51 protein-coding genes and 1 pseudogene (1 of these 52 running past the window's edge) are annotated in these 57671 nt (G+C 65.1%); 20 read left to right on the top strand and 32 right to left on the bottom strand.

The features are described 5' to 3' along the window. From IF803_RS08150 to IF803_RS08100, 11 genes are all read right to left on the bottom strand, one after another. Positions 1-2041, bottom strand: partial view of a 3-hydroxyacyl-CoA dehydrogenase NAD-binding domain-containing protein gene (locus IF803_RS08150; RefSeq protein ID WP_461191834.1) — the 5' portion only. Its footprint begins 56 nt before the window's first position; only the first 2041 of its 2097 coding nucleotides appear in the window; the start codon lies at positions 2039-2041; the stop codon falls past the left edge of the window. A gap of 2 nt (positions 2042-2043) precedes the next feature. Beyond that, positions 2044-3327, bottom strand: a complete 1284-nt coding sequence (locus IF803_RS08145) for an acetyl-CoA C-acetyltransferase (protein ID WP_461191833.1) — start codon at positions 3325-3327, stop codon at positions 2044-2046. Continuing rightward, positions 3327-5594, bottom strand: coding sequence for an acyl-CoA dehydrogenase (locus IF803_RS08140; RefSeq protein WP_461191832.1), 2268 nt, complete (start codon positions 5592-5594; stop codon positions 3327-3329). The genes IF803_RS08145 and IF803_RS08140 overlap by 1 nt, the downstream gene beginning before the upstream one ends. A 209-nt stretch (positions 5595-5803) precedes the next feature. Next, positions 5804-7045 (bottom strand): SMP-30/gluconolactonase/LRE family protein, encoded by a 1242-nt coding sequence (locus tag IF803_RS08135; protein ID WP_461191831.1) that lies wholly within the window; start codon positions 7043-7045, stop codon positions 5804-5806. Between the two features lie 324 nt (positions 7046-7369). After that, positions 7370-7993, bottom strand: a complete 624-nt coding sequence (locus tag IF803_RS08130) for a flavin reductase family protein (RefSeq protein ID WP_461191830.1) — start codon at positions 7991-7993, stop codon at positions 7370-7372. 145 nt (positions 7994-8138) lie between these two features. Next, entirely contained in the window at positions 8139-8747 is a 609-nt protein-coding gene (locus tag IF803_RS08125) for a TetR/AcrR family transcriptional regulator (RefSeq protein ID WP_028338595.1), read from the bottom strand. A gap of 21 nt (positions 8748-8768) precedes the next feature. Continuing rightward, the gene (locus tag IF803_RS08120) at positions 8769-11906 is read right to left on the bottom strand and encodes an efflux RND transporter permease subunit (RefSeq protein ID WP_461191829.1); all 3138 of its coding nucleotides are present in this window, start codon (positions 11904-11906) and stop codon (positions 8769-8771) included. A gap of 56 nt (positions 11907-11962) precedes the next feature. Beyond that, positions 11963-13069, bottom strand: a complete 1107-nt coding sequence (locus tag IF803_RS08115) for an efflux RND transporter periplasmic adaptor subunit (protein ID WP_411780543.1) — start codon at positions 13067-13069, stop codon at positions 11963-11965. Between the two features lie 363 nt (positions 13070-13432). After that, positions 13433-14758 carry an MFS transporter gene (locus IF803_RS08110; protein WP_304496931.1) on the bottom strand — a complete coding sequence of 442 codons (1326 nt, stop codon included), beginning with the start codon at positions 14756-14758 and terminating at the stop codon, positions 13433-13435. A gap of 238 nt (positions 14759-14996) precedes the next feature. Beyond that, positions 14997-16160, bottom strand: a complete 1164-nt coding sequence (locus tag IF803_RS08105) for a winged helix-turn-helix domain-containing protein (RefSeq protein ID WP_411780544.1) — start codon at positions 16158-16160, stop codon at positions 14997-14999. 78 nt (positions 16161-16238) lie between these two features. Next, on the bottom strand, positions 16239-16481 hold the full coding sequence (locus tag IF803_RS08100; protein WP_461191828.1) for a hypothetical protein: 243 nt from the start codon (positions 16479-16481) through the stop codon (positions 16239-16241). A 158-nt stretch (positions 16482-16639) separates the two neighbouring features. On the opposite strand from IF803_RS08100, the gene IF803_RS08095 reads away from it, so the two are divergent. Beyond that, positions 16640-17272 carry an OmpA family protein gene (locus tag IF803_RS08095; RefSeq protein WP_028338589.1) on the top strand — a complete coding sequence of 211 codons (633 nt, stop codon included), beginning with the start codon at positions 16640-16642 and terminating at the stop codon, positions 17270-17272. Positions 17273-17318: 46 nt separating this feature from the next. Here the strand turns inward: IF803_RS08095 and IF803_RS08090 are convergent, their stop codons facing one another. From IF803_RS08090 to IF803_RS08075, 4 genes are all read right to left on the bottom strand, one after another. Further along, entirely contained in the window at positions 17319-18623 is a 1305-nt protein-coding gene (locus IF803_RS08090) for a phospholipid carrier-dependent glycosyltransferase (RefSeq protein ID WP_461191827.1), read from the bottom strand. A 225-nt stretch (positions 18624-18848) separates the two neighbouring features. Then, positions 18849-19337 carry a VOC family protein gene (locus IF803_RS08085; RefSeq protein ID WP_461191826.1) on the bottom strand — a complete coding sequence of 163 codons (489 nt, stop codon included), beginning with the start codon at positions 19335-19337 and terminating at the stop codon, positions 18849-18851. A gap of 30 nt (positions 19338-19367) precedes the next feature. Next, on the bottom strand, positions 19368-19790 hold the full coding sequence (locus tag IF803_RS08080) for a VOC family protein (RefSeq protein ID WP_035630843.1): 423 nt from the start codon (positions 19788-19790) through the stop codon (positions 19368-19370). 121 nt (positions 19791-19911) lie between these two features. Continuing rightward, positions 19912-20928 (bottom strand): alpha/beta hydrolase, encoded by a 1017-nt coding sequence (locus tag IF803_RS08075; protein WP_461191825.1) that lies wholly within the window; start codon positions 20926-20928, stop codon positions 19912-19914. A gap of 216 nt (positions 20929-21144) precedes the next feature. On the opposite strand from IF803_RS08075, the gene IF803_RS08070 reads away from it, so the two are divergent. Continuing rightward, entirely contained in the window at positions 21145-22671 is a 1527-nt protein-coding gene (locus IF803_RS08070; RefSeq protein ID WP_461191824.1) for an amidohydrolase family protein, read from the top strand. 138 nt (positions 22672-22809) lie between these two features. Here the strand turns inward: IF803_RS08070 and IF803_RS08065 are convergent, their stop codons facing one another. Further along, positions 22810-23547, bottom strand: coding sequence for an enoyl-CoA hydratase/isomerase family protein (locus IF803_RS08065; RefSeq protein ID WP_461191823.1), 738 nt, complete (start codon positions 23545-23547; stop codon positions 22810-22812). A 149-nt stretch (positions 23548-23696) separates the two neighbouring features. Then, positions 23697-24215 (bottom strand): cupin domain-containing protein, encoded by a 519-nt coding sequence (locus IF803_RS08060; protein WP_028338582.1) that lies wholly within the window; start codon positions 24213-24215, stop codon positions 23697-23699. A 146-nt stretch (positions 24216-24361) separates the two neighbouring features. Between IF803_RS08060 and IF803_RS08055 the strand changes: the two genes are divergently transcribed. After that, positions 24362-24565 carry a CsbD family protein gene (locus IF803_RS08055; RefSeq protein ID WP_028338581.1) on the top strand — a complete coding sequence of 68 codons (204 nt, stop codon included), beginning with the start codon at positions 24362-24364 and terminating at the stop codon, positions 24563-24565. A 57-nt stretch (positions 24566-24622) separates the two neighbouring features. Here the strand turns inward: IF803_RS08055 and IF803_RS08050 are convergent, their stop codons facing one another. From IF803_RS08050 to IF803_RS08040, 3 genes and pseudogenes are all read right to left on the bottom strand, one after another. Continuing rightward, entirely contained in the window at positions 24623-25630 is a 1008-nt protein-coding gene (locus IF803_RS08050) for a D-2-hydroxyacid dehydrogenase family protein (RefSeq protein ID WP_461191822.1), read from the bottom strand. A gap of 46 nt (positions 25631-25676) precedes the next feature. Next, a complete protein-coding gene (locus IF803_RS08045) occupies positions 25677-26135 on the bottom strand; it encodes an FKBP-type peptidyl-prolyl cis-trans isomerase (RefSeq protein WP_461191821.1) in 459 nt (152 codons plus the stop codon). A 63-nt stretch (positions 26136-26198) separates the two neighbouring features. Beyond that, a pseudogene (locus IF803_RS08040) lies at positions 26199-27292 on the bottom strand (NAD(P)/FAD-dependent oxidoreductase). Here IF803_RS08040 and IF803_RS08035 point away from each other — a divergent pair. Continuing rightward, positions 27233-27424: a hypothetical protein gene (locus tag IF803_RS08035; RefSeq protein ID WP_028338577.1), complete on the top strand. Its 192-nt coding sequence runs from the start codon at positions 27233-27235 to the stop codon at positions 27422-27424. The pseudogene IF803_RS08040 and the gene IF803_RS08035 sit on opposite strands and share 60 nt — an antisense overlap. A gap of 99 nt (positions 27425-27523) precedes the next feature. Here IF803_RS08035 and ggt read toward each other — a convergent pair whose 3' ends face one another. Beyond that, positions 27524-29110, bottom strand: coding sequence for a gamma-glutamyltransferase (gene ggt, locus IF803_RS08030; RefSeq protein WP_461191820.1), 1587 nt, complete (start codon positions 29108-29110; stop codon positions 27524-27526). Positions 29111-29280: 170 nt separating this feature from the next. On the opposite strand from ggt, the gene trhO reads away from it, so the two are divergent. Both trhO and IF803_RS08020 read left to right on the top strand, forming a co-directional pair. Next, positions 29281-30072: an oxygen-dependent tRNA uridine(34) hydroxylase TrhO gene (gene trhO, locus IF803_RS08025; protein WP_461191819.1), complete on the top strand. Its 792-nt coding sequence runs from the start codon at positions 29281-29283 to the stop codon at positions 30070-30072. After that, positions 30065-30280 (top strand): SlyX family protein, encoded by a 216-nt coding sequence (locus tag IF803_RS08020; RefSeq protein ID WP_038382484.1) that lies wholly within the window; start codon positions 30065-30067, stop codon positions 30278-30280. Before trhO ends, IF803_RS08020 begins: the two co-directional genes overlap by 8 nt. 29 nt (positions 30281-30309) lie before the next feature. Here the strand turns inward: IF803_RS08020 and IF803_RS08015 are convergent, their stop codons facing one another. Then, positions 30310-31197: a LysR family transcriptional regulator gene (locus tag IF803_RS08015; RefSeq protein WP_461191818.1), complete on the bottom strand. Its 888-nt coding sequence runs from the start codon at positions 31195-31197 to the stop codon at positions 30310-30312. Between the two features lie 379 nt (positions 31198-31576). Here IF803_RS08015 and IF803_RS08010 point away from each other — a divergent pair, with 379 nt between their 5' ends. The 3 genes from IF803_RS08010 to IF803_RS08000 all read left to right on the top strand — a co-directional run bounded on the left by IF803_RS08010 (position 31577) and on the right by IF803_RS08000 (position 34103). After that, positions 31577-31990 (top strand): TadE/TadG family type IV pilus assembly protein, encoded by a 414-nt coding sequence (locus IF803_RS08010; RefSeq protein WP_028338572.1) that lies wholly within the window; start codon positions 31577-31579, stop codon positions 31988-31990. A 1-nt stretch (position 31991) separates the two neighbouring features. Beyond that, positions 31992-33662, top strand: coding sequence for a pilus assembly protein TadG-related protein (locus IF803_RS08005; protein ID WP_461191817.1), 1671 nt, complete (start codon positions 31992-31994; stop codon positions 33660-33662). A gap of 153 nt (positions 33663-33815) precedes the next feature. After that, on the top strand, positions 33816-34103 hold the full coding sequence (locus tag IF803_RS08000) for a PilZ domain-containing protein (RefSeq protein WP_245288617.1): 288 nt from the start codon (positions 33816-33818) through the stop codon (positions 34101-34103). A 123-nt stretch (positions 34104-34226) separates the two neighbouring features. Here the strand turns inward: IF803_RS08000 and IF803_RS07995 are convergent, their stop codons facing one another. Further along, a complete protein-coding gene (locus IF803_RS07995) occupies positions 34227-34412 on the bottom strand; it encodes a hypothetical protein (protein ID WP_028338569.1) in 186 nt (61 codons plus the stop codon). Positions 34413-34535: 123 nt separating this feature from the next. On the opposite strand from IF803_RS07995, the gene hemE reads away from it, so the two are divergent. Then, entirely contained in the window at positions 34536-35582 is a 1047-nt protein-coding gene (hemE, locus tag IF803_RS07990) for a uroporphyrinogen decarboxylase (protein ID WP_304496947.1), read from the top strand. Positions 35583-35763: 181 nt separating this feature from the next. Here hemE and IF803_RS07985 read toward each other — a convergent pair whose 3' ends face one another. The 3 genes from IF803_RS07985 to IF803_RS07975 are packed head-to-tail and all read right to left on the bottom strand — an operon-like array spanning position 35764 to position 40065. Further along, on the bottom strand, positions 35764-37377 hold the full coding sequence (locus IF803_RS07985; RefSeq protein ID WP_461191816.1) for a GMC family oxidoreductase: 1614 nt from the start codon (positions 37375-37377) through the stop codon (positions 35764-35766). Positions 37378-37436: 59 nt separating this feature from the next. After that, a complete protein-coding gene (mhpA, locus tag IF803_RS07980; RefSeq protein WP_461191815.1) occupies positions 37437-39026 on the bottom strand; it encodes a bifunctional 3-(3-hydroxy-phenyl)propionate/3-hydroxycinnamic acid hydroxylase MhpA in 1590 nt (529 codons plus the stop codon). A 1-nt stretch (position 39027) separates the two neighbouring features. Further along, the gene (locus IF803_RS07975) at positions 39028-40065 is read right to left on the bottom strand and encodes a VOC family protein (RefSeq protein ID WP_461191814.1); all 1038 of its coding nucleotides are present in this window, start codon (positions 40063-40065) and stop codon (positions 39028-39030) included. Between the two features lie 224 nt (positions 40066-40289). On the opposite strand from IF803_RS07975, the gene IF803_RS07970 reads away from it, so the two are divergent. Next, complete coding sequence (locus tag IF803_RS07970; RefSeq protein WP_461191813.1) at positions 40290-42251, top strand: putative bifunctional diguanylate cyclase/phosphodiesterase; 1962 nt, start codon at positions 40290-40292, stop codon at positions 42249-42251. Between the two features lie 189 nt (positions 42252-42440). Here the strand turns inward: IF803_RS07970 and IF803_RS07965 are convergent, their stop codons facing one another. From IF803_RS07965 to IF803_RS07955, 3 genes are read right to left on the bottom strand one after another with little or no spacing between them, the layout of a single operon-like run. After that, positions 42441-43433 (bottom strand): PDR/VanB family oxidoreductase, encoded by a 993-nt coding sequence (locus tag IF803_RS07965; RefSeq protein ID WP_461191812.1) that lies wholly within the window; start codon positions 43431-43433, stop codon positions 42441-42443. 12 nt (positions 43434-43445) lie between these two features. Beyond that, positions 43446-44198, bottom strand: a complete 753-nt coding sequence (locus IF803_RS07960; RefSeq protein WP_038382468.1) for a GntR family transcriptional regulator — start codon at positions 44196-44198, stop codon at positions 43446-43448. A 14-nt stretch (positions 44199-44212) separates the two neighbouring features. Further along, positions 44213-45262, bottom strand: a complete 1050-nt coding sequence (locus IF803_RS07955) for an aromatic ring-hydroxylating dioxygenase subunit alpha (protein ID WP_461191811.1) — start codon at positions 45260-45262, stop codon at positions 44213-44215. A gap of 126 nt (positions 45263-45388) precedes the next feature. On the opposite strand from IF803_RS07955, the gene IF803_RS07950 reads away from it, so the two are divergent. Genes IF803_RS07950 through IF803_RS07915 form a run of 8 tightly spaced genes read left to right on the top strand, consistent with a single transcriptional unit; the run spans position 45389 to position 52146 of the window. Beyond that, a complete protein-coding gene (locus IF803_RS07950; protein ID WP_461191810.1) occupies positions 45389-46150 on the top strand; it encodes a GntR family transcriptional regulator in 762 nt (253 codons plus the stop codon). A gap of 60 nt (positions 46151-46210) precedes the next feature. Continuing rightward, positions 46211-47176, top strand: a complete 966-nt coding sequence (locus IF803_RS07945) for an ABC transporter substrate-binding protein (protein ID WP_461191809.1) — start codon at positions 46211-46213, stop codon at positions 47174-47176. Between the two features lies 1 nt (position 47177). Beyond that, entirely contained in the window at positions 47178-47933 is a 756-nt protein-coding gene (locus IF803_RS07940) for an ABC transporter permease (protein WP_461191808.1), read from the top strand. Next, positions 47912-48718 carry an ABC transporter ATP-binding protein gene (locus tag IF803_RS07935; protein WP_411780565.1) on the top strand — a complete coding sequence of 269 codons (807 nt, stop codon included), beginning with the start codon at positions 47912-47914 and terminating at the stop codon, positions 48716-48718. Before IF803_RS07940 ends, IF803_RS07935 begins: the two co-directional genes overlap by 22 nt. 4 nt (positions 48719-48722) lie before the next feature. Beyond that, positions 48723-49526, top strand: a complete 804-nt coding sequence (locus tag IF803_RS07930) for an ABC transporter permease (protein ID WP_461191807.1) — start codon at positions 48723-48725, stop codon at positions 49524-49526. A 12-nt stretch (positions 49527-49538) separates the two neighbouring features. After that, positions 49539-50204, top strand: coding sequence for a polysaccharide deacetylase family protein (locus tag IF803_RS07925; RefSeq protein ID WP_461191806.1), 666 nt, complete (start codon positions 49539-49541; stop codon positions 50202-50204). Next, on the top strand, positions 50201-51070 hold the full coding sequence (locus IF803_RS07920; protein ID WP_461191805.1) for a fumarylacetoacetate hydrolase family protein: 870 nt from the start codon (positions 50201-50203) through the stop codon (positions 51068-51070). Before IF803_RS07925 ends, IF803_RS07920 begins: the two co-directional genes overlap by 4 nt. Positions 51071-51102: 32 nt before the next feature. After that, a complete protein-coding gene (locus tag IF803_RS07915; RefSeq protein ID WP_461191804.1) occupies positions 51103-52146 on the top strand; it encodes a 5-methyltetrahydropteroyltriglutamate--homocysteine methyltransferase in 1044 nt (347 codons plus the stop codon). Between the two features lie 98 nt (positions 52147-52244). Here IF803_RS07915 and IF803_RS07910 read toward each other — a convergent pair whose 3' ends face one another. Continuing rightward, complete coding sequence (locus IF803_RS07910) at positions 52245-53501, bottom strand: acyl-CoA dehydrogenase family protein (protein WP_461191803.1); 1257 nt, start codon at positions 53499-53501, stop codon at positions 52245-52247. Positions 53502-53690: 189 nt separating this feature from the next. On the opposite strand from IF803_RS07910, the gene IF803_RS07905 reads away from it, so the two are divergent. Continuing rightward, positions 53691-54620 carry an AraC-like ligand-binding domain-containing protein gene (locus tag IF803_RS07905; RefSeq protein WP_461191802.1) on the top strand — a complete coding sequence of 310 codons (930 nt, stop codon included), beginning with the start codon at positions 53691-53693 and terminating at the stop codon, positions 54618-54620. A gap of 238 nt (positions 54621-54858) precedes the next feature. Here IF803_RS07905 and IF803_RS07900 read toward each other — a convergent pair whose 3' ends face one another. Then, positions 54859-55848, bottom strand: a complete 990-nt coding sequence (locus IF803_RS07900) for a DUF2778 domain-containing protein (RefSeq protein WP_038382459.1) — start codon at positions 55846-55848, stop codon at positions 54859-54861. Positions 55849-56109: 261 nt separating this feature from the next. Then, the coding region (locus IF803_RS07895; RefSeq protein WP_461191801.1) for a putative bifunctional diguanylate cyclase/phosphodiesterase at positions 56110-57671 on the bottom strand (1562 nt) is incomplete at its 5' end.

Raw genomic sequence — 57671 nt, 5'->3', positions numbered from 1 at the left:
TCAAGGCCTGCATCGCCGACACCACATTGTCGACGCCGCGGCTGCGCGCATAGTTGAGCGGGCCGCCGCGGAACGGGGCATAGCCGGTGCCGAAGATCATCGCGCCGTCGACCATGTCGGGATTGTCGACGATGCCCTCGCGCAGGGCGGCGACGCAGACATTCGAGATCGGCAGCACCAGGCGGTCGATCATCTCATCGCTCACCCGGGGACCCGTCTCGGGCAACGGAGCCTTCTCCGCCTTGCCGTCCTTCCAGGTGTAGAAGCCCTTGCCGGTCTTGCGGCCGAGCTCGCCCCTGACGACTTTTTCGCGCAACCATGCGGGCGTCGGCGGCAGCGTATCGCCGAACTTCGAGCGCAACATGTCGCCAACATCGAGGCAGATATCGAGGCCAACCTGGTCAGCAAGTTCGATCGGCCCCATCGGCATGCCGAACTCGACCGCGGCCGCGTCGATCAGGCGCTGGTCGGTCTTCTCGTCCAGCATCATCATCGCTTCCAGCATGTAGGGCGTCAGCGCGCGGTTGACGAGGAAGCCCGGCGAGCTCTTCACCGGCAGCGGCAGGCGGTCGATGGCGCCGACGAAAGCGAGCGCCTCCTTGAGCATGCCGGTATCGGTGCCGTCATGGCTGACGACCTCGACGAGTTGCAGCCGCGACACCGGGTTGAAGAAGTGCAGGCCGAGCAGCCGCTCCGGCCGTGCCAGCGTGGTGCGCAGATCCTGCAGCGGGATGCTCGACGTATTGGTGGCGAGGATCGCGCCCTGTTTCATCTTCGGCTCAAGGGAAGCATAGACCTTCTGCTTCAGCTCGAGCTTTTCCGGCACCGCCTCGATGATCAGATCGGCGTTGCGGACGCCCTCGCCGTCCATGTCGGGAATCAGGCGGTCGAGCGCGTCGCGCTGGTCGATCCGCTTGCGCATGATCTTGCCGTACAGCTCCGAAGCCCGCTTCATCGCGCCCGCGATCGGCTCGGCCTTCATGTCGGCGAGCGTCACCCGCATGTCCTGGTTGGCGCACCAGGCCGCGATATCGCCACCCATCGCGCCGGCGCCGATGACATGGACATGCGCAACCTTGTTGCCGCTGCCGGCGACCTTCTTCATCTGCTCGCGCAGGAAGAACACGCGGATCAGATTCTGCGCGGTCGGCGTCACCATCAGATTGGCGAACGAGGCCTTCTCCGCATTCAGCATCGCCGCGCGATTGCCGGCGTACTTCTCCCACAGATCGATCAGCGCATAGGGCGCCGGGTAATGCTTGCGTGGTGCCGCCTTCTCGGCCTCGCTGCGCATCCGCGAGGCGAGGAAACCGCGCGCCACGCCGAAATTGAGGATCGAGTTGAGCACGCCCGGACTTGCGCGCTTCAGCCGGCCGAACACCGCGTCCTTCACCGCGTTGCGGACATGGCGCTCCTGGGTGACGGCGTCGACCAGGCCGAGCGCCTTGGCGCGGCGCGCGTCGATGGTCTTGCCGGTCAGCATCAAGGTCATCGCCTGCATCGGGTTGACCAGCTCGGTGAAGCGCACGGTGCCGCCGAGACCGGGATGCAGGCCGAGCATCACCTCGGGGAAGCCGAACCGCGCGTCGTCGATCGCGATCCGCATCTGGCAGGCCAGCGCGACCTCGAGGCCGCCGCCGAGGCAGAAGCCGTGGATGACAGCGACCGAGGGCACGCGCAGCGCCTCGAGCCGGTCGATCACCGCATGGGCGCGGCCGATCGCGGTCTCGACCGCGCTGGAATCGCTGGCGCCGCGAAACTCATTGACGTCGGCGCCGGCGATGAAGCCGCTTGGCTTAGCCGAGCGCACCACGAGGCCGGTCGGCCGCTGGTTCTCGAGCGCCGAGACGATGGCATCGAGCTCCTCGAGCAGATCGGCGGACAGCGTGTTGGCGCTGGCGCCGGCGCGATCGAACAGCAGCCAGGCAATGCCGTCCTCATCGCGCGTCAGCTTGAAATTCCGGTAGGGGCCGTCGGCGACAGGCTTCGGCCCAAGTTCGAGCACGCGATCGGCGAGAACGTCTATGATCCGTGAATCCATGATCACACCGTCTCTATCAACATCGCGCCGCCCTGCCCGCCACCGATGCATTCGGTGGCGACGCCGCGCCTGGTGCCGAGCCGCTTCATCGCATTGACCAGATGCAGCACGATGCGGTTGCCGCTGGTGCCGACGGGATGACCGAGGCTGATCGCGCCGCCGTCGACGTTGAGCTTGGCGCGGTCGATCTCGCCGGCCGCGCCGTCGAGCCCGAGAATCTCGCGGCAGAATGTCTCGTCGTTCCACGCCGCGAGGCAGCCCAGCACCTGGGTGGCGAAGGCCTCGTTGAGCTCCCAGGTCTCGACGTCCTGCAAGGTCATGGCGTTGCGCTTGAGCATCGCGCTCGCCGACAGCACCGGGCCGAGGCCCATGATCGAGGGATCGAGCGCCGACCACTGGCTGTCGAGGATGACGGCCTTCGGCGTCAACCCGTGCTTGGCTACCGCCGTCTCCGACGCCAGGATCACCCAGGAAGCGCCGTCGGTGATCTGCGAGGAATTGCCGGCGGTGACCTGGCCCCAGGGCCGTTCGAACACCGGCTTCAGCTTCGCCAGCGTCTCGGGCGTCGAGTCCGGGCGGACGCCGTCGTCGTGGTCGTAGAACTTGCCGTCGCGGGAGAACGCGGTCTCGACCTCGCCCTTGAGAAAGCCTTGCTTCTGCGCGTTGGCCAGCCGCTGATGGCTCTCGGCAGCATATGCATCGGACTGTGCGCGCGTAATGCCGAACAGATGGCCGACCTTCTCGGCGGTCTGCCCCATGTTGAGCTCGGTGATCGGGTCGGTCAGTCCACGCTCCAGGCCGATGATCGGCTTGAAGTAGCTCGGCTTCACCTTCAGCGCCGCGGCGATCTTGGCACCTAGCCCCTTGGCGCCGGCAAAGCCGGCAAACCAGCGCACGCCGGAATTGGGCCAGACCAGCGGCGCGTGGCTCAAGGCCTCGGCGCCGCCGGCGAGGATCAGGTCGGAGGTCCCCTCGCGGATGTAGCGGTAGCCGGTGTCGATCGACTGCATGCCGGAGCCGCAATTGATCTGCACCGTGAAGGCGACCATCTCTTCGCCCATGCCGAGCCGGAGCGCCGCGACGCGTGCCGGGTTCATCTCGTCGGCGATCACGTTGACGCAGCCGAGGATCACCTGGTCGAAGGCGGTGGGCGCGAACGGCTGCCGGGCCAGCAGCGGCCGGCCGCATTGCACGGCAAGATCGACCGGGGTGAACGGGCCGGGACCGGAGCGCGCCTTCAGGAACGGCGTCCGGCTGCCGTCGACGATAAAGACTGGTCGCGCCATCAGCTCGCCGCCCTCTGGTCACCAAGCTCCTGGAAGAACTGATGCACGTCGGCGGATTTCTTGTAAATCGGGGACAGCGCCTCCGGCGCAAAATCATCGACCTCGATGACTTTGGCGACGGCCTCATGAGCGGCCGCGAGCTTCTCGCCGTCGGCCTCGGTGATGACGCCCTTCTTGACGGCATCCTTCCAGTCATGCAGCCGCGCCGCGCGCAACTGCTTGGCGGCGTCCTCGGCTTCGGTGACCAGGCGGAAGGCCTTCTCCAGCCGCGCGATGCCGCCGTCATCCTCGACAAAGGCGAGGTCCGGCGTCAGGCGATCGCGCGCAGCCGACGGCGACAGCACGAGCTGCGCGCATTGCTGCACGACGCGATCGGACGGGCCGGTGACGCGGGCGCCGAACGGCTGGATCAGGAATTTCAGCAGCCAAGCCACCGGGCGGTTCGGCAGATTGGCGAAGATTTCCGCAAAGCGGTTCTCGATGGTCTTGAAGCCGGATGCCATGCACCATTGGAGCGCAGGAAGATCCTCCTTCTGCCGGCCCTCGTCCTGCCAGCGCTTGAGCGCGGCAGAGAGCAAATAGAGCTCGGAGAGGATGTCGCCGAAGCGCGCGGAGAGCATCTCCTTGCGCTTCAGCGCGCCGCCGAGGGTGAGCAGCGCCATGTCGGCGCACAGCGCGAATGCCGAGGAATAGCGCGAGAGCTGGCGATAGAACTCGGTCGCATCGCCGGCATCCGGCGCCGGCGCGAACAGGCCGAAGCTCCAGCTGCGGCCCCAGGCGCGGAACATGGTCGCGAAGCTGTGGCCGACATGTTTCCAGAACGCGGTGTCGAACGCGGTGAGGCCCTTGTCGCGATCGGGCTCGCCGAGCGCGTTCATCTCCTGCAACAGATAGGGATGCGCGCGGATCGCGCCCTGCCCGAACACGATCAGGTTGCGGGTCAGGATGTTGGCGCCCTCGACCGTGATGCCGACCGGCACCGAGCGGTAGAGCCCGCCGAGATAATTCTGCGGCCCGTCGATCACGGCCTTGCCGCCATGGATGTCCATGGCGTCGTCGATCGCGATCCGCATCCGTTCGGTGGCGTGCAGCTTCATGATCCCGGAGATGACGGCGGGATGATGCCCCTCGTTCAGTGCCGCACAGGTCAACCGCCGCGCGGCGTCGAGCAGATAGGCCGTGCCGGCGATGCGGGCGAGCGGCTCCTCGATGCCCTCGAATTTCGAGATCGAGATGCCGAACTGCTCGCGGATGCGGGCATAAGCGCCGGTGGTGCGCGCGGCATAGGCAGCGCCGGCCGCCGACAGCGACGGCAGCGAGATGCCGCGGCCGGCGGCAAGCGCCGTCATCAGCATCTTCCAGCCCTGGCCGAGCCGCTCCTGGCCGCCGATGATGTAGTCGAGCGGGATGAAGACATCGCGGCCCCAGTTCGGGCCGTTCTGGAACACCTGCATCGCCGGCAGATGGCGGTGGCCGATCGAGACGCCGGGCAGATGGGTCGGGATCAGCGCGACGGTGATGCCGAGCTCTTCCTCGCTGCCGACGAGGTGATCGGGATCATAGGCCTTGAACGCAAGCCCGAGCAGCGTCGCGACCGGGCCGAGCGTGATGTAGCGCTTGTGCCAGTTGAGCCTCAAGCCCAGCACCTCGCGGCCTTCGAAATTGCCCTTGCAGATGATGCCGGTGTCGATCATCGAGGCGGCATCGGACCCTGCCTCCGGGCTGGTCAGACCGAAGCATGGAATGTCCTGTCCGGAGGCGAGGCGCGGCAGCCATTTGTCCTGCTGCTCCTTGGTGCCGAAGCGCATCAGGAGTTCACCCGGCCCGAGCGAGTTCGGCACCATCACGGTGACGGCCGCGGTCAGCGAACGCGACGAGATCTTGCGCACCACTTCGGAATGCGCATAGGGCGAGAAGCCGAGGCCGCCGAATTCCCTGGGGATGATCATGCCGAAGAATTTCTTGGCCTTGATGAAGGCCCAGACCTCGGGCGGCAGATCGCGCCATTCCCAGTTGATCTTCCACTCGTCGAGCATCCTGCAGAGCTCGTCGACCGGACCGTGCAAGAAGGCTTGCTCTTCGTCGGTCAATCTGGCCGGCGCGAACGCCAGCAATTTCGACCAGTCGGGATTGCCGGTGAAGAGATCGGCGTCCCACCAGACGTCGCCCGCTTCCAGCGCCTCGCGCTCGGTGTCCGACATCGTCGGCAGCACGCCACGCGCCCAGGAGAAGATCGGTTTTGTCATATAGTCGCGGCGGAAGCTCATGGCGGATCCTCATGAAACGGCGGCGCGGATGGGTGATCTTATCGGAAAGTGCCGTTCACCGGTGAACACTTCGCTGTTCAAATAAAGCGAAATTGACGCGGCCCCGGCGCCATTCTGTTAACGGCAGGCCACGCGTTCAGTTCCGAAAGCTGAGGTGCGACAATCAGGTAGCAGGGGATGGCGCAGACGCCATCCCCGCGCAGGACGAGCTAGGCGGGCCCTGCTCCCTGGGTTGCGGTATAGACCGCGTAGAGCGACTGGCTTGCGGCCATGAACAGGCGGTTGCGCTTGGGGCCGCCGAAGGTGATGTTGCCGCAAACCTCGGGCAGCCGGATGCGGCCGAGCAGCTTGCCTTCCGGCGACCACACCGTCACGCCGCTGTAACCGACCGCGCGGCCGGCATTGCTCGAGCACCAGACATTGCCGTTGACGTCGCAGCGGATGCCGTCCGGTCCGCACTTCACGCCGTCGATCGTGAAATCGCTGAACCGCTTGCCGTTGGAAAGCTTGTTGTCGGCGCCGACATCGAACACGAAAACGTCGCCCTTGCCGCCGGGGCCGCTGTCGCCCGGTCCCTTGCCGGTCGAGACCACGTAGAGCTTCTTGTAGTCCGGCGAAAAGCAGAGGCCGTTCGGATCGGGCACCTGGTCCTCGCTGACCACGAGATCGACACGGCCGGAGGGATCGATGCGATAGCAATTGGTCGGCAGCTCGCGCTTGGCCGGCATGAAGCCCGCCGGCTGGCCGATCCGGGGATTGAGCTTGCCGGCCGGATTGCCCGGGCCACCCGCGGCGTCGGGTTCGCCCTCATAGAGCTGCCCGCCATAGGGCGGATCGGTGAACCAGTAGCTGCCGTCGGGATGCGCGACGACGTCGTTCGGCGAGTTCAGCCGCTTGCCTTGATAGTTATCGGCGAGCACGGTCGCGGTGCCGTCATTCTCGCAGCGCGTCACACGGCGGGTGAGATGCTCGCAGGACAGCTGGCGGCCCTGGAAGTCGAACGAATTGCCGTTCGAATAGTTCGACGGCATGCGGAAGACGCTGACATGGCCGTCGTCTTCCGACCAGCGCATCTGCCGGTTGTTCGGGATGTCGCTCCACAACAGATAACGGCCCTGCGAACTCCAGGCCGGGCCTTCCGCCCACAACAGGCCGGTGTGGAGGCGCTTGATCGAGGTGTTGGGCTGGGCAAGGTCGTTGAAGGATGGGTCGACCGCGATGATGTCGGGGTCCCAGAAATAGGTGGTCGGCGCACCGCGCGGACTGAAGTCGCGCGGCGGGCTGGTGATCGTCGTCGGCGGCCCGACCGGCGCGGGCGCATTCTGAGCCAGCGCGCTGCCGATGCCCGCGACGGCGGCGGCGGAAGCCGCCAGCCCCTGAACCAGCGTGCGTCGTGAAACGTTCGGATCGCGTTGTTCTTCGTTCGGATCGCGCCGCGGTTGGCGTGTCATCGCATCCTCCCACTCTGTTGGCCGGCCGTTGATCCGGCCTGGCGGGTGGAGGTTAGACTGCTCCCGGAGAGGTTGCGAGTGACGGTTTTTCATCCCCGCGCGCGGAAATTTCACATTGTTGTGGTGCGGGCTGTCGTTGCGGCGCGACGTCTCTTACCTCGCCCCGCTTGCGGGGAGAGGTCGGATTGCTTCGCAAGATGCAATCCGGGTGAGGGGTACAGGTCTCACGACGATCATAACTGGTGGAAGCAGCCCCTCACCCTACCCTCTAAGAGCGAGCTTCGCTCGTCTCGACCCCGCAAGCGGGCGAGGGAGAAGGAAGAGCTAATCCGGCCGGATCATCTCGAACATGTTTTCCGGCTTGATCTCGAAGTAGTCGCCGCGGCGGCCGGCGCGGACGATCGGGTGCGCGAGACCGGTCTGGTAGACGCCGTCCTTGATGAAGGCCTTGTCGATGTGGACGGCGACGACCTCGCCAAGCGTCAGCCAAGCCTCGGCCTTCTTGCCGTCGGCGCCCTGGAGCTGGACGATCTGGCTCACCTTGCATTCGAACGACACCGGGCTTTCTGCGACCCGCGGCACGTTGACGAGCTTGCCGGCAACCTGCGTGAGTCCAGCGAGCTTGAACTCGTCGACATCGCGCGCGACGTGCGCCGCCGTCGCGTTCATGTGCTTGGCGAGATCCATCGTCGCCAGATTCCAGACGAACTCGCCGGTGTCCTGGATGTTGGCGACGCTGTCCTTCCGGTTGGTGGAGGAGAAGCCGATGATCGGCGGCACGTAGCAGAACGCGTTGAAGAAGCTGTAGGGCGCGAGGTTGACGTTGCCGCCCTTGTCGCGCGAGGAGATCCAGCCGATCGGCCGCGGCGCGACGATGGCGTTGAACGGGTCGTGCTTCAGGCCGTGGCCGTTCTTCGGCTCGTAGAAATGCAGGTCTTTGGCAGTCACGGGGGGGCCTCTCGTCATTCCGGGATGGTGCGCTAGCACCAGACCCGGAATCTCGAGATTCCGGGTTCGATGCTTACGCATCGCCCCGGAATGACAAGGAAGTCAACTGACGAAAATGTCAGCCCTGGCGCGCAAGGGCTGGCGCTCAATTGGCGCGGCTGCGCGGCGACAGGCCGGCGATCACGAAATCGATCATCTGGTCGATGGTCGGGCCCGGCTTGGTGGCACATTGGGCGATCATCTGCGGGTGGAAGAACCGCATCATCGCCGTGCAGGCGCACAGCGAGGCGAGTTGCAGGTCCGTGATCTCGAACTCCCCCGACGCGGCTCCTTGCGCGATCACCTCGCCGATAATGGAGGCGATGCACTCCATATGGGCGACGCAGACGTCCCAGTCCTCCTGCATCGCGATCTCGACCATCTCGTGCAGCTTGGAGTCACCGACATAGCGTTCGGTGTTCATGCGATTGATGGTCGTCATCAGCTGGCGCAGGCGCGGCGCCGCCGGCCCCTCCGAGCGCGCGATGCGCTGGGCCTCGATCTCGACCTCGCCCATCAGGCCGCGGGCCACGCTTTCGTGGATCGACTTCTTCGAATCGAAGAAGCGGTACACGTTGGCGGGGCTCATCCGCAGCTCTTTGGCGATGTCGGCGACCGTCGTCTTCTGGTACCCGATCTGCCGGAACAAGCGCTCCGCCACCACGAGAATCCGCTCGCGGGTGTCGGTTTCGCTATGTTCCGAGATCAGTGTCATGTTGGCCTGCTCAATCTTCAATTATTCGGCCGCCTCAGCAAGCGGAAATGCGCGTTGCGCATCGCCGGCATGCTGCGGCGCAGTATCGGCTTGCTCGGAGCCGCTCTCCTCGAGGGTCTTGCGGAACCAGAGGGCGTAAAGGCCCGGCAGATACAGCAAGGTCAGGAAAGTCGCAACAAACAAACCGCCCATGATGGTGATCGCCATCGGGCCCCAGAACGCCGAGCGCGACAGCGGGATCATGGCGAGGATGGCGGCCAGGGCCGTCAGCACCACCGGCCGGGCGCGCCGGACGGTGGCTTCGACGATCGCCTCGCGCCGGGTCAGGCCGGACGCAACGTCGCTCTCGATCTGATCGACCAGGATCACGGCGTTGCGCATGATCATGCCGGCAAGCGCGATCAGGCCGAGCAGCGCCACGAAGCCGAACGGCTGGTTGGCGACGTTGAGCCCGAGCGAGGCGCCGACGATGCCGAGCGGCGCGGTCAGGAACACCAGGAACAGGCGCGAGAAGCTCTGCAGCTGGATCATCAGCAGCGTCAGCATCACCATCACCATCACGGGGAAGAGGATGAAGATCGACGCATTGCCCTTGGCGGATTCCTCGAACGCTCCGCCCGGCTCGATCCGGTAGGCCGGCTCGAGATGGGCCTGGATGTCCTTCAGCTTCGGCGAGATCTGGTTGGTGACGTCGGGCGCCTGCACGCCGTCGACGACATCCGACCGCACGGTGATTGCCATGTCGCGGTTGCGCCGCCACAGGATCGGCTCCTCATGCGCGTATTCGATCTTGGCAATCTGCTGCAGCGGCACGGCGACGCCGTTGCGCGTGGTGATGGTGAGATCGCCGACGCGGCCGAGATCGAGCCGCTCGGACGGTACCGCGCGGGCGACCACGCCGACCTTCTCGATGCCGTCGCGGATCGTGGTGACCGGCGCGCCCGAGATCAGCATCGCCAGCGCCTGCGAGACGTCCTGCGGGGTCAGGCCGAGCGCGCGCGCCCGATCCTGGTCGACGGCGAGCTTCAGGTAGGGCGACTGCTCGTTCCAGTCGAGCTGGACGTCCTTGACGTTCTTGTTCCGGCGCATGACGTCGCGCACCTGGTAGGCGATGTCGCGCACCTTGTTGGCATCGGGGCCGATCACGCGGAACTGGACCGGGAAGCCGACCGGCGGACCGAAATTGAAGCGGTCGACCCGGACCCGCGCCTCGTTCAGCGCGCCATCGGCGGCGGCCTGCTCGATCTTGGCCTTGACGCGCTCGCGCGCCTCGACGTTCTTGGCGAGGATCACGATCTCGGCAAAGGCCTCGTTCGGCAGCTGCGGGTTGAGGCCGAGCCAGAAGCGCGGCGAACCCTGGCCGACATAGGCGGTGTAGGTCTGGATGTCGTCATCGCCCTTCAGCAGCCCTTCGGCCTTCTTCACCGTCTTCTCGGTGACGTTGAAGGCGGTGCCCTCGGGCAGCCGCAGCTGCAGGAACAACTCGGGCCGCTCCGACAGCGGGAAGAACTGCTGCTGGACGTGGCCGAACGCAACGATGGAGGCAACGAAGACGCCGACGGTCGCCGCCACCACCTTGATGCGGTGATCGACGCACCACTGCACGACGCTGCGCAACCCGCGATACATCCGCGTCTCGTAGATCGCGTGCGGATCGTGGTTCTGGTGCACCTTGATGTTGGGCAACAGCTTGACGCCGATATAGGGCGTGAAGATCACCGCGACGAACCAGGACGCGACCAGCGAGATCGCCACGATCCAGAAGATGCCGCCGGCATATTCGCCGACCGCAGAATTGGCAAAGCCGATGGGGAGGAAGCCAGCGGCCGTGACCAGCGTTCCCGTGAGCATCGGAAACGCGGTGGATTCCCAGGCAAAGGACGCCGCCTTCATGCGGTCCCAGCCTTGCTCCATCTTCACCACCATCATCTCGACCGCGATAATGGCGTCGTCGACCAGAAGGCCGAGCGCAATGATCAGCGCGCCGAGCGTGATGCGGTGCAGGTCGAGCGACATCGCGTTCATCACGATGAAGACGATACCGAGCACCAGCGGCACCGACAGCGCGACCACGATGCCGGTGCGCCAGCCGAGCGCGACAAAGGAGACGAACAGCACGATCGCGAGCGCCTCGACGAAGGAGTGCACGAACTCGCCGACGGCGTGCTCGACCACCTTGGGCTGGTCGGCGATCTGCTGGATATCGACGCCCTGCGGCACCGCCTTCAGGAACTCGGCGGTCGCCTTCTGGACCTCCTTGCCGAGCTCGAGGATGTTGGCGCCCTTGGCGGTGACGACGCCGATGCCGAGCGCCGGCTTGCCTTCCTGACGCACCACGAAGCTCGGCGGATCGACATAGCCGTGGCTGACGGTCGCGATATCGCCGAGCCGGAACACGCGGCCGTTGCTCTCGACCGGCGTCTCGGCAACCGCCTTGACGCCATCAAGCGCGCCGGTGACGCGCAGCGGCACGCGCTGCGATGAGCTCTCGACGGTGCCGGCCGGGGTGACGTTATTCTGCTTGGCGAGCGAGTCGAACAGCGCTTGCGGCGTGATGCCGAGCGTCGCCAGCTTGGCATGCGAGAACTCGACGAAGATGCGCTCGTCCTGGGTGCCGTAGAGATCGATCTTGGTCACGCCGGGCACCTTCAGCAGGCGCTGGCGAAAACCCTCCGCGACCTTCTTGAGCTGCGCATAATTGGCGCCGTCGCCGGTCATCATATAGAGGATCGAATCGACGTCGGAGAATTCGTCGTTGACCACGGGACCGAGGATGCCGGAGGGCAGCTCGCCCTGCACGTCGACCAGCTTCTTGCGCAACAGATAGAAGAGGTAGGGCACGTCCTTCGGCGAGGTCGAATCCTTGAAGGAGACCTGCATCGCCGTGAAGCCCGGCTTGGAATAGGTCTGCACTTTGTCGAAGAACGGCAGCTCCTGCAGTTTCTTCTCGATCGGATCGGCGACCTGCATCTGCATTTCCTGCGAGGTCGCGCCCGGCCACATCACCGAGACGTTCACCACCTTGACGGTGAAGAACGGATCCTCGGCGCGGCCGAGCTTCTCATAGGAGAAGAAGCCGGCGGCGCCGAGAATGATCATCAGGAACAGGACCAGCGTCGGATGGCTGACCGCCCAGGCCGAAAGGTTGAAGCGCTTCATCGAACTCTCCAAGTTCTAGACCAGTCCCAGAACCGTTTCCGCTGCGATTGCGAGGGTTAGAACGACAGCGACGACACGACCCGCACCTTCTGGCTCGGATCGAGTTTCTGCACACCGAGGGCGACCACCTTGGCGCCATCGTCGACGCCGCCCGAGATGACGACGTTGTTGCTCTCGTAGGCCTTCACCTTGACCGGCTTCAGCGCGATGTCGCCCTTGTCGTCGACGATGTAGAGCGAGGGATCGCCGCCCTGGCTGTACAGCGCCGACAGCGGCAACTTGGCGACGCGCTCGCTCGCCTTGTCGGCCAAGGTCAGCGTCGCGGTCATGCCGAGCGAAACCGCCTCGTCGGCGTCCGGCAGCGAGAATTTTGCGAGATAAGTACGGGTGGCGGGATCGGCCTGCGGCGCGACCTCGCGCAGCCTGGCGGCATAGCTCTTCTTGGCGTCCGACCACAGCGTCACCGTGGCTACGCCCGACCTGGCACGAGCGAGAAGCGTCTCGGGGATCGCGACGACAGCTTCCTTCTCGCCAAGTCGGGCGACACGGATCGAAGCCTGGCCCGCGGCAACCACCTGGCCGGGCTCGATCATGGTCGCTGTGACGACACCCCGGGTGTCGGCCACCAGCGTTGCGTAAGAGAGGGAATTCTTGGTCAGCTCGACCGAACGCTCGGCGCGGTTCAGTCGGGCGCGGGCCTCGTCGCCGGCGGCCTTGGCGGAGTCGAGCGCCGCATCGGTGGTCCAGCCCTTGGCCTTCAGATCCTTGGCGCGCTGCTCGGCGGCCGCGGCCTGCGCCAGCACGCCGGTGGCGGCGCGGAACTCCGCCTCGGCCTGCTCGGCCTGCAGCTTCAGGTCGACCTCGTCGAGGGTGGCCAAGGGCTGGTCGACGTCGACTGTCTGTCCGACCTCGACCAGCCGCTTGGCCACCTTGCCGGCAACCCGAAAGCCCATATCGGCTTCGATACGGGGCTTGATGGTGCCGACAAAGCTGCGCTCAGGGGTTTCGGCTTCATAATGGACGGTCGCCACCAGAACGGGGCGCCCCGGATCGGCAACTTCGGCCGCCTTTTCATTGCAACCGGTCAGCGCGAACACCGCAAATGCCAACGATGCTCCCGTCAAGAGCCTGTAATAGCTCGAGAAAACGGAACGAACGAACATCTGAAATCTCCATCGGGCTGACGACTGATGAAGAGTATCGATTTATCACTGATGAATGTCAATATTCGTCAGTGATAACCAATTCGTGAGCGAGGGTCGGATTTGGCGGTGCAGAGTTCGGAAAATGCGTAGCCCGGATGAAGCCAACGGGTCGCGCGAACGCGCGCCCGATGACCGGCTCAGCGAAATCCGGGACCTCACCGGTGGCGTGAGGATACCCGGATTACGCTACGCTTCATCCGGGCTACAGCATCGACGGTCCGTAGGATGGGTAGAGCGCAGCGAAACCCATCAACTTGCCGCGGGTGCCATGATGGGTTTCGCTTCGCTCTACCCATCCTGCGAAGGTCTACGCAGTTGTCGCTACTTCGCGCCGGCGAACTCGGTCTTGGTCTCGTGGCTGCCGAGGAAAACCAGCAGGCCCGCGGCAAGCGGCAACAGCGAGAGCACCAGCAGACCGGTCGACGTGCTTCCGGTGGCTTCCTTGACCCAGCCGATCAGATAGGGCCCGCCGAAACCGGCGAGGTTGCCGATCGAGTTGATCAGCGCGATCGCGCCGGCCGCGGCGGTGCCGGAGAGCCAGGCGGTCGGCAGCGTCCAGAACACCGCGAAGGTGCAGAACACGCCGATCGCGGCGACCGTCAGCACCACCATCGTCATGACCGGATCGGTGATGTAGCTGGAGACGGCGAGCGCCAGCGCCGTCAGCAGCAGCGGCGCGCCGACATGGAACACGCGCTCGCGCGTGGCATCGGAACGGCGCGCCCACAGGATCATCGCGACGGTGCCGAATGCGTACGGAATCGCGGTGACGAAGCCGGTCTGCGCATTGGTCAGCCCGAACGCCTTGACGATCTGCGGCAACCAGAACTGCATGCCGTAGAGCGAGGCGACGAAGCCGAAATAGATCGCACTGAGCGCCAGTACCTTGGGCGAGGACAGCGCCTCGCCCAGCGTGAAATGCTTCGCCGCCTGCTTGGCCGCGACCTCGGCGTCGAGCTTCGCCTTGAGCCACGCCTTCTGCTCGGCCGAGAGCCAATCGGCCTTCTCCGGCCGGTCGGTCAGATAGAACCAGGTAACGATGCCGAGCAGCACCGAGGGAATGCCCTCGATGACGAACAGCCACTGCCAGCCCTTCAAGCCCATCACGCCGTCGAGGCCGAGCAACAGGCCGGAGATCGGCGCGCCGATCACGGTCGAGATCGGCACCGCGAGCGCAAAGGCGGCGAGGAAGCGCGCACGATACTCGGCCGGATACCAGTAGGTCAGATAGAGGATGATGCCGGGGAAGAAGCCGGCCTCGGCCACCCCGAGGAAGAAGCGCAGCGCGTAGAAGCTGTGCTCGTCATAGACCGCCGCCATCAACGCCGAGAGGATGCCCCAGCTCACCATGATGCGGGCGATCCACCTGCTGGCGCCGAACCGCTCCAGCGCCAGGTTGCTCGGCACCTCGAAGATGAAATAACCGATGAAGAAGATACCGGCGCCGAACGAGAACACCACCGGCGAGAACTTCAGCTCGCTGTTCATGGTGAGCGCGGCGAAACCGAGATTGACGCGGTCGAGATAGGAGAAGAAGTAGGCCAGGATCAGGAACGGGATCAGCCGCCAGGAGATCGCGCGGATCGTCGACGTCTCGATCTCGCTGCGGGCGCCGCGATCGGGCGCGATGGTTGCTGTCTGGCTCATGAGCTTTCCCCGGGTGTTGCTTGCCGTGAGGATTATTGGCTGGCCACGCATTGAGCAATGGCAAAAACTCATAGCTCACAGCGCAAACGGGAACCCTGTGCGTTTTGTGCACGGCGTCGTTGCGAGCGAAGCGAAGCAATCCACTTATCCGCTTGTGGCGCGATGGATTGCTTCGCGGAGCCTGTCATCGGGCGCGCGTTCGCGCGACCCGGTGGCTCGCAATGACGGAGAGCCAGCCCTATTCAGCCAGCTGGAAGCGCTCGAAGCGGTCGAGCTCTTCCTCGATGCGCCGCTTCAGCTCCTTGCGTGCCGCCTGCTTCTTGCCGTTGCCGACCCAGCTCCATTTCTGCATCAGGAGCTTCTTGTTTTGCCGGTCGGTCTTCAGGTCGAGGGCGGCGACGATCTCGTCGCCGACCAGCACCGGCAGCGCGAAATAGCCGAACAGGCGCTTCTCCTTCGGCACATAGGCCTCGAAACGGTGGCCATAGCCGAAGAACAGCTCGGTGCGCTTGCGCTGGATGATCAGCGGATCGAACGGCGAGAGGATGTGAACCAGAGTGGGATCACCCTCGCCGGTCGCTTCCAGCACCTCGGGCCGAGCCCAATGTTCCTGCTTGCCGGCGCCTTCCAGCGCGACCTGGACCAGCTCCTTGCGGCGCAGGCGCGCCTCGATCAGGCTGCGCACCGCCTTCTTGCTCGGCGCGTCGAGATGGCAGATCGAATCCAGGCTGACGATGCCCTGCGAGCGCAGCGCGCGGTCAAGCAGATAGGCGGTCCGGGCCGAGGCCGGGGCCGGCTTCGGCGGCTTGTCCCAGCCGAAGTGCCGGGTCATCAGCTCGTAGGTCTTCAGCATGCCGGCACGCTCGCTGATCGTGACCACACCGCCATAGAAGGCGAGCTGCAGCGCGCGCTTGGAGGGCTTCCGGCTCTGCCAGAGATGCTCTTTCTCGGTCAGCACGTCGTCGTCGATGTCGCGGATGGTCAGCGGACCGGCACGGAGCAGCCGCAGCACCTTGCGCGTATCCGCCGGGGTCACCGACGAGAACCATTTGTGGCCCTCGCGCTTATGCGCCTTCATCGCCGGCAGGAAGATGCCGATGTCCTTGGACGGAATGTAGGACAGCGCGTGCGTCCAGTACTCGAACACGCTCTTGTCCCGGCTCTGCGCCTGCTTGAGGTCGGCGCGGCGGTAGTCCGGAATGCGGGTGAACAGGATGTGGTGATGGCAGCGCTCGATCACGTTGATGGTGTCGATCTGCACATAGCCGAGATGATCGACGGCGGCCGCCACCGCTGACGCCCCCTCCCCGAACGGCGCCTTTGTATCGAGCCGCTGCGCGCGCAGCCAGATGTGGCGGGCGCTAGCATTGTTCAACGAAAGGGGTTCGGCGGCGCGGGGCATTGCCCCAGCAATGTAGTGAGATTCGCGCCGCTGTGGAGAGCCGCGCGAGGGAAATCAGCTCCGCATCATTCGGAGCGGCTACGTCGATCCGACGACCCGCCGCAACCACGGAACGTCCCCGACCGCCGCGGCCAGGGCCGCGCTTTCCTCATGGAAGATGCGGAACGAATGACCGCCAACCGGAAACCAGCCGCGGCCGTCTTCGACGTCCCGCCGATATTCTTCGAAGCCGATGCTGCCGTCCGGGCGCAGGAAGATATCGACGCAGCGCGAGGCGTCTTCGTCATTGATCGAGCGGAGGACGCGATTGACGTGGGCCATGATGTCCTCGCTCCCCCGTCTGCCTGCCTGGCGCAAGGCGGGACGGCGCACCGAACCGTGACCCAGATCACATTCTGGGCTTTGAACCGGTCCTATTCTCCCAGCATCAAAACGACAGCAAGCCGGATTGGCTAGCCCGACATTTGAGGACGAAAACCATGACCCGTTCTTTTTCCCTGTCACTTCTGACAATCGGCGCCGCGCTGTCGATGACGGCGGGCGTCGCACTGGCCGGCAGCGAGGCCGTTCCGGCCGCCCAGATCCTCAATGCGCTGAAGCCGAAGTCGGCCACCCGCGGCCTTTCCGCCGGCACGCAGGTCGACCTAGCGGCTTCCGCCAAGGAGGCAAGCTTCCTCAACACCGTCCGCAACCGGCAGACCCGTTCGTTGTCGCGCGTTGAACGCCAGGAGATCGCCGAGATCGCGGCGAACAAGCCGAAGATCGATCTGGAGATCCACTTCGACTACAACTCCGCCGACATCAGCAAGGGCTCGACCCAGGCGGTGCAGGAGCTCGGCAAGGCGCTGTCCGATGCCAGCATGAAGGGCTCGACCTTCGTCGTCGCCGGCCATACCGACGCGATCGGCGGCGAGGCCTATAACCAGGACCTGTCGGAGCGCCGCGCCGACACCATCAAGAAATATCTGGTCGAGCATTACGGCTTGAACGGCTCGGATCTCGTCACCGTCGGCTACGGCAAGACCCGGCCGAAGGACCCGAGCGCGCCGATGGACCCGACCAATCGCCGCGTGCAGGTCGTCAACATGGATACCAAGACCGCGTCGCAGTAATCTCTTTGCATTCTCGATCCGCCTGCCGGTGCGGCAGGCGGATCAATCATATCCAGCTCTGGAACAGCATCAGCCGGTTGAACGTCGCCATCGACGTCTCGATGACAGCGGCCGTGACCGGCAGCATCGCAACAAACCCTGCGCATCCAACCGCGACGAACGCCCACAGCAGCCAACGCGGCGCACCCTTGCGCGTCAAGGCGTAGACCAGCACGAAACTCGCGGTGGTCGCCGACGGCAGATAGTAATAGATGAAACCGAGCGTGCGCGGCAGCAGCGCCCAGGCGAGATACGGGCCGAGGTAGAACGCCAGCACGAGAAATGCATCACGGCCGCGCCCGACGATCCAGTCGCGCAGCGCAATGATCACCGCGATCAATGCCGGCCACAGCACCAGCGGGTTGCCGAGGAACACGATCGCGGCGAACCTGTCATCGCCGACCTTCTCGAACAGGTACCAGACCGGGCGCACCAGGAACGGCCAGGACGGCCATGAGCTCATATAGGTGTGGCCCGCGATGGCGGCCGTGGTGTTGTCGGCAAAGATGCGGCGCTGCGCCTCCATGATATCCGTGAACGAGAGGCCGTAGAGCGGCACGAATGTCGCGAGATAGACGGCCGCCGGGATCAGCACGAAGCAGACGATGAAGTGTGGAAGACGAAAGTCCGGCCACAGCTCCGGCCGGTACCAATCCTCCGCATTGGCGTCGGCAAAGTGCGTGCGCCAGCCCTGCATCAGGCGGATCACCACGATAATCGCGATGCAGGTCGCGAGCACGAACAGCCCGCTCCATTTGCAGGCAGTGGCGAGCCCTGCGAAGAGTCCCGCCAGCGCAAAGGCGCAATGCGGTCTTGGTTGCCTGAAGCCGTGAACGAACGCCGCGATCGCGAACAAGCCGAAGGCGAGCGCGAAAATATCCAGCATCGCGATCCGCGACTGCACGAACAGCATCTGGTTGAAGAAGGCGAGCAGCACGGCAGCGACCGCGCGTTGCTGCGATGCGAACAGCGCAAGCCCACCGAGATAGACGCCGACCAGCGCCAGCGCACCGAACAGCGCCGCGGGATAGCGCCATCCGAGCGGCACGTCGCCGAACGCCTTGATCGAGACGGCGATGATCTCCTTGCCGAGCGGCGGATGCATCGGGTTGAGGATCGGGCCCTCGCGCACCGGCAGCAGCATCTGCCGCGCCGCCGGCACGTAATGCACCTCGTCGAAATAGAGCTTGCCCGGCGCGGTGATCCCGAGCAGCAGCACGACATGGGCGACGATGAAGACGATTGCCGCGACGACCGCCGTGCGCGCGGCGGGACTTCGCGGAACAGAAGGAGATTTGGATACGATGTTCAAAGGGCAAGCACGGTGCGAGGGGAACGCAGCTTGCGATAGTTATACGATATCGGCTGCATCCGCGATCCGTCGCCACGGTCATGTGACGGAACCATCGTGCCCATACTGACATGCCCCGCTTCATGCGGGGCATCCAGTACGCCTCGGCCTATCGGCCGATCATCGAAATCTCTGGAATGCTGGATCGACCGGTCGGAGCCGGGGCGATGACAGCGAAGCCGCACCTTACGCCGCCGCCTCGCCCTCATAGGCCCGGCGCAGACCTTCGATATCGAGCTTGATCATCCCGAGCACGGCCTGCATCACGCGCGCGGCGCCGCCGGCGTCTGAACTGCCGAGATACTGGCGGACCACCGCCGGCACGATCTGCCAAGCGACGCCGTAGCGATCGCGCAGCCAGCCACACTGCTCGGCCGTGCCGCCGGCCGCGAGCAACGCGTCCCACAGGCGATCGACCTCGGCCTGGTCGACACAGTCGATCGCGAACGAGACCGCGTGGGTATGCTCCATCCTCATCCCGCCGTTCAGCGCCATGAAGCGCTGACCGGCGAGCGTGAATTCGACCAGCAGCACGGTGCCGGCCTTTCCGCCGGGGCTGTCGATAACGTTCTTCTGGACGGTCTCGATCCGCGAACCGGGCAGCAGCGAGACGTAGAGGTTCGCGGCCTCCTCGGCCTCGCCGTTGAACCACAGGCAGGGAGATACCTTGGACATGCTTGAGCTCCTCGTGATGGCAGGATGCGATCAGGCGGTCGCCGCAGCGGACTGCGCCTTCATCGCCGCCTCGACGTCCATCCACATCACTTCCCAGATGTGACCATCGGGATCCTCGAAGCTGCGGCCGTACATGAAGCCGTAATCCTGCTGCGGCGACGGATCGGCGTTGCCGCCGGCGCCCGTTGCCTTGGTGACATAGCCGTCGACGGCGTCGCGGCTATCTGCGGACAGGCAGATCAGCACTTCGCTCGTGGTCTTGGTGTCGGCAATTTTCTTCGGGGTGAACTCGCGGAACTTGTCGTGCGTCAGCAGCATGACGTGAATCGTGTCGGAGATCACCATGCAGGAGGCGGTGTGGTCGGAAAATTGCGCGTTCTTGGTCGCGCCGATCGCCTCGTAGAACGCAGTCGCATGGGCGAGATTGCTGACCGGCAGGTTGACGAAGATCATTTTGGGATTGGCCACGCGAAGAACTCCTGTTGGCGGGGTTGTGCCCCGAGGACGAACCGCATAGCCGGATCCCGACATCGCCGTGCAGATTTTTATTGCGGCGTCCTGCCGCAGGGTGACGTCAGGTCACAATCGGCGCCGGCATGGTCAGGAATGCCCGCGTCACGTGCCAGAACAGCTCCCGATTGGTGGCAAGCGCCACCGAGTGGGCGGTGCCGGGCAGGATGATGAACTGCCGGTCGCCATTCGGCAGCTTGTTGAAGAACTCCTCGAGATCGGGGACCGCCGCGATCCCGTCATATTCACCGCGGACCAGCAGCACCGGCGCCAGCACCTTCTCAGGATGCACCACCGGCAGATTGGCGGTCATGTCCAGATAGGTGCCGGTCGGGATCTGGTCGCCGAACTGCATCTCGGCATCGGCCAGCACCTCGACCACGGCAGGATCCGACGTGCCGGGCCTGTCGCGGGTTGCGATCGAACGGATCATGTCGCGGTCGCGCTTGCGCATGTTGTGGCTGCGGTAATAGGCGAGTTGCTCGGCGCGCTTTGCCAGCGTCGGCGAGCCCTCGCCCTTGTAGGTGAAGGCCGCGAACACCAGCCGGTCGATACGCTCGGGCGCGGCCATCGCGAAAGCGCCGGCCCGCAACGCGCCCGAGGATTCACCGACGAAGTGATAGCGCCTCTGCCCGGTCTCACGCGCGATCACCTCGACCGCGGCCTTCAGATCCTCGACGCCGCTCGCAATATCCGCATTGCCCGAGGTGCGGCCGGACTTGCCGTAATTCTCGTGGTCCATGGTCCAGCAGTCGAAGCCGTAGCGGGCAAATGTGTTCAGCAGCGAATACTCGCCCTTGCCGGGCACCGTGAGGTCGAACACCCGTGATGTCACCGACGAGCCGTGCACGAAAAACACCACGGGCCGCGCCGGCTCGCCCGGCTTCGGCGCGCCGATCCGCTTGCGGAACATCCACAACGGGATGTCACCCTTCTTCGCCCAGTATTCGTTGCTCCATATTTCTCCTTCGGCAGGAACCGCGCTCGCGGCCTGCGCCCGCGCCGCGCCGAGCACGCCGGCAGCCGTTGCAACGCCGATGCCTTTGATCATGCTGCGCCGCGAATGGTCAGATGACATCATGGTTTGCTCCCTTCCGGATTTCTTCGTTCGAACCGGTGCGATCGAGCATAGCAGCGCGCATGTCCGGTTGCGCGACGGGCGCATCTCGCGTCCGCCAATCCGATGCACGATTTTGTGAACGCGGTTTCCGGCAAACCGCGCGGACGACGAACGGACTTGGTCCTAGTCTCCGCGGCGATCCGACCGGAAAAATCCGGCGAGAAGCGGGAGCGAAGAATGAGCAGCAATCTCACCGACGAAGAACTTGCCGCCTTGATGCCCTCCGAATTGTGCCGGCACCAGACGCCGATCCCGACCCAGATCGTCTCCAGCGACGAATTCTATCCCGACCCGCAGAACGAACGTCAGCGCGAGGTCGAGGCGCGGCTGCTTGCGATGGCCGACGATCTCGGCGGCAGGCAGGGCCTCGATCGCCGCAGATTCTTCCAGACCGCGGCCGGCATGGCCGCCTCCTTCGTCGCGATGAACCAGGTCTACGGGGAGTTGTTCGCTGTGACGCCGGCGGAGGCCGCGACACCCGCGATGGCGCAGGAGCGCGCCAACTCCCTGAAAGACCAGTTCATCATGGACATGCACACGCATTTCCTGCGCGACGACACCCGCATCATGGGTTTTGTGGAAATGCGCAAGGCGGTCGGCAAGGCCGGCTGGAACAAGGAGCTCAACGATCACGAGCAGACCATCGAGGATCTCAAGTTCAACAACTACAAGAAGGAGATGTTTCTCGATTCCGACACCAAGATCGCGCTGATCTCCTCGGCGCCGTCGGATATCGAGCAGGACTGGTTCCTGACCAACGAGCAGATGGCCGACGCGCGCAAGAATATGAACGACGAGGCCGGCTCGCGACGCGTGTTCTGCCACGCCATCTTCACGCCCGGGCAGCCCGGCTGGCTCGACAAGCTCGACGCCGCATTGGCGCTGAAGCCGGAATCCTGCAAGGGCTACACGATCGGCGACAACACCCACAAGGAGATCAGCCGCTATCCTTGGCGGCTCGACGACGAGAAGGTCGCCTATAAGGGTTATGAGAAGATGGTGAAGGCGGGCATCAAGAATGTCTGCGTCCACAAGGGACTGTTTCCACCCGGGATCGAGAAGCAGTATCCGAATCTGCGCGGCTTCGCCGATGTTGCCGATGTCGGCCGGGCCGCCAAGGACTGGCCGCAGCTCAACTTCATCATCTACCACTCGGCCTATCGCCATGTGGGCGGCGACCCGAAGGTGGCGCTCGCCGAGTTCGAGCGCACCGGCCGGATCGCCTGGACCTCCGACCTCGCCGACATCCCGGCGCAGTATGGCGTCAACAATGTCTATGGCGACGTCGGGCAATTGTTCGCGACCACGCTGGTCGCCGAGCCCAATGTCTGCGCCGCGCTGATGGGCACCTTGATCAAAGGGCTCGGCGTCGACCACGTCTGCTGGGGCACCGATGCGCTGTGGACCGGCGCGCCGCAATGGCAGATCGAGGGCCTGCGGCGGCTGGAAATCCCGGAGATGATGCAGAAGAAGTTCGGCTATGCACCGCTCGGCTCGGCCGACGGGCCGGTGAAGACGGCGATCTTCGGCGACAACAACGCCCGGCTCTACAACATCCAGCCAAAGCGCGCGATGCTCGACCTCAAGGGCGATCGCTTTGCGATGATGAAGGCGCAGTATGAGAAGGCAGGCCCCGAACCGTCGAATACGCGTTACGGCTATGTCGTGCCGAACGGTGTGATCGATCACCGGGTGTTTGTGTAAGTCTCACCCTCCGTCGTTCCGGGGCGACGCGCGAGCGTCGAGCCCGGAATCCACTTCGCAGCGATTGTTGCGGCTAGATGGATTCCGGGCTCTCGCTTCGCGAGCCCCGGAATGACGAAGCTATGGCCGCCTCTCGCCCTATCTCCCCGTGAAATTCGGCTTGCGCTTCTCGCTGAATGCCCTGGCACCTTCCTTGAGGTCGTCGCTGTCCTTGATGGCGTCGAGCTGCCGGCGCACCTCCGCGACCGTCTCCAGCGGTCCCTTCGGCATCGCGTCGCGCGCGAGCTTCTTCAGCGCCTGCACCACCAGCGGCGCGTTGCCGGCGATCTTGGCCGCCAGCTCCTGCGCGGCCACAAGGTGCTGGCCCGGCGGCGTGATCCGGTTGACGAAGCCGATCTGGTAGGCCCGCTCGGCCGACAGCTCCTCGCCGACAAGCAGGAACTCCATCGCGATCTTGTGCGGCATGCGCGCCAGCACCGAGGAGACGCCGCCACCGGTGGTGCCGATCTTGGCTTCCGGATAGACGAACCGCGTCGTCTCCGAGGCGACGCAGATGTCGGCCATCTGCACCAGAACGAAGCCGCCGCCCACCACCCAGCCCGACGTCGCCGCGATCACCGGCTTGTCGAGCTCGACGCCGAGCCCGGGCACCGCCTGCCACATATTGGCGGGGAAATCCCGGACGTCGGCACCGACACAGAAGTACTTCTCCTCGGCCGAGGCCAGCACCGCGACGCGGTCGTCGCTGTCGCGAAAGCGCCGCCAGGCTTGCTGCAGCTCGTCGCACAGCGCGTTGTTGAGCGCGTTGTGCGACGCGACGCGATCCATCGTGATGGTCGCGACGTGGTCGGCGCTCTCGTAACGCACGAGCGTCATGCTGGCCTCCTTGAACAGAATGCCTTTACGGTGGCACAGGGATGGCGAACACCGCCGTCATTGCGAGCGAAGCGAAGCAATCCATTTCGCCGCGCGTGGAGGCATGGATTGCTTCGTCGCTACCGCTCCTCGCAATGACGTGGTGAGAGTCACTTCTTCTCGTCGGGATGGCGGTGCACCGGGTCGACCCACAGCACGGTCTCCGGCTTCTCGATCGGCTCGATGTCGAGATTGATCGCGACCGCTTCGCCGTCGGAGCGCACCAGCACGCATTCCAGCACCTCGTCGCGGCTGGCATTGATCTCCTGATGCGGCACGTAGGGCGGCACGAAGATGAAATCGCCGGGGCCGGCCTCGGCGGTGAACTGCAGCTTCTCGCCCCAGCGCATCCGCGCCTTGCCCTTCACGACATAGATGATGCTTTCGAGATGGCCGTGATGATGCGCGCCGGTCTTGGCGTCCGGCTTGATGCTGACGGTGCCTGCCCACAATTTCTGCGCGCCGACCCGGGCAAAATTGATCGCGGCCTTGCGGTCCATGCCGGCGGTCGACGGCACATTCGGATCGAGCTGATTGCCGGGAATCACGCGGACGCCGTCGTGCTTCCAGCGCTCATCGTCGTGATGGTGATGGTCGTGGGAATGGGTGTGATCGTGGGAACCGCTCATCGTTCTTGCTTTCGTTGGCCTCATTTCGTGCGTGGAACGCTAGCGAAAAGCAGGCGCGCAGGCGAGCGGAAAATCGGAACGTTGCCAAATCGGAACATCGCCATGTGCTGGCGCGTTGTCTCAGCGTATTCCGAAGGAGTAATTTCATGGGTAGCACGACCGATAGGATCAAGGGCACGACCAACGAGGCGATCGGCAGGTTCAAGCGGCGTCTAGGCAAGGTCACCGGCTCTCCGGCGATGCAGGGCAGAGGCGCGATCCTGGAAGCCAAGGGTAAGGGACAGAAGGCACTCGGCGGCATCAAGAGGATCGTCGGCAGGGTGACCGCCGCGGCTCACTGGCCTCGCTGAACGGGAGATGACGCGGCCGCCCCATCGAGCCGGCCGTTCGAGCATTGGCGACGGTGATCAGCCGCGCGGGTGGGGATGTGCCAGCACATCCGGATGCGCCAGCACATCCGGATTGACGACGTTGGTCGGCGTGCCGGCCGCGTAAGCCAATATCTGGTCGAAGATGTCGGTGAACTGGATTTCGTACTCGTCGCGCGAAACGTAGCCGAGATGCGGCGTGCAGACCACATTGTCCATGTTGAGCAGCGGGTCCGCCGTGTCGCGCAGCGGCTCCTTCTCGTAGACGTCGATCGCGGCCATGCCCGGCCGGCCGGCACGCAGCGCATCGACCAGCGCGCCGGGCTCGATCAGCGGCGCGCGGCTGGTGTTGACGATCAGCGCGGTCTGCTTCATCCGCACGAGGTCTTCCGCCTTGACGATGCCGCGCGTCGCGTCCACCAGCCGCATATGCAGCGACAGCACGTCGCAGCGGGCAAAGAAATCCGCTTTGCTGGCCGCGGTCTCATAACCGTCGGCGCGCGCCTTCGCCATCGCCGGCTCGCGCGCCCAGACCAGCACGTTCATGCCGAACGCCTTGCCGTAACCCGCGACCACCGCGCCGATGCGACCATAGCCATAGATGCCGAGCGTCTTGCCGCGGAGCGTATGACCGACGCCGATCTGCCACTTGCCCGCCTTCAGCGCCGCCATCTGTTGCGGAATCGCGCGCATCGCCGCGAGGATCATGCCCCAGGTGAACTCGGCGGTGGCGTAGGACGGCGTATCGGCATGCTGGCTCGACGACACGATGATGCCGAGCCGCGTGCAGGTGTCGATGTCGATATGCGGATAGACGCTGCGCTGGCTGATCAGCTTCAGCTTCGGCAAACGTTCGAGCAGCGGGGTGCGGATCTGGGTGCGCTCGCGGATCAGGACCAGAGCGTCGGTATCGCGCAGCCGTTCGGCGAGTGCATCGACGTCCTGGACATGATCGTTCCAGATTTTGACGTCATACCCGTCGAGCTTGCGGTAGCAATCGAGGGTACGCAGCGTGTCGAAATAATCGTCGAGGATCGAAATCTTCATCGCTGCGCCCCTGTTGTTGCGGGCCGGTTACTTGACGCGCATCAGCCTATTTCACGCCAAGCAGTTCGACGTCGAACATCAGCGTGGCGTTCGGCGGGATCACGCCGCCGGCGCCACGCGCGCCGTAGCCGAGGTTCGGCGGGATGATCAGGGTGCGCTTGCCGCCGACCTTCATGGTGGCGACGCCCTCGTCCCAGCCCTTGATCACGTGGCCCTGGCCGATCGGAAACTCGAATGGCTCGTCGCGATCGACGGAGGAGTCGAATTTCTTGCCCTTCTGGCCGTTCTCGTAGAGCCAGCCGGTGTAGTGCATGACGCAGGTCTGGCCGGTCTTCGGCGAGGCGCCGGTGCCGACCTGGCTGTCGATGATCTGGAGGCCTGAAGCTGTGGTCATGGGCTTTCCTGCAGTTTGGGCCGTTGCCGTCCCGCTGACAACGGACGTGGAGACTGCCGCCGCAAGGCCGGCGAATGCAGTCTTGATGATCGTGCGTCGGGAAGATCGCATCTTGCACCTCTCGTGAAGGACGGCCGTCTCTAGCCCAGCGCGGGCCAAATCCCTAGCCATTTTTCAGTGACCGGCCATGCCGCCGTCGCGGTCCAGCGCAAAATCGTCAAGCAATGGCGACGACGCGCCTGCGATCAGATCGCCGATCAATTGCGCCGCCAGATAGGAGAAGGTGATGCCGTTGCCGCCATAACCATACGCGGCATAGACGCCCTTCGCACCGGACACCGGGCCGATCAGCGGCAGGCCGTCGCGCGTGGTATCGAACGTCCCCGCCCAGCGATAATCGATCTCGGTTTCGGCAAACGGCCATAGCGCGGCAAGGCGCTTCGCCAGCGCGCGCGATTTCTGCGGGATCAGGCGGTCGCGTGCGTCCGGCTCGATGATCTCGTCGCTGTCCTCGCCGCCGACGATGATGCGGCCTTCCGGCGTCGTGCGCGCGTAGAGATAGTCCTTCGCGCACTCCCAGATCAGCACGCCGTCCTTCCAGATGTTCTGCGGCTGCGGCGCGGTTGCGATCGCCCAGCTCGAGGACACCGCCTGGACCCTGGAATGAACGATGTCCGGCATCGCATAGCCGGTCGCCAGCACCACGGCTCTCGCGGCGATTTCGCGGTCATTGTCGAACCCGACCGTGACCGCCGCGCCTGCCGGGTCGAAGGCTATGGCCTCGGCATCGAACGACCGCGCACCGCGCGCGACCGCGAGCCTGAGCAGACTGTGGGCAAGCTGCAGCGGATCGGCATCCGCCGCGCCGGATGACACGATCGCGGCGGCGCGCGCCATGCCAAATATCTCGAGCAGCTGGCCGTGGTCGAGGAAGTCGCCGGCAGGCCGGCGCGGCTGCGCAGCCGGTGTTCGTCGCGCAATTCGGCTGCGGAGCTTCCGGTCGCCAGATAGAGCGAGCGTTTGGCCCTGATCTCGCTCGAAACGTTGGTGCTGCGGACCAGCGACAGCAGGCCGGTTACCGCCGCCAGGCTCGCGCGGTAGGCGCGGACGGCGCGTTCGAAGCCGTAGATCGCGGCCAGCTCGACCAGCGGACGATCGATCTCCCAGAGCAGCATCGAGGTGCTCGCCGCGGTGCTGCCGTGGCCTGGATGCTCGCGATCGACGATGACGACATCGAGCCCCTGACGCGTCAGCCGCTCGGCGACCAGCGCACCGGTGATGCCGGCGCCGACGATAAGCGCATCGCAGGAGAGATTTTCAGCGAGCGACGGCGGACGCTTCGACGCCGCACGCCAGGGTGGAGAGCCGCCACGCAGATCGGCCTGTTCGGTCTCGTCTGAATCGAGGGTGCGGATGGCGGACCTCGCGGGGATGGGCTTTCAGCACCAACCCTCGCGACAATTTCTTGTTCCGTCCGTCGAGCCTACCGGCCACGACAATCAATAGCCGAGCGCGCAGCCGTCCTTGCGCGGATCGGAGCCGCCGGTCAGCGTCCCCTTGTCCCAATCGATCCAGATGCCCTGCCCACCGCCGAGCGGCGCGACCACGCTGGTGGTCTTGTGACCGATCTTCTTCAGGCCTTCGACGATCTCCGCCGGCACGCTGTCCTCGAGCTGGTAGACGCCTTCGTAGTGCAGGCCGCGCGGCATATCGATGGCTTCCTGAATGTCGCAGCCATAGTCGAGCATGTTGGTCAGCACACGGGTCTGGCCGACCGGCTGGTACTGCCCGCCCATCACGCCGTACGGCATCACCGCACGGCCGTTCCTGGTGGCCAGCGCCGGGATGATGGTGTGCAGCGGACGCTTGCCCGGTGCGATGCAATTCGGATGTCCGGGCTGGATGCGGAAGCCGCCGGCGCGGTTCTGCAGCAGGACGCCGGTCTTGTTGGAGACGATCGCCGAGCCGAACGAATGCGCGATCGAATTGATGAACGAGCAGACGTTGCGATCCTTGTCGACCACCGTGATGTAGATCGTCGAAGGATTCATCGGCGGCGCAACGTTCGGCAGTTCGAGCAGCCGGTCCATCCGGATGTTCTTGATGTGCTCTTCGGCGAACTCCCTGGCGAGGATGCCGGCAACGTCGACATGCACGTGCTGGGGATCGCCGATATGCTGCTCGCGCATCATGTAGGCGATGCGTGCCGCCTCGGCCTCGAGATGGAAGCGCTCGATGCTGAGCGGCTTGAACTTGGTCAGGTCGAAGCGCGACAGGATGTTGAGCATGACCAGCATGGTGATGCCGGGGCCGTTCGGCGGGCACTGCCAGACGTCGTAGCCCTTGTACATCGTGCCGATCGGCGAGGTCGCCTCGGTCGAGTGCGCAGCGAAGTCCTCGAGCGTGTGCAGGCCGCCGATGCCGCGCAGCGTGTCGACCATGTCGGCGGCGATTTCGCCGCTATAGAAGGCGTCGCGGCCCTTTTGCGCGATCGCGCGCAGCGTCTTGCCGAGCTCGGGCTGGCGGATCACGTCGCCGGCAACCGCGGGCTTGCCGTGCGGCAACAGATAGCGCTCGGTGTTGGTGCCGTTCTTCAGCTTCTCGAAGCCGTTCTTCCAATCGAAGGCGATACGCGGAGCGACCACGTAGCCCTCTTCGGCGGCCTTGATCGCGGGCTGCAGCAGCCGGTCAAAGCCGAACTTGCCGTGGTCCTTCAGAATCACGTCCCAGGCATCGACCGCGCCGGGAATGCTGACCGCATGGGCCGAGGTCAGCGGCACCGAACGGATCTTGCGCTCGAGATACCAGTCGACGGTCGCCGCCATCGGCGCCCGGCCGCTGCCGTTATAGGCGGTGATCTTGCCTTCTCCCCGCGGCTGGATCAGCGCGAAGCAGTCGCCGCCGATGCCGGTCGATTGCGGCTCGATGACGCCGAGCAGCGCGCAGGCCGCGACCGCCGCGTCGGCCGCCGTGCCGCCCTCGCGCATCACCTCGATGGCCGCGAGCGCCGCTTCCGGATGCGACGTCGCCACCATCGCGTTCTGGGCGTGGACCGTGGAACGGCCGGCGAAATGGAAATTCCTCATGACAGAGTGCTCGCTTGATCGTGATGGTCTGATGCGGCTGCGGCGGATGATGCCAAGTACATGGCACACTCATCCCCGGCTGAGCAATGCCTGGCATGCCAGGGGAATTATCCCGACAATGCATGGCTTTGCGGGTTTCGCCGGCCCGGGCGGCCTGATAAACCCCGGCGATGCCCTTCAAGGTCGCCGCCTTCTACCAGTTCGCCGCGCTGCCGGACTTCCGCGCGCTGCGCGAGCCGCTGCGCGCGTTCTGCGCCGGGCTCGATCTCAAGGGCAGCGTGCTGCTCGCCCATGAGGGCATCAACGGCACCATTGCCGGCACCGACCAGGGCATCGACGACTTTGTTGCGGAGCTCAGGCGCGGGCCGCTGTTCGGCGGCCGCCTCGACAATCTCGAGCTGAAGTTCTCCGCAGCCGCGCAAATGCCATTCCAGCGGCTCAAGGTGCGGCTGAAGAAGGAGATCGTCACGCTCGGCGACACCACGGTCGATCCGACGCGGCAGGTCGGCACGTACGTCGATGCCGCAGACTGGAACGAGCTGATCGCCGCGCCTGACGTCACGGTGCTCGACACCCGTAACGCGTTCGAGGTCGCGATGGGCACGTTCGAAGGCGCGGTGGATCCCAGGATCGCCAGCTTTGGTCAATTCAAGGAATTTGCGGCGCAAAACCTCGATCCGGCGAAGCACCGCAGGATTGCGATGTTCTGCACCGGCGGCATCCGCTGCGAGAAGGCCAGCGCCTATCTGCTCGCGCAAGGTTTTGCCGAGGTCTATCACCTCAAGGGCGGCATCCTGAAATATCTCGAGGAAACGCCGCAGCGGGACAGCCGCTGGCGCGGCGACTGCTTTGTGTTCGACGAGCGTGTCGCGCTCGGCCACGGCCTGCGCGAGAGTGCGGGAGCGCTTTCGAGCGACGTGGAGCGCGCGGGTGCCGCCTGCGAGGCTGCCGTCCATGAATGACACGGCAAAGCTGGGCGAGCGGATCGAGGCACTGGAGGTCCGCCTGACCTATCAGGACGAAACCATCGAGACGCTGAACCAGACCATCACGGCACAATGGAAGCAGATCGACGCGCTGACGCGCCAGATCGCCGAGTTGCGCGACCGGCTTCAGGAGGCCGAACGCCATGCGCCCGGCCCCGCCAACGAGCGCCCACCACACTATTGACCGGTGCCGCCAGACCGCGGCAGCACCGGCTACATGTTGCTCACCTGACGCATCGGCTTCGCGCCGCTGAAGAACAGGCTGGACAACCGCTGCACCATCGCCGTGGCGCGGCTGCCTTCGAGCCCAGGGCGAACGCACAGCAGGCGCTTCTGCACCGGAAGCTCCGGAAGATAATAATCCTTCGCCGAAATCAGTGAGGACGGGATCATCCGCTCGGGGCACGCCGTCAGGCCGTATCCGGCCCGTGCGGCTTCCAGACGCAGCTGGTGGTTCGGGCTCCTGAACACGATCTTGTACGTGATGTTGTGCTTGGTGAGCGTCCGGATCATCCAATCGTCACCCGGCCAGGCCAGGATCGGGATCGGGGCGCCCGGCCGCAGCACAAAATCGCGCGATCGCACCCACACCGACCGCTCGTCGGCCTCCGCGGCGATCGTCACCTCGTCCTCGTTCTCCAGCGAAGGGTTGCTGTAGACGAACGCGATGTCGATGTAGCCGTCGATCAATCCCCTGATCACGGCCGGTGACATGTCGGCGTGAAGCAGAACGTCGGCGAGTGCATCGGATGGATGCAGCTTCAGGAATTCCTCGGCGAGCATCGTGCTGATTCCCAGCCGCAACGGCTGGGGTCCTTCATGATTGCCGCCGAGCCGAAGCAGTTGATCGTTGGCTTCGAGGATGCGCCTCGCCTGCTGCACGGCGACCTTGCCGAGCTCGGTGGTCGTGGTGCCGTTTGCGGTTCTGACGAAGAGCGCGCCACCAATCAGGCTTTGCAGTCGCTTGACCTGCGAACTGATCGCCGGCTGGCTGAGGCCGAGACGCTCCCCGGCCTTCGACAGGCTGCCCGTCTCGGCGATCGCAACGACGGTGCGAACGATTTCAGTAGGAATATTCAAATGCTGACGCGGTCTATGCATCGCGAGCCCTCCAATCTCAGCGGGGACGCAATTCCAATCTCCACAGTATGTGATCAGGCTATACTAACATTTGGTTGCACTTTCGTTTAGGTACAATTACCGCCAAGACACTGATATTGCAGGCCATATGTATTGTTACGTGCATTTCTCCGCTTATCACGGTATCCGACAACTGCATCTCCACACGCCGCAGCCCGTCAACCGCACCACGCCCCGGGTTTTTGCGGATATCGCATCAAATATTCTGATCGCCCCATAACGTTTCACTGACCCGATAAGTCTGGATTGGCGCCGCCGATTCGCGAAAGCGTTTTCATAGTTTTCCTTAATCAAAGCCTCGCAACGTGACGTCGTAGTCGGCGTTTCGAGGTGTGTTGCAATGACCAGGTTTTTTCGCTGCCGAAGCGGTGCGTCTGCCGTCGAATTCGCGCTGATGCTGCCGCTGTTTCTTGCCTTCATTTTCGGCATCATCGTCTTCGGCTCGTATCTCGCCATGGTGCATGGCGTTCAGCAACTCGCCGCCGAAGCGGCGCGGTCATCCATCGCGGGAATGACCGACACCGAACGGAACAGCCTCGCGACGAACTACGTCACCGCCAACGCGTCGACCTATCCGTTGCTCGTTCCCGGCAATCTCACGGTCAATGCCGCGCCGTCTCCATCGAATGCCAACGTCTACGTCGTGACGGTCAACTACAACGCGGCCGGCAACTTCATCTACAAGCTGCCCTTCGTCCCCGCGCCGGCGAGCACCATCGTGCGCTCCGCGGCGATTCAGTACGGGGGATTCTAGGATGAGAGGCGTCCTCATACTGATGCGGCGCTTTGGCGCCGACGAACGAGGAAACTTCGCGATGATCAGCGCCGGCCTGATGACGCTCCTGATCGGGTGCGCCGGGCTCGCAATCGATCTCGGCACGATCTTCGCCGACCGGCGCAAGACGCAGAGCACCGCCGATCTCGCCGCGATCGTCGCCGCCGCCAACCTGAACAATTCGGTCAACGCCGCCACCGCGACCGTGACGCAGAACAAGTACCCGGCCAGCGCGCTGGTCAAGGTCGAGACAGGAACCTACACCGCAAACAGCGCCATCGCGCCGCAGGCCCGTTTCGTGACCCCGGCGGTTGGCACTCCCAACGCCGCGCGGGTCACGCTGAACACCCAGACCCCGCTCTACTTCGCGCGCTACCTGACCGGCGCGAGCAGCTTCACCATCAAGACGACCGCCACCGCGACATCGACCGAAATGGCCTCGTTCGCGATCGGCTCGAGGCTGCTCTCGGTCAACGGCGGCGCGCTCAATGCGCTGCTCGGCTCGATGCTCGGCACCACGCTGTCGCTCTCGGTGATGGACTACAATGCGCTGATCAGCGCGAAGATCGACGCACTGGACTTCCTGTCGGCACTGGCGACCCGGGTCAACCTGACCGGCGTCACCTATAGCGACCTGCTGAGTAGCAACATCAAGGTCGGCGACATCGTCGCATCCGCGCTGACCACGCAGCAGATCACCAACGGCGCCAACGCGGCGACGACCGCGCTGTCGACGATCTCCCAGGCCGTCACCGGCTCCACCACCAAGATTTCGCCGGGCACGCTGGTCGACCTCGGTCCATTTGCCAATCTTACTGTGGGGCAGAAACCCAAGGTCGGCGCCAGTGTTTCGGTGTTCGACCTGATTTCCACGGTGGCGCAGATCGCCAACGGCAACCATCAGATCGCAACCTCGATCAATCTCGGCCTGCCGGGCATCGCCAATGTCTCCGTGATCGCAACGATCGGCGAGCGCCCGGTCGGATCGAGCTGGATCGCGATCGGCACCCAGGGTGTGAGTGTCCATACCGCGCAGACCAGGATCCTGGCGACGATCAATGTTCTCGGCTCCGGCACCGTGTCCGCGATCAATCTCCCGGTCTATGTCGAGGTCGCCTCGGGTACTGCGACACTCAGCGCGGTGTCCTGCGGCCACCCGAACATCAGCACCTCGCAGGTCACGATCGGCGTGACGCCGGGGATCGTGGATGCATGGATCGGCAACGTCACGGTCGCCGACATGACCAACTTCACGACCAAGCCCAATCCGCCGCCGGCGACCCTGGTCAACCTTGGTCTCGCCACCGTCACCGGCCGTGCCCATGCCGGCATGGGCAACACCACGCCGACCAATGTCAATTTCAATTACAGCGACATCCAGTCGGGCACCAAGAAGACGGTGACGACGACCAACTTCCTTTCATCGCTGACAGGAAGCCTGCTCGGCGACCTCTCGCTGACCATCAATCTCGGCCCGCTCGGGCTGCCAATCCCGGGATTGGGGGCGCTCGTCATGAGCATCCTGAATGGCGTGACGAGTTCAGTCGATCAGGTGCTGGCGTCGCTGCTCGCGACGCTCGGCATCGGGCTCGGCCAGGTCGACGTTTGGGTGCTGGGCATCCGCTGCGACGGCGCCGTGCTGGTGAACTAGAGCATGATCCGGAAAAGTGCGAAGCGGTTTTTTCCTCGCGACAAACGCAAGGCGTTTGCGCGGAGATCATGCTCAAACAAGCAGCGAAAGCGCGACCATCGCGCTTGAGGGGACCGGTCGCGACGGGCATCACATCGGGGGTAGGAGACTGCCGTGAGCACAACGATAAGATACAAGACCGACAGCCAACGAACGATCCTGCTGAAGCGCGGGACGATCTTCTTCCGCAACACAAGTGTCGGATGTCTCGTGCTCAACCTCTCGACCGGCGGCGCGGGGCTCGCCGTGGAAAGCGACGTCGCAATCCCGCTCGCGTTCGAGCTCGAGATCGAGAGCGAACCGATCCGGCGGCACTGCATTGTGGCCTGGCGCCTGGAGCGGCGGCTCGGCGTGACCTTCGAATCTGACCGGATGCAGCGCCCCGCAAGCGGCCCCGTCTAGTTATCCCGGCAGTCACGTTACGCGGACGGGCCCGGTCGATCCGAGCCATCGCTGCGCGGCGACTAGGTCGCCGCATGTTGAACTCACTTGGCATCGTGGTTAGCAGCCGCTGGGATATACCAGCTAATTGTCCCGATTGCCGTCGTGCTTCGAGGGCGCGGGCTGCGTGGCGCTGACCGGATCGGAGGCCGGGAAGGTATCCTCGAGCCCCTCCTTCAGCCGGGCGCGAGCCTTGCGGTCGGCAGCCTGCGCCTCGTGCGGCTTCTCGGCATGCTTGTCGTGCGGGGCAGGATCGAATTTGTCGGCCATGTCGTCCCTCCATTCGCGGGGACAACGCGGCCACGCAAAGAGGGGTTCCAGAACCGCCTTGGCCCATTGCGCTGCAGCGTGTATCAGGGGCGCAAATTTTGACCGTGATCAGGAACCATCCGCGTGCCCCAGGATCCCACCAAGAAGCCGCTCATCGACGTGCTGTCGGGCCACCGGCAGGCCGCGCCGCCGCTCTGGATGATGCGCCAGGCCGGCCGCTATCTGCCGGAATATCGCGAGCTGCGCGCCAAGGCCGGCGGCTTCCTCGATCTCTGCTTCACGCCCGAATTCGCCGCCGAGGTCACGCTGCAGCCGATCCGCCGGTTCAACTTCGACGCCGCGATCATCTTCTCCGACATCCTGGTAATCCCCTACGCGCTCGGCCGCTCGGTGCGCTTCGAGGCCGGCGAAGGACCCCGGCTCGATCCGCTGGCAACGCCCGGCGAGATCGCAACGTTGGCGACCCATGCCAACTTCGACCAGCTCGAGCCGGTTTTTGAAGCGTTGCGTCGCGTCCGTCGCGAACTCGCCCCCGAGATCGCGCTGATCGGCTTCTGCGGCGCGCCGTGGACGGTCGCGACCTACATGGTGGCCGGACAGGGCACGCCGGACCAGGCACCCGCGCGGATGCTTGCCTACCGCCATCCGGACGCGTTCGCCAAGATCATCGACGTGCTGGTCGAGAACTCGATCCACTATCTGGTCGGCCAGTTGAAGGCCGGCGCCGACTGCCTGCAGATCTTCGACACCTGGGCCGGCGTGCTGCCGCCGCGCGAATTCGCCCGCTGGTCGATCGAGCCGACCAGGCGCATCGTGGCCGGGGTGCGCAAGCAGGTCCCCGGTGCCAGGATCATCGGCTTCCCGCGCGGCGCGGCAGGCCTGCTGCCGACCTATATCGAGCAAACCGGCGTCGATGCGGTCTCGATCGATTGGGCCACCGAGCCGTCGATGATCCGCGAGCGCGTGCAGAACCGCGTCGCGGTGCAGGGCAATCTCGATCCGCTGGCCCTGATTGCCGGCGGCGCCGCGCTCGACCGCGCGGTGGACGATGTGCTGGAGAATTTTGGCAAGGGGCGGCTGATCTTCAATCTCGGCCACGGCATCCTGCCCGAGACGCCGATCGCCCATGTCGAGCAGATGGTCGCGCGGGTGCGCGCGTATAAGGGCTGAGGTAGCCCGAGTTACGGACCTATCACCGTCATCCTGAGGAGACCGCGCAGCGGTCGTCTCGAAGGGTCGACGGCCCGGGTCTCGCCAGGAGTGAAAAGGGCCGCGCGCCGAAACATCGGGGCCGTCGACCCTTCGAGACGCGCTACGCGCTCCTCAGGGTGACGGACTGAACAACGGCGGGCTACCTGGCATCCTCCAAAATCATATCGGACGCCTTTTCCGCGATCATGATCGTCGGCGCATTGGTATTGCCCGACATCAGGTCCGGCATGACGGACGCATCGACCACGCGCAGACCTTCGATGCCGCGCACCTTGAGCCGCTGGTCGACCACAGCGAGCGGATCGTTGCCCATCCGGCAGGTCGAGGTCGGATGATAGACCGTGCTGCCGGTGCGCCGGCAGAAATCGAGCAGATCGTCGTCGCTGACCACCTTGGCGCCGGGATCGACCTCGCCCACTGAGTAGGATTTCAGCGCCGGTGCGGCCAGGATCTTGCGCAGGATGCGGATGCCATCGATGAAGGCGCGGCGATCGGTCTCGGTCGCCAGATAGTTGATGCGGATTTCCGGCGGCACGCCCGGATCCGCGCTCCTGATCTTCAGCGAACCGCGGCTCTCCGGACGCAGCTGGCAGACCGAGGCCGTGAAGCCCGAGAACGGATGCAGCTTCTCGCCCATCTTGTCGGTCGAGAACGGCAGGAAGTGGATCTGGATGTCGGGCGACGCCAGCCGCGGGCTGGTCTTGAAGAACGCGCCGGAGGTGCCGGCGGCGATCGTCAGCGGCCCCTTGCGCAGCGCGGCGTAGCGGAGGCCCGCCATGACGCGGCGCACGGGATGATTGATGACGTCGTTCAGCGTGACGGTCTGCGCGCAGCGCGTGACGATGCGGACCTGCATGTGATCCTGCAGATCGTTGCCGACGCCGGGCGCATCGAGCACGACCTCGATGCCGTGCTGCTTCAACAGATCGGCGGGGCCGACGCCGGAGAGCTGCAACAATTGCGGCGAGTTGTACGCACCGCTCGATACCAGCACCTCCTTGCGCGCCCTGGCCTTGCGCAATTGCCCGTCCTGCTTGTAGGCGACGCCGCTCGCGCGCTTGCCGTCGAACATGATGCGCTGCGCCAGCGCCGAGGTCTCGACATGGAGATTGCCGCGCGTCAACGCCGGCCGCAGATAGGACCGCGCCGTCGAGGCGCGCCGGCCGCGCCGCGTCGTGGTCTGGAAGAAACCCGCGCCCTCCTGGGCCGCGCCGTTGAAATCCGGATTGGTGGGAATGCCGACCTCGGCTGCGGCATGCACGAAGGCCTCCGACAGCGGATCGTGATGCCGCCAATCCGACACCGGCAGCGGGCCGCCGGCACCGTGATACGTGTTGGAGCCGCGCTGCTGATCTTCCGCCTTCCGGAAATAGGGCAACACGTCGTCATAGCCCCAGCCGGCATTGCCGCGCTGTCGCCAGCGGTCATAGTCCTCGTGCTGGCCGCGCACATAGAGCAGGCCGTTGATCGAACTGGAGCCGCCGAGCACCTTGCCGCGCGGCTGGAACACCTGCCGGCCGTTGAGGCCGGGCTCCGGCTCGGTCTGGTACATCCAGTTGACGGATTTTTCCTTGAACAGCTTGCCGTAGCCGAGCGGGACATGGATCCAGATGTTGCTGTCCTTCGGTCCGGCCTCGAGCAGCAGCACCGAGTGCTTGCCGTCAGCGCTCAGGCGGTTGGCGAGCACGCAGCCGGCCGAGCCGGCGCCGACGATGACGTAATCATACTCCGCCGCATCATGATTATTATTCACTGGTTTCCCCCGGAATTTCTTTCTTCCGGTGGTACAGACAAAGCGCAGCCTTGAAAAGGCTAGTGCCCTGCGCTGAGGTTCTGGAGCAGTTGCCCGACAAGCATATTGAGCTCGTCGGCGCTGCCAGCCGAGCCGAACACGTAGCGATCGGGCCGCACGATGACCGCCGCGGCGCCATGTTGCCGCATCCAGTCGGCGAACAGCCCGTCGCGCTCGACCACGGTCAGGATACCGTTCGCATCGGTGCTTTCGCCGGATACGGTGATGACAACGCGCTCGCCGGCGAGATGCTGCCAGGCGGCACGGAACGTCCCCGACAGCCACGCCATCGGCTCCGCCGCCGCCGTCACGATCGCGAATTCCGGTTTCAGCAGATCGTCGAGCCGGCACGTCCGCCCATCCGGCGCGCGCACATGGGGCTGCACGAACAGCCGCCCGGCAAGCGCAGCATCACGTGCGATCAGGCCGGAGACGAGATCGGGGATGAATTTCTGCCTGATGGTTTCGGCCTTGCCGGCCTTCAGGTCGGCGCGCAGCCGTATGTCGCGTTCGACGGCGGCCACCGGATCGAGCTCGCCGATGATCTTGCCGAACTCCTTGGCGCTGGCGACGACGGCGCGGACATGCGGCTTGCGCTCGATTTCGTAACTGTCGAGCAGCGCATCGCCCGCGTCGCCACGCAGCACAAGGCGGAGCTTCCAGGCCAGGTTCACCGCATCGCGGATACCGGCGCACAGCCCTTGCCCGAGGAACGGCGGCGTCTGGTGCACGGCATCGCCCATCAGCAGCACACGGCCGTCGCGCCAGCGCTGGCCGAGCAGCGCGTGAAAGCGATAGACCGCCGAGCGCCAGATCGTCAGATCGGAGATATCGGTGAACCCCTTGAGCAGCTTCACGACGTTGTCAGGCACGCCGGCCGCCTCGGGGTCCTCGCCGGGCAGCAACTTGATCTCCCAGCGCCGCAAATTGCGCGGACCCGGCACGAAGGTGCCGGGACGCGACGGCCGGCAATACTGAAAGCTCCTGGCCGGCCGCCTGGCGGGATCGCTGGTCAGCGTGTCGACCACCATCCACCATTCATCGAAGGCGAGGTCGTCGAGGCCGATGCCGAGCTGCTTGCGGACGAAGCTGTTGGCGCCGTCGCAGCCGACCAGATAGCGCGCGCGGATCAAGACCTCCTCGCCGGACTCGCGGCGCGCGGTCAGCGTCACCGCGCCGTCATCCTGCTCCAGCGCCACTCCTGTGGCCGCAAGGAAGACGTCGGCATGCGGATAGTCGGCGAGCCTGTCGCGCAGCGCCTGCTCGACGTCCGGCTGCACGAAGGTCACATTCGGAATCCAGCCGAGCGGAAACGGCGGCGGCATCGGGTCGAAGATCTTGATGATCTCACCGTCGACGCCGAGATAGTGCGAGCCGTTATGCGGGGCGATCGCCTGCTCCATGAAATCGCCGAGCCCGATCGCCTGCAGCACGCGCAGCGCTTCATGATCGAGCGTGATCGCGCGCGGCTTGTCGTAGATGTCGGCAACGCGCTCGACGACTGCGACCCTCAAGCCGGATCTCGCGAGCAGATTGGCAAAGATGGCACCGACCGGCCCGAGGCCGACGATGGCCACGTCATGAATGGGATTATCGGCTGGCATTGACATGCTACTTCGCGAGGTAGCTCTCGAGCGTCAGCGGCTTCGGCTTCACCTGCGGCTCGCTGATCGCGACACCTTCGAACGGCGTCGCCTCCTCGAACCAGGCCTGCCGCGCCGGCAATCCCCACGGGAACGAGATCGTATGGTCGGACGGATCCCAGGCGACCGGCTCGTTCTCGATGTCCATGATCTGGTAGTGGGTGTTGAACAGCTCGACGCGATGCCCATCGGGATCGCGCATGTAGACATACATCGCGTGTCCCGGCCCATGGCGCCCGGGGCCGCGTTCAACGGCCGCGCCATAGCCGAGCTCGCCGGCGACATCGCAGGCGTTGAGTAGATGATGAACCTCGGGCGCGAGAAACGCGAAATGATGCAGCCGCGGTCCGGCGCCGTTGAAGAACACGATGTCGTGCGGATTGCCCTTGCGCTGCAGGAAGACGCCGCGCAGATCGAAGGTATCAGCCGGCGCGATATACTCGCTGAGCCGAAAGCCTGCCGCGGTGTAGAACTCGCACGCCTTGCGCACTTCGGGCGTCAGGACCTGGTAGTGATCGAGCCGCAGCGCCGAGCCGCCGGCATGGCGGGTGAATTTGGTGATCATGCGCGGCACCACCGGCATGGTCGCGCAGAACTCCAGCGGCGTGCCGGCCGGATCGGTCGCATGCAGGGTGCGGCCCTGATGCGGCACCTCGGCCCAACCAGCCCGGCAGCCCTGCGCTTCGAAGAAGGCCTTGAGCCGGTCGAGGTCATCGTCCTGAAAGACCCGCAGGCCGAGCCGCGCACAGGCGGCGCCCTCGCCTTTGCGCAACACAAGACTGTGATGACAGGCCTCCTCGACGCCGCGGAAATAGAGTGCGCCGCCCTCCTCCGCGGTCAGGATCAGCCCGACCACCTTTTCGTAGAACTGCCGGCTCGCCGCGAGGTCACGCACGGTCAGGACGACATGGCTGGCCCGCGTGATCCGGAACCCGGGATCGTGGTTCGTGATCGGGAGGCTCATGCGCACCTTCTGGTTCTTGCCGTTCGCGGGAACCCAACTCATTGCGAAAAACCCGCGGGGGATCAAGCAGGGCAGCGTCGGGCAAGCTTTGCCGCTCCGTGACCTCGCCTCACGCATTTGTATCGATTTGTTAGCAATGCCCGCCGGTGGAACCGAAGGAGGGGCCCGCCGTGACACGGTCCGTTTCAATAGTTCATAGTTTGTCAAAGGTTTGCAGAGAATTCTTCGCCACGGCGCCATGGCCAAACCGGGCAGGCAACGTAGTGATGCGTACCCATCTGAGATCATATTTCGCGACCCTGTTCGCGGGCGACCTCGCGGCCTTCGGTGCACCACCGGCGGATGAAGCGCTTGCCGGCCACATCCGCGCCGAACAGGTCTCGCTCGTGCTCGGCTACTCCTTCGGCATCATGCTGGCCAACGCCTGCAACGCGCTGGTGCTGGCGATTGCGCTGTGGCAATCGCCGGACTGGGCCTTTGCGCTGGTGTGGGCGGCCGCGGTCGGCAGCGCGGCGCTGTTCTTCGGCTTGCAGGCGCGTGCAGCGCGCCGCATCGCCAAGCCGCAATTCGTGTCGCGCCGAACCATGTACCGGCTGGTGCGCAATGCGCTGGCGCTCGGGACGGCCTGGGGCGTCGTCCCCGTCGCCTTCTTCGCGAACGCATCGAGCGGCGCCCAGCTCGTCATCACCTGCCTGTGCGCCGGAATGCTGGCCGGCGGCGCCTTCGCGTTCTCCACCATCCCGATCGCCGCGATTGCTTTCACCGCGCCGATCTTCGTCGGCACCGCGATCTGCCTCAGCCGGGACGGCGATTTCGTCTATCTCCTGATGGCCGTGCTGGTCCTGGTCTACGGCTCGGTGCTGCTGCGCGGCGTGTTCCTCAACGCGTTCGAGTTCAGGCGGCGGATCATCGCCCAGCACGAGGCCGAGCGGACGGTGCGGCAGGATCCGCTGACGCACCTGCCGAACCGCGTCGCCTTCAATGAGGCTCTCAACGACGCACTGAACCGGCTGGCGCGGTCGGGCGAGGAATTCGCGGTGCTGCTGCTCGATCTCGATCGCTTCAAGGAGGTCAACGACAGGTTCGGCCATCCGGCGGGCGACGAGTTCCTGGTGCAGGTGGCGGCCCGGTTGCAGCGCTGCACGCGCGCGGCCGAACATGTCGCACGGATCGGCGGCGACGAGTTCGCCCTGATCATGTCGAATCTGACGAGGCCCGAGGACGCGTTTGCGATCGCCGAACGGTTCGTCGCGGCCTTTGCCGACCCGTTCCCGATCGACGGGCTAGAGGTCAACCGGACGATCAGCATCGGCATCGTGCTGGCGCCCCGGGACGGCAGCACGTCCCACGATCTGCTCAAGCATGTCGACATCGCGCTTTACCGGGCGAAGAAATCCGCGCCCGGCACCATCTGCTTCTTCGAGGCCAGCGACGACCAGTCGGCGCGCGACCGCCGCGCCCTGCAGCGGGACCTCGAGCACGCCATCGAGGCGGACGAGCTGTTTCTGGTCTACCAGCCGTTCCTCGACATCCGCAAAGGCCGCGTCACCGGCTTCGAGGCACTGCTGCGCTGGCAGCATCCGACGCGCGGCCTGATCCCGCCGACCGTCTTCATCCCGATCGCCGAGGAAAGCGGACTGATCCACCAACTCGGCGAGTGGGTGATCCGCCGTGCCTGCGCGATGCTGTCGCGCTGGCCGGACGACATCCGCATCGCGGTCAATTTCTCCGCGGTCCAGTTCCAGAACGTCGGCATCCTGCAGACGATCGTCGACGCGCTGGCCGAGGCGAATGTCGCGCCGAACCGTCTCGAAATCGAGATCACCGAGTCGATGCTGATCTCGAAATATGGATCGGCGCCCGCGATCCTGCACGCGCTGCTCGAGCTCGGGTTGACGGTCGCGCTCGACGATTTCGGCACCGGCTTCTCGTCGCTGACCTATCTGCGCAAGCTGCCGTTCAGCCGCATCAAGATCGATCAGTCCTTCATCCGGGACATGCTGACCCAGCCGGATTGCGCCGCGATCGTCAAATCAGTGATCGGCCTCGCGCAGGAGCTGCAGATCGGCGTCGTGGCCGAAGGCGTCGAGACCGCAGATCAACTCGAATATCTGCGCCAGACCAGCTGCGACGAGGTCCAGGGCTATCTGATCGGGCGGCCGATGTCAGGCAGCGAGATTTCCGCACTGCTCGATCACGATCCGCAGCACTCGGTGCACGCGGCGTAGCGCCATCGAGGGCGCGCGGGATGAGCGCGTCGGTCGGACTCTGCTGATCCCGGGAGGCTGCGAGCAAATTCCGCCGTCATTGCGAGCGAAGCGAAGCAATCCATCTGTCCGCAAACGCGGCTGGATGGATTGCTTCGTCGCTATCGCTCCTCGCAATGACAGCGGAGAAAGACTCGCGCCGCAGTAAGGTTAGAGCACGTCGGCGCGATGCAGAGTGTCGACCGTGATGGTGCCGCGGGCGCGCGAGACGCAGGCGCAGATCTTGCGGCTCTCCCGCTTCTGATGGTCACTGAAGAAGACGTCGCGATGGTCGATCTCGCCGTCGACATCGACCACGTCGAGTGCGCAGACCCCGCATTCGCCGCGCCGGCAGTCGCTCATCACCTCATGACCGGCTTCGTTGAGCACGTCCAGCATCGACCGGTCGCGCGGGATGACGAACTCGGTCCCCAGCTCGGTCCCTTGGCCCCTGAGCCGCACGCGGAACGGCTCGGTCGACAGCAGCCCGCTCGATCCAAAGGTCTCGTAGCGCAAATCGGTGAGCGGGCGGCCTGATGCCTCCCAGGCGCGCCGCGCCGCGTCCAGCATCCGCATCGGGCCACAGAACAGCGTCATCGTATCCTGCGGCAGCGCCGCAAAGACGCCGTCGAGGTCGAGCCGCCTGCCTTCGTCGCCGGCATGGACGGTGAGGCGGTCGCCGAGCGCTCGCTCAAGCGGTTCGAGATAGACCGCATCGCCGCGCGTGCGCACGGCATAGTGCAGCGTCACGCCGGCGTCGCGGCGGGCGAGCGCCTGTGCCGCACCGACGATCGGCGTGATGCCAATGCCGCCCGCGATCAGGCAATACTGCCGCCGCGTCCAGTCGAGCTGCACCAGCGAGGTCGGCAGCGTGATGTTGAGCCGCGCCCCCGGCGCGAGCGACCACATGTAGCGCGAGCCGCCGCGGGAATCCGCTGCGTGCCGAACTGCGATCCGGTAGCCCTGCGGATCGGCTTCGCCGACCAGCGAATAGGAGCGGGTCTGCGGCTGGCCTTCGATGGTGACGCCGACATCGATATGGCTGCCGACGGGATAGGGCGCACCCGCAAAGTTATCCGGCCGCAGCAGGAATTCACGGATGCCGGGCGTGAGGTCGCGCACAGCGAGCAGCGTGGCGGATGTCCAGGTCTCGATGAATCGCATGGCGTTCTCCGCTCAGCCGGCTGCCGAATTGATCAGCGCCAGCGCCGGCAGCAGATCGAGATGGCTGCGGTTGCGCAGCGCCAGCCGCAGATTGCGTGCCGCAAGCCTTGCATGCTCGCGCATGATCGCCTCGGCGCGCGCCCCCTCGCGGTTCTCGATGGCGTCGACCACAATGCGATGGTGATCCTGCGCGATCAGCAGGATCTGGCGCGCTTCGGGCAAGGCCGATTGCGCCATCACGAAGCCGCTCGGCGAGGCGAATGGCAGCGCCGAGGCGCGGTCGATCTGCCGGATCAGCGGCGGGCTGCGCGACAGCTCGGTGAGCAACGCGTGGAAGCGCGCGTTGAGCGCGACATAGGACGAAAAGGCTTCGACCGAAATCGGATCCTGCCGCACCAGGCCGTCGATCTCGTTGAGGCATTCCTTCAGCGGCTCGAGATCGCGCGACGAGACGCCGCGCTCGGCGGCGAAGCGCGCGGCCAGGCCCTCCAGCGTGCCGCGCAGCTCGATCGAATCGAGAATGTCGCGCTCGGAAAATGCCTTGACCATGAAGCCGCCGGAAGGAATCGCCTCCAGCAGGCCTTCCTCCTCCAGCCGGACCAGCGCCATCCGCACCGGCGTGCGCGAGACCCCGGTGAACTCGACCGCCTGCAGTTCCGAGATGCGCTCGCCGGGCCGCAGGCCGCCGGAGAGAACGAGGTCGCGCAGCGCAAGCTGCGCCCGCACGGTCTGCGACACTGAACGATCGGTTTCGCGTTCCGCCATGGCCCGCCCCTCGCCTACTCGGCAGCCTGCAGCTGCTGCGGCGGATTTTCCTTCGCCACCATGCGGTCGATGACGCGCCGCGCCCACATTGCACCGGCGTCGATGTTGAGATTGTAGAACACCCGGTCCGGATTCTCGTCCATCGCCCGCTGCTGCGCCTCCAGGATGATCTCGTCCTCATGGAAGATGCCGGCGACGCCGTCGCGAATTTCCGAGGTCAGCCGCTGCTCGGTGATGCGGTGATTGCGGACGAAGGCCCAGAAATAATGGCAGGTCTTCTCGGTCTCGGGCGTGATCGTGTTCAGCACATAGCCGTTGACGCCCTGCGAACGATCGCCCTCCGGGGCGCCCGAACCGGCCGGCGCGACGCCGACGTCGATGTTGACGGTGCACGGCGCTTCGAAGCGGATAATCTGCCAGCGGTCGACCGGTCCCGGCTTCTGCAGCTGCCTGGCCCAGAACGGCGGCGCCTCGATGCCCTTCATCCAGCGCGTCACGGTGACCGTCTTCTCGCCATGGGTGACGTCGAACGGCGCCTCGGCGACCGCATCATTGCCGATGCTCGAGCCGTGCACGAAGGTCTCGTGCGTCAGGTCCATCAGATTGTCGACGACGAGGCGATAGTCGCATTTGACGTGAATGGTCTTGCCGTCGCCTGCCCAGGCCGGATCGTGGTTCCAGTGCATGTCGGGCACCAGCGCGGGATCGGCGAGCGCAGGATCTCCCATCCAGAGCCAGATGAAGCGGTGGCGCTCGACGACGGGATAGGCGCGCACGCAGGCCGACGGGTTGATCGTCTCCTGCGAGGGCATGAAGGTGCAGCGGCCCTGCGCATTGTATTTCAGGCCGTGATAGCCGCAGACCACGGCATCGCCATCGAGCCGGCCCTTGGAGAGCGGTACGAGGCGATGCCAGCAGGCATCCTCCAGCGCCACCACCTCGCCGTCGCCCGTCCGGTACATCACGACATGCTTGCCGCAGATCGTCCGAGGCAACAGCGCGTGCTTGATCTCGGCATCCCAGCCGGCCGCGTACCACGCGTTCATTGGAAAGGGTTTTGGCACTGGATCCTCCCTAATGCATCCTACCTGTATACATAAAATGCCAGAAAGAGGCAATATCCAGCGATAATGGCCGAAATTGACGCCACATGGTATACATCGACGCGAAGCCAAAAAATCGATTTTCGATTGACGGCCACAAGACCGTCGGCCAGTCTGCCGGCCATGAACATCGGGTTGAGTTTTCGCGAGGGCTTGGCCGGCGACGGGCCGCGAAGCCTGACATCGGCGGTCCAGGAGCGGCTGCGGGCCGACATCCTGTCGACGCGGCTGCTTCCCGGCCAGAAGCTGCACATCGCCGGCCTCGCCAAGCAATTCTCGGTCAGCCTTGCCGCCGTGCGCGAGGCGCTGTCGCGGCTGGTGGCTGACGGATTGGTACAAGCCTCGGATCAGCGCGGCTTCCGCGTCTGTCCGGTCTCGCTCGCCGACCTTGCCGATGTCACGCAGACACGGATCGACATCGAGGGACTTGCGCTGCGGCGCTCGATCGAGCGTGGCGACGAGGCCTGGCTGTCCTCGGTCGCGGCGGCCTGGGACGCGCTGAAGGCCGTGCCCTATCGGTTTCCCGACGATCCCACCGTGCATTACGAGGAATGGGTGGTCCGCCACCGCATCTTCCATCGCGCGCTGGTCAATGCCTGTGGCTCACAATGGCTGCTCGGCTTCCGCGACGTGCTGCACGAGCAGAGCGAGCGCTATCGGCGGCTTTCGATCCGACGCGAGGTCGGCCGGCCGCGCGACGTCGAAGCCGAGCATGCCGCGATCGTGGACGCTGTATTCGCGCGCGATGCGGATGCGGCGGTTCGCGCTTTGTCGGTGCATTTCAGCACCACCATGGAATTCGTCGAGCTCGCCGCTCCGCGCATTGCGGAGGTCAACACCACCACCTGATTCTGCGGCACGAGACGCGCCGAAAAACAACAACAATCGATATCCGGGAGAAACAGAACCATGAACATCACGCGCCGCTGTGCGCTGGCAACCCTGATCGCCACCACCTTGCTGGCCGGCCCCGCCTTCGCGGCGGACACGATCCGCGTCGGCTTGCCCACCAAGACCTATTGGCCGACCACGATCGCCGAGACCGCCGTGCGGCAAAAGCTGTTCGAGAAGGAAGGCATCAAGGCCGAGCTGACGATCTATCGCAGCGGCGCCGAGACCTTCGAGGGCATGGCCGCGGGAGCAGCCGACATCATCCTCGATCCGCCGTCGCTGGTGTCCGCCGGCCGCAAGAAGGGCGTGATGTCGCGGATCGTCGCCAATGCCGCGATGGGCAATTTCGGCTGGCAGTTGATGGTGCCGGCCAAATCGACGCTCGAGGTCAAGGATCTCAACGGCAAGAAGGTCGGGATCACCGCAGCAGGGTCCGGTTCGGACCTGCTGGCGCTGTGGACCATCCAAAACAGGAAGATCGACTTCACCCGCGTGCCGGTCGGCGGCGGCGGCCTGGTGCCGAACCTGCTCGCCGGCAATGTCGACGCCGCCGTGGTCTATTCGCCGCTCAGCTTCCAGGTCGCCAGGTCGGGCGAGGCGAAGACCATCCTCGACTACGCGACCGCGGCGCCGCCGAACCTCACAGCAGGCTGGATCGTGCTCGACAAGTTCGCCGAAGCCAAGCCGGAGGTGGTCCAGAAGGCCGTCAATGCGCTCTATGGCGCGCTGCAATTCATGCGCGCCAACCGCGACGTCACCGTGAAGCTGATCGCCGACCTCTACGAGATGCCGGCCGAGATCGCCGCGATGGAATATGACAACACCATCATGAAGCTGGAGACCGACGGCAACATGGGCGCGGCCAATGTGCCGGCAGCGGTGCAGCTGTCGCTCGATCTGGCCAAGCTTGGCGGATTGAAGGACATCGTTCCGGTCGAGGATGTGATCTCGACCAAGTTCAAGCCGGTTCCGACCAAGCCATAACATGCAGGCCACTCTGACCATCAAGCTCGCGCGGGTCGCGATCGTGGTCGCGATCTTCGCGCTGTGGGAGATCCTGTCGCGGGCCGGGCTCGTCAATCCGCGCCTGTTGCCGTCGGCATCGGACACGCTCGTGACGCTCGGCGACCTCCTGCAACGGTCGAGCGTCCGGACCGACCTTCTGGTGACCGCGACCGAGGTGCTGACCGCCTTCGCGCTGGCGGTGCCGATGGGGGCACTGATCGGGTTCCTGATCGCGGAGAACCGCTATTTTGCCGATGTCGCAAAGCCGCTGCTGTTCTTCGCCTTCAGCATCCCGAAATCGATCTTCCTGCCGATGTTCATCCTGGTGTTCGGCGTCGGTTTCGCCCAGAAGGTCGGCTTCGGCTTCTTCTCGACCATCTTCATCGTGATCATGTCGACCACGACGGCGGTGGAATCGGTCAAGGTCGAGCACCTGATGGTGGCCCGCTCCTATGGCGCGACGCGCACGCAGACCGCGTTCCGCGTCTATCTGCCGAGCATGCTGCCGGTGCTGCTGGAAGCGCTGCGGATCTCGATGATCTTCAACCTCACCGGCGTCATCCTCGCCGAGATGTACGCCTCGCGCGACGGCATCGGCCACCAGATCGCGACCTGGGGCGAGAATTTCCAGATGAAGCAGCTGCTCGCCGGCGTCGTGATGGTCGCCGCGATCGCCATGACCTTCAATGAACTGATCAGATGGGTGGAAACACGATGCAGCCATTGGCGAACGTGACACCGTTGAAGCCCGCCTCGCGCGCCGGCGCGATCGAGGTCAGGAATGTTGGCCAGGTGTTCCGGACCAAGACCCAGGACGTCATCGCGCTGGAAGACGTCTCGCTCGACATCAAGCCGGGGCGCTTCGTCGTGCTGGTCGGCCCGAGCGGATGCGGCAAGTCCACGCTGCTGATGATGATGGCCGGGCTGCGCGCGCAGACCTCGGGCACCATCACCATCAACGGCGCGCCGATCCCGCAGCCCGATCCGAACCGCGTCGGCGTCGTGTTCCAGGAAGCGAGCCTGTTTCCGTGGCTGACCGCCGAAGACAATGTCGAGTTTCCGCTGGCGCTGCGCGGCGTCGCCAAGGCGGAGCGCCGGGCCAAGGCGCAGGACGCGCTCAAGCTGGTCGGCCTCGAAGGCTTCGGCAAACGCCACCCGCACGAACTGTCGGGCGGCATGAAGCAGCGCGTCTCGATCGCGCGCGGCCTGGTGCAGGATCCGCCCGTGCTGTTGATGGACGAGCCGTTCGCCGCGCTCGACGAGCAGACCCGGATGACGATGGGCGACGAGCTGCTGCGCATCTGGGCCGCGACCGGCAAGACGGTCGTGTTCGTCACCCACAGCCTGACCGAGGCGGTCTACCTCGCCGACGAGGTGATCGTGATGTCGCCGCGGCCCGGACGCATCGTCGACCAGCTGCAGGTCAATTTGCCGCGGCCGCGGACCTACGAGATGTTGAGCGGTGACGCCTTCGGCGCGCTGCGCGACCGCATCTGGCGGCACATCCGCAAATCGGCGTGAGACCATGATGAGCGCGAAAACCCTTCGCCATCTGATCATCATCGGCCTGCTCCTGCTGTGGGAGCTGTTGCCGCGCACCGGGCTGATCCCCGAACTGTTCCTGCCGTCGCTGTCGTCCACCCTGCTCGCCGGCTGGAACGAGGCCGCCGAATATGGCCATGCGCTGGCGGTGACGCTTTACGAGGTCGCGGTCTCGATGGCGTTCGCCTGCGGCGGCGGCATCCTGCTCGGCGCCATCGTCGGCAGCCTGCCGCGCCCGCGTCTTCTGATCATGCCGATGGTCTCGAGCCTCTATGCGGTCCCGCTCGTGATCCTCTATCCGGTGTTCACCGTGTGGCTCGGCATCGGCTCGGAGTCCAAGATCGCCTTCGCCTCGATCTACGGTTTCCTGCCGACCATGCTGGCGACCGCCGCCGGGATCCAGACCATCGACCCGCAACTGCTGCTCGCCGCCCGCAGCATGGGCGCGACGCTGAGCCAGCGATTAGTCCGCGTCATCATTCCCGCCGCGATCCCGACCGTGCTGTCGGGCCTGCGGGTCGGCGGCGCGCTCGTCATCGTCGGTGTGGTGGTCTCGGAGATGCTGATCTCCTCGGCCGGGATCGGCTACCTGATCTCGCGCTACCGCACCATTCTCGACAGCCCGCACGTGTTCGCCGGCGTGCTGCTGGTGTTGTTCATGGCGATTGCCTTCAACACCGCGATCCGCTGGGTCGAGCGCAAGGCCGCGATCTGGCAGACCGGGACGCGCGCCGGCCAGAGCGCCGCCGACGAGGTCGGCCCCGGCGCGATGCAGCCGGCGACGTAAGGGGATCGCGACGTGTTCGACCTCACCTTGACGTTCGACAACGGACCCGAGCCCGATGTCACCCCGCTTGTGCTCGATATCCTCGGCGAGCGCGGCATCAAGACCACGTTCTTCGTGATCGGCGAGAAGCTCGCCGACCCCGCGCGCCGCCGCCTCGCTGCCCGCGCGCGTGACGAAGGCCACTGGATCGGCAATCACACCTATACGCACAGCAACCCGCTCGGCGAGCAGCCCGGTGCCGACACGGCACAACGCGAGATCGGCCGGACCGAGGCCGCGATCGGCGAGCTCGCCCATCCCGACCGCTGGTTCCGGCCGTTCGGCGGCGGCGGCAATCTGGACGGCCGGCTGCTGAAGCCATCGGTGGTCGATTATCTCGTGCACAACAAGCACAGCTGCGTGCTCTGGAACGCGATCCCGCACGACTGGGACGATCCCGACGGCTGGACCGAGCGCGCGCTCGCGCAATGCCGCGCACAGCCATGGACGCTATTGGTGCTGCATGACCTGCCGACCGGCGCGATGATGCATCTCGATCGGTTCCTCGATCGCGTCGAGGCGATCGGCGCCCGCTTCCGTCAGGACTTTCCGCCGCCATGCGTGCCGATCCGCAACGGCGAGATCGCACTTCCCATCCAGGCCTATGTTTCCTCCATCGAAGAGAGTGAGAGACCATGAAGATCGCAAGTTTCAAGGCGGCGGGCACCGCGAGCTATGGCATCGTGACCGATGCGGGCGTGATCGACGCCGGCAAGCGGCTGAAGGCGTACCCGACGCTGAAGGCGCTGCTGACGACGGGTTCGCTGGATGAACTGAAGAAGCTGCAGGGCGAGCGCGCCGATCACGCGCTCAGGGATCTCGAGCTGCTGCCGACCGTACCCGATCCCGACAAAATCTTCTGCATCGGCGTCAATTATGCGACGCATCTCGCCGAGAGCGGCCATCCGACGCCGCCGCATCCGATGATCTTCACCCGCTTCGCCAACAGCCAGGTCGGCGCCGGCCAGCCGATGATCCGGCCGCTGGAATCCGAGCGCTTCGACTATGAAGGCGAAATGGCCGTCATCATCGGCAAGGGCGGTCGCCGCATCGCGGGCGAGGCCGCGCTCGGCCATGTCGCGGGCTATGCCTGCTACAATGACGGCAGCATCCGCGACTGGCAGCGTCACACCTCGCAATTCGCGCCCGGCAAGAATTTCGTCGGCACCGGCGGCTTCGGCCCGTGGATGGTGACGACCGACGAGCTCCCCGACATCAGCGAGCAGCACATCGCAACCCGCCTCAATGGCGTCGAGGTGCAGACCGCGCCGATCTCGGACCTCGTGTTCGACGTCGCGACCCTGATCGCCTATTGCTCGACCTTCACCGAGCTGGTGCCGGGTGACGTCATCGTCACCGGCACCACCGGCGGGGTCGGCGCCTACCGCACGCCGCCGCTGTGGATGAAGGATGGCGACGTCGTCGAGGTCGAGGTTACCGGCATCGGCGTGCTGCGCAATCCCGTGAAAGATGAAACCGCGGCAAGCGCAACGCGCGCGGCTTGATCCGGCCGCGCAACGACAAGAAGGAGGACATCATGAACCTGCCCAGGCATCTGCTGCCGACCACCGTCGTCGGCAGCTATCCGCAGCCGGAATGGCTGGTCGATCGCGCCATGCTGTCGAAGTCGGTGCCGCGCACCCGCATGCACGCGATGTGGCGCCTGCCGGCCGAGCATCTGGAAGAGGCGCAGGACGACGCGACCGTCGTGGCGATCCGGGACATGGAGCGCGCCGGCATCGACATCGTGACCGATGGCGAAATCCGCCGCGAGAGCTACTCGAACCGGTTCGCCACCGCCCTCGAGGGTGTCGATGCCGACAATCCCGCAATGATCACGGCACGCACCGGCAACACGCAGACGCCGGTGCCGCGCGTGGTCGGTCCGGTGAAGCGCAAGGGACCGGTCGAGCTGCACGACATGCAATTCCTGCGCAGGAACACCGACCGTGCCGCCAAGATCACTTTGCCCGGCCCGTTCACGATGAGCCAGCAGGCCAGAAACGAGTTCTACAAGGACGACGAGGAGCTCGCGATGGCCTTCGCCGAGGCCGTCAATGCCGAGGCTCGCGACCTCGAGAAGGCCGGCGCCGACGTCATCCAGCTCGACGAGCCCTGGGTGCGCAACAATCCGGATCTCGCCAAGCGCTATGCGGTGAAGGCGATCAATCGCGCGCTGCAAGGCATCAGCATCCCGACCGTGGTGCATCTCTGCTTCGGTTATGCCGCGGTGGTGCCCGGCTCGACCAAGCCGGCCGGCTATTCGTTCCTTGCCGAGCTCGACGACACCATCGCCGATCAGATTTCGATCGAGGCGGCACAGCCGAAGCTCGATCTCGGCGTGCTCAAGGATCTCTCCTCGAAAAAGATCATGCTCGGCGTGCTCGACCTCGGCAATCCCGAGATCGAACCTGCCGCCGTCGTCGCCGATCGCATTCGCAACGGCCTGAAGCATGTGCCGGCGGAACGGCTGGTGATCGCGCCGGACTGCGGCATGAAATACATGCCGCGGCACGTTGCGTTCGGAAAACTGAAGGCGATGTGCGACGCCGCCGCGACGGTCCGGAAAGAGATCGGCTAGAGCGTTTTCGAGCGAAGTGGATACCGGTTCGCGTGAAGAAAACGCGTCAAAACAAGAATCTAGAGCCCCGTTCCGATTCCATCGGAACGGGAAAAGCTCTAGGCCGCACCCGACGCGGTCAGCGGGTCGTAACCCGGACTCTTCAGGAGCGCATGAAGCTGACGGCGGCGCACACCCATGTTGCCGCCGTCGAACAGGGGATAGGCCATCGCATCCTGGAGCAGGCCGGCGAGCGGACATTGGTGATCGTAGCTCTCGATGCCGACCACACGCATCAAATCGGTGATCACTTTCACCGCGGTCTCCGATCCGAACACCTTGGCGTGCAGTGCGAGCTCGAAGGCACCGGGCGCATTGCTGTCCATGGCGTGACAGGCCTTCCAGCTCAAATAGCGCGCCGCCTCGATCGCCATCTTGGCATCGGCCAGCGCGTAGCCGACCGCCTGGTGCTCGATGATCGGTGTCGCGCCGCCGCGATGCTCGGTCCGGGCGAAGTTCAGCGCATAGTCGAAGGCGGCGCGCATCAGCGCGACGCCGAACACGCCAACCAGCGCAGCGGTGCCCGCAAAACTCATCTCCACCAGTTCGAGGCCGCCGCCGACGCGGCCGAGGACATTGTCCCTGGCCGTCCGCACCTGCTCTAGCCGAAAGCGCGGCGTCAGATGGGCGCGATGGCCCATCAAGTCGGCGGCGCGTTCGAGCACGATGCCCTTGATGCCGCCGGCGGACCGCGGCACCGCAATCACGGAGATCGCGCTGTCGGGCGCAGCCGTGGGATCGGTGCGACAGACCACGCAGATCAGGTCGGCGCCGTTGCCGTCCCAGCCGGTCGCGCTCGACACCCATTGCTTGGCGCCGGTGATGACCCATTCCTCCCCGTCGAGGCGCGCTGCTGTCCGCAAGCCGGTTCCCGGCATCGGCGAGGCAAAGTTCGCGCTGCCGCCCGGCTCGCTGAAGGCGAAGGCGGCAAGCGGCGTGCCGGCACGCTCGAGGAACGGTGCGATGAATGTCCTCTGCTGCGCCGGCGAGCCCGCCAGCATCACCGGCATCAGGCCGAGCAGCGAGCCGAACAGCGTCAGCGAGACGTTGACATCGACGGCCTGAAACTCCTCGGCGACGACGGCCATGTTGAACACACCGGTGCCCTCGCCGCCGAGCGGCGCAGGGATCATCCGGCGCAGGAAACCGGCCTTGACCACCTGTTCGTAGAACGGCCTGGTCGCCGCAAAGCGCTCCGCGGGCGTGGCGAGATGGCGGGTTGCGTCGGCGACGCCTGAAAGCACGGTCCGCGCGAAGCTCCGGGCGGACATCTGCAGCTCGCGTTGTTCTGCGGTCAGGGTGAAATCGATCGGCATGGTCGTCTCTCCTCCAGCGGGTCGAATGTCCGAAGGTGAGGCGCCGGGCCGCCGAAGTCATTGACGCCCCGTCCACGCCGGTTTGGCAAAATGTCCGCCTGACTGGCACGGCAATTGATTGTAAGCTCGTCGCCGGCTTCCGTCTTGGCAGGCAAACTTCGGCACGCGAACATGGGCGCTTCCTGGAATATGCACGATGTCGCACCGGCAGACCGCTTCGCCTATTGGCGCGAAGCGGTGCTGCAGACCTATCTGCCGCTCGAGCCGGAGAAGATCTCGGCCGGAGATTTCGACGGCGCGATCACCAGCATCGGCAGCCCCGCGCTGCCGTTGTCGCGGGTGCAGTCCGTGCCCAACGCCATCCACCGTACGCGGAAGGGAATCGGCAGCTTCCAGGACGGATCGTTCTTCGCCAATCTGCAGATCACGGGCGACGCCGTGGTCGAGCAGCATGGGCAAAAGACGCTGGCGCGGCCCGGCGACATCGTGCTGCTCGACACCAACGAGCCCTTCGCGATGCGGTTCGAGCAGGGCTGCGACCTGATCTGCGCCACGATTCCCGGCGCGCGGCTGCGGCGGCATCTGCAGCAAATGTCCGGCCGGCCGCCGAACGTCATCGCCGGACGCGGCGCGGGCCGTCTCGCCTCCGCCTATCTCGGCGCGCTGCGCGATATCCCCGACGATTTCGCGCTGGTTGACGACCTCGCCGCAAGCCAGCTCGAGGGCCTGCTGGTGCGGGCGACCACCATCGGCGCGCCGACGATCGGATCGACGTCACCGCGCGAGGCGATGCTGCGGCAAATCCAGACCTTCATCCTGGACGAACTGCACAATCCGCAACTCTCCGCGAAATACATCTGCCGGCACCTGAACATTTCGCGCAGCCATTTGTTTGCCGTGCTCGCCGATGCCGGAACGACCCTCGCGGCGCATGTCCGCGATGCGCGGCTCCGCCACAGCCTCAACCAGCTTCGCGACCCCCGATTGACCGATCTTCCGATCGGCGAGATCGCGCTGCGCGTGGGATTCAAGAGCCACGAGAGTTTTGCCCGCGCGTTCCGCCGCGCCTATGGCGCAGCGCCCGGCGCGTTTCGCGCCGGAGGCGAGGAGACACACTGAAGATTCAGGGGCTTGAAGCGCTGCTAGAGCAGGATGATTTTTGGTTGAATCCGCTTGCCGCGATTTCGGTTCACCTCTCCCCATCGGGGAGAGGTCGGATTGCGCCTGGCGATGCGCAGCATCGTCCAGTGCAATCCGGGTGAGGGCTCTTGCTCTCTCGATAGACCGTAACCCCTCACCCGATTTGCTGCGCAAATCGACCTCTCCCAAGGGAGAGGTTTAGCGACGGTACTGGCGCCTACGAGTTCGACGCCGCGCGGGTCGAGGCCGACTGGACATCCTTGATGTTGATGACGACGGCGATGCGCTTGACCGTGCCGCTGCGGTAGGCCTGCAGGAACTTGTCGTAGTGCTTGACCGAGATGCAGCCGTTGGAGTCGCCGTTCGGCCCGAGCATGTAGCTGTGGACCAAAAGGCCGACGCGCCCGAAGGTGTCGCTGCCGTCGACCGGGGTCATGCGCAGCGCGGGCACGCCGTGGAACAGCTTCTCGCGCGGCTTCATCTCATAGATGCCGGGCGGCGTCGCACCGGCGTTGCGGGCAGTCACATGCGCGGGATCGTCGAGCAGATTGCCGAGGCCTGAATGCGCCTCGAACTTGGTACCGTCGGGCATGTACACGATGCGGCCGGTGATGTCGTAGACGGCCGTGGTGCTGTCATAACCGAGCTTGCCGAGATCGGGGCTCGGACCGGACAACAATCCGTCATTCGGATCGAGCGAGGCCAGCTGCATCTTGCCCGGCATCATGTCGGCAATTTTCTGCAGGAACGTCCGGTTGTCGCCCTGCTGCACCGGCGCCTGTGGCGGTGGCGGCTGATCGTTACGTGCAAGCAGATTGGCCTCGGCCGGCCGCGACCGCGGCATCGGCACGGTGGACGTCGTCGCCGTGGTCGTGGCAGCGACGGACGCCGTCGCCGACTGGCTGGTCGGCAGTTCGGTCTGCGTGTCGCGCAGCTGGCCGGCCAGCGCGTCCTCGATCTGGCCGAACTCGGAATTGAAATCGCCGCGGCTCGAACGGAACCCGCGGCGCAGTGGATAATAGAGTGAGGCCGAATTGATCGTGGAGCGAGAGCCGAAGCGATCGTCGAAGTTCAGCGACGCGGTGGTGTTGGCGAGCGCCGGACCGTGAAGCCATGCGGTGGGGTCGATGCCGACCATCCAGGCGGCAAGGCCAGACGACAGGGCAAGCGCGCTCACGGCAAACGCCGTGCTGCCCACCAGAGACATGCCGCGGCTCGACTTACGCCGGGCAGGTTTCGTCGTTCGTTGACCCATCAATCCCCAAGTTCGGTGCTCTGGGGCCTGTTACCCGGCCCACCGGGATTCACCGATCACTCATCATATCAGGGAATTAGAGTAAGGCATAATCGAGACAAAACGGACAACGAGAGGTTTTTTAAACGTTTTTCGGATTGAAAGTGCCAGAGAATCAGCCTTGGGCGGGCTGAATTGACCGAAAAGGTCCCGATTCGGGACGATTTCGGCAGATCAGGCGATCTTTTCTTCCCAGAGGGTGAGCACCGGGACCGGCTTCCCGATGGCGTAACCCTGGGCGTAGTCGACCCCGATCTGGCGCAACTCGTCCAGGATCGCGAGGTTCTCGACGAATTCCGCGACCACCTGCTTCTGCATGATCTTCGCGGTCTTGGTGATCATCTCGACCATCGCCCGATCGACCTTGCTGTTCAGGATCTCCTTCACAAACGAACCGTCGATCTTGATGATGTCGACCGGCAGGTGCTTCAGATAGGCGATCGAGGACATGCCGGTGCCGAAATCGTCGAGCGAGAAGCTGCAGCCGATCTCGCGCAGCCGCGCGATGAACTTCTGCGCCTCGTCGAGGTTCGAGATTGCGCTGGTCTCGGTGATCTCGAAACACACCGATGCCGGCGAAACGTCAAGCTGTGCGAACAGCTCGGCGACGAAGTCGACGAAGTCGCTGTCACCGATGGTGGCGCCGGACAGGTTGATGGCGTAGCTGGCAATCTTGCGCGGCTGGTGCTTGCGCTCGGCGATGATCTCGAAGGCGCGGCGAACCACCCAGCGGTCGATCAGCGGCATCAGCCCGTAGCGTTCGGCGGCGGGTAGGAAACTGCCGGGCGGCACCAGCGCGCCGCTCTCGTCGCGCAAGCGCAGCAAGAGCTCGCGCCGGTCGTTGCCTTTCAGTGCGCCGTTCACCGGGCGGATCTCCTGCTCGTAGAGGCAGAAGCGCTCCTCGTCCAATCCCTTGCGAATGCGATTGACCCAGCTCATCTCGGCAACGCGCACGGCCATGCCGGTGTCGGACGGACGGTGCTCCTGGACGCGGTTGCGTCCCTTGTCCTTGGCAAGGAAACAGGCGACGTCGGCAAGCCGCAACGCGTCCTGCACGCCGGCGCTGTCGGCCAGCCCGACCAGGCCGATGCTCGCGCTGATCCGGAAGCTCGACCCCTCATAGACGAAGTTCGACTGCTCGATCACCGCCCTGATCCGCTCCGCAACGTCGGCCGCGACGTCGTGCGTCGCGGAGCCGTCGTCACGCAGCAGAATACCGAACTCGTCGCCGCCAAGACGCGCGACAAGGCCGCTGCCGCCGACTTCGGCCGCGAGCAGCCTCGCCACCTGCTTCAGCAACCGGTCGCCCGCCATGTGGCCGCAGGTGTCGTTGACGATCTTGAACTGATCAAGATCGATCAGCATCAGGTCGGCGCTCATGGCCGGCGAGCCCAACATCGCCTTGTGCAGTTCGAACTCGAACTGCCGCCGGTTGGCAAGGCCGGTGAGCGCGTCATGCGAGGCAGCCCACGCCAATTCCTCGACCAGCCGCCGCTCGGCGGTCATGTCGTGAATGATCATGACACGGCCCGCCGGTTCTCCGGCATGCACGATCGGGGTCTCGACCACCGAGACCGGCACGCTGGAATGGTCCGGCCGCACCAGGAGCTGCGGCCGGCTGTCGTCGTCAGCGTCGAACGATCCGCGCACCGGCTGCTCGGCAATGTTGAACAGCGACGCCAGCGGCCGTCCCGTCACCTCCTGCCCTGCCGCGATGAGCCGCTGCGCGGCGGCAT

Source organism: Bradyrhizobium sp. UFLA06-06, assembly GCF_054820065.1.
This window is presented reverse-complemented; position numbering and strand designations above follow the sequence as displayed.

Bases quoted from the DNA above. Each gene is read 5' to 3' on its own strand.
- IF803_RS07970 (WP_461191813.1), top strand. From the start codon at position 40,290: ATGCGTACCCATCTGAGATCATATTTCGCGACCCTGTTCGCGGGCGAC.
- IF803_RS07975 (WP_461191814.1), bottom strand. From the start codon at position 40,065: ATGAGTTGGGTTCCCGCGAACGGCAAGAACCAGAAGGTGCGCATGAGC.
- IF803_RS08095 (WP_028338589.1), top strand. From the start codon at position 16,640: ATGACCCGTTCTTTTTCCCTGTCACTTCTGACAATCGGCGCCGCGCTG.
- IF803_RS08055 (WP_028338581.1), top strand. From the start codon at position 24,362: ATGGGTAGCACGACCGATAGGATCAAGGGCACGACCAACGAGGCGATC.
- mhpA (WP_461191815.1), bottom strand. From the start codon at position 39,026: ATGTCAATGCCAGCCGATAATCCCATTCATGACGTGGCCATCGTCGGC.
- IF803_RS08100 (WP_461191828.1), bottom strand. From the start codon at position 16,481: ATGGCCCACGTCAATCGCGTCCTCCGCTCGATCAATGACGAAGACGCC.
- IF803_RS07900 (WP_038382459.1), bottom strand. From the start codon at position 55,848: ATGTCTCTGGTGGGCAGCACGGCGTTTGCCGTGAGCGCGCTTGCCCTG.
- IF803_RS08140 (WP_461191832.1), bottom strand. From the start codon at position 5,594: ATGAGCTTCCGCCGCGACTATATGACAAAACCGATCTTCTCCTGGGCG.
- IF803_RS08035 (WP_028338577.1), top strand. From the start codon at position 27,233: ATGCTCGCGATCGACGATGACGACATCGAGCCCCTGACGCGTCAGCCG.
- trhO (WP_461191819.1), top strand. From the start codon at position 29,281: ATGCCCTTCAAGGTCGCCGCCTTCTACCAGTTCGCCGCGCTGCCGGAC.
- IF803_RS08105 (WP_411780544.1), bottom strand. From the start codon at position 16,160: ATGCCCCGCGCCGCCGAACCCCTTTCGTTGAACAATGCTAGCGCCCGC.
- IF803_RS08135 (WP_461191831.1), bottom strand. From the start codon at position 7,045: ATGACACGCCAACCGCGGCGCGATCCGAACGAAGAACAACGCGATCCG.
- IF803_RS07935 (WP_411780565.1), top strand. From the start codon at position 47,912: ATGCAGCCATTGGCGAACGTGACACCGTTGAAGCCCGCCTCGCGCGCC.
- IF803_RS08080 (WP_035630843.1), bottom strand. From the start codon at position 19,790: ATGATCTTCGTCAACCTGCCGGTCAGCAATCTCGCCCATGCGACTGCG.
- IF803_RS08060 (WP_028338582.1), bottom strand. From the start codon at position 24,215: ATGAGCGGTTCCCACGATCACACCCATTCCCACGACCATCACCATCAC.
- IF803_RS08010 (WP_028338572.1), top strand. From the start codon at position 31,577: ATGACCAGGTTTTTTCGCTGCCGAAGCGGTGCGTCTGCCGTCGAATTC.
- IF803_RS08050 (WP_461191822.1), bottom strand. From the start codon at position 25,630: ATGAAGATTTCGATCCTCGACGATTATTTCGACACGCTGCGTACCCTC.
- IF803_RS08110 (WP_304496931.1), bottom strand. From the start codon at position 14,758: ATGAGCCAGACAGCAACCATCGCGCCCGATCGCGGCGCCCGCAGCGAG.
- IF803_RS08045 (WP_461191821.1), bottom strand. From the start codon at position 26,135: ATGCGATCTTCCCGACGCACGATCATCAAGACTGCATTCGCCGGCCTT.
- IF803_RS08065 (WP_461191823.1), bottom strand. From the start codon at position 23,547: ATGACGCTCGTGCGTTACGAGAGCGCCGACCACGTCGCGACCATCACG.
- IF803_RS07920 (WP_461191805.1), top strand. From the start codon at position 50,201: ATGAAGATCGCAAGTTTCAAGGCGGCGGGCACCGCGAGCTATGGCATC.
- IF803_RS08115 (WP_411780543.1), bottom strand. From the start codon at position 13,069: ATGTTCGTTCGTTCCGTTTTCTCGAGCTATTACAGGCTCTTGACGGGA.
- IF803_RS08075 (WP_461191825.1), bottom strand. From the start codon at position 20,928: ATGATGTCATCTGACCATTCGCGGCGCAGCATGATCAAAGGCATCGGC.
- IF803_RS08085 (WP_461191826.1), bottom strand. From the start codon at position 19,337: ATGTCCAAGGTATCTCCCTGCCTGTGGTTCAACGGCGAGGCCGAGGAG.
- IF803_RS07945 (WP_461191809.1), top strand. From the start codon at position 46,211: ATGAACATCACGCGCCGCTGTGCGCTGGCAACCCTGATCGCCACCACC.
- IF803_RS07905 (WP_461191802.1), top strand. From the start codon at position 53,691: ATGCACGATGTCGCACCGGCAGACCGCTTCGCCTATTGGCGCGAAGCG.
- IF803_RS08070 (WP_461191824.1), top strand. From the start codon at position 21,145: ATGAGCAGCAATCTCACCGACGAAGAACTTGCCGCCTTGATGCCCTCC.
- IF803_RS07995 (WP_028338569.1), bottom strand. From the start codon at position 34,412: ATGGCCGACAAATTCGATCCTGCCCCGCACGACAAGCATGCCGAGAAG.
- IF803_RS07915 (WP_461191804.1), top strand. From the start codon at position 51,103: ATGAACCTGCCCAGGCATCTGCTGCCGACCACCGTCGTCGGCAGCTAT.
- IF803_RS08005 (WP_461191817.1), top strand. From the start codon at position 31,992: ATGAGAGGCGTCCTCATACTGATGCGGCGCTTTGGCGCCGACGAACGA.
- IF803_RS07965 (WP_461191812.1), bottom strand. From the start codon at position 43,433: ATGCGATTCATCGAGACCTGGACATCCGCCACGCTGCTCGCTGTGCGC.
- IF803_RS08125 (WP_028338595.1), bottom strand. From the start codon at position 8,747: ATGACACTGATCTCGGAACATAGCGAAACCGACACCCGCGAGCGGATT.
- IF803_RS08145 (WP_461191833.1), bottom strand. From the start codon at position 3,327: ATGGCGCGACCAGTCTTTATCGTCGACGGCAGCCGGACGCCGTTCCTG.
- IF803_RS07910 (WP_461191803.1), bottom strand. From the start codon at position 53,501: ATGCCGATCGATTTCACCCTGACCGCAGAACAACGCGAGCTGCAGATG.
- IF803_RS07940 (WP_461191808.1), top strand. From the start codon at position 47,178: ATGCAGGCCACTCTGACCATCAAGCTCGCGCGGGTCGCGATCGTGGTC.
- IF803_RS08020 (WP_038382484.1), top strand. From the start codon at position 30,065: ATGAATGACACGGCAAAGCTGGGCGAGCGGATCGAGGCACTGGAGGTC.
- ggt (WP_461191820.1), bottom strand. From the start codon at position 29,110: ATGAGGAATTTCCATTTCGCCGGCCGTTCCACGGTCCACGCCCAGAAC.
- IF803_RS08015 (WP_461191818.1), bottom strand. From the start codon at position 31,197: ATGCATAGACCGCGTCAGCATTTGAATATTCCTACTGAAATCGTTCGC.
- IF803_RS07930 (WP_461191807.1), top strand. From the start codon at position 48,723: ATGATGAGCGCGAAAACCCTTCGCCATCTGATCATCATCGGCCTGCTC.
- IF803_RS08120 (WP_461191829.1), bottom strand. From the start codon at position 11,906: ATGAAGCGCTTCAACCTTTCGGCCTGGGCGGTCAGCCATCCGACGCTG.
- IF803_RS07960 (WP_038382468.1), bottom strand. From the start codon at position 44,198: ATGGCGGAACGCGAAACCGATCGTTCAGTGTCGCAGACCGTGCGGGCG.